The organism is Mesorhizobium sp. ESP7-2, assembly GCF_020164715.1.
GTDB lineage: Bacteria > Pseudomonadota > Alphaproteobacteria > Rhizobiales > Rhizobiaceae > Mesorhizobium.
In genome coordinates, this window is sequence record NZ_JAIUGQ010000005.1 from 167797 (window position 1) to 223557 (window position 55761).

At 63.6% G+C, this 55761-nt stretch carries 57 protein-coding genes (2 of these 57 cut by a window edge); 35 read left to right on the plus strand and 22 right to left on the minus strand.

The window, feature by feature from the left end; all coding sequences use genetic code 11:
* The 6 genes from gndA to LB543_RS07670 form a co-directional block, all read right to left on the minus strand.
* Nucleotides 1-236 carry the 5' portion of an NADP-dependent phosphogluconate dehydrogenase gene (gndA, locus tag LB543_RS07645; protein ID WP_224613644.1) on the minus strand. Its footprint begins 1192 nt before the window's first position, so only the first 236 of its 1428 coding nucleotides appear in the window; the start codon lies at nucleotides 234-236; the stop codon falls past the left edge of the window.
* A gap of 151 nt (nucleotides 237-387) precedes the next feature.
* Entirely contained in the window at nucleotides 388-2022 is a 1635-nt protein-coding gene (locus LB543_RS07650; RefSeq protein ID WP_224613645.1) for a copper resistance CopC/CopD family protein, read from the minus strand.
* Between the two features lie 55 nt (nucleotides 2023-2077).
* Entirely contained in the window at nucleotides 2078-2596 is a 519-nt protein-coding gene (locus tag LB543_RS07655; RefSeq protein ID WP_224613646.1) for a YcnI family protein, read from the minus strand.
* A gap of 39 nt (nucleotides 2597-2635) precedes the next feature.
* On the minus strand, nucleotides 2636-3178 hold the full coding sequence (locus tag LB543_RS07660) for a copper chaperone PCu(A)C (RefSeq protein ID WP_140811586.1): 543 nt from the start codon (nucleotides 3176-3178) through the stop codon (nucleotides 2636-2638).
* Nucleotides 3179-3273: 95 nt separating this feature from the next.
* A complete protein-coding gene (locus LB543_RS07665; protein ID WP_224613690.1) occupies nucleotides 3274-3630 on the minus strand; it encodes a DUF2946 family protein in 357 nt (118 codons plus the stop codon).
* 95 nt (nucleotides 3631-3725) lie between these two features.
* Complete coding sequence (locus tag LB543_RS07670; RefSeq protein ID WP_140811588.1) at nucleotides 3726-4643, minus strand: GntR family transcriptional regulator; 918 nt, start codon at nucleotides 4641-4643, stop codon at nucleotides 3726-3728.
* Nucleotides 4644-4890: 247 nt separating this feature from the next.
* Here LB543_RS07670 and LB543_RS07675 point away from each other — a divergent pair, with 247 nt between their 5' ends.
* The 6 genes from LB543_RS07675 (at nucleotide 4891) to LB543_RS07700 (ending at nucleotide 12556) form a co-directional block, all read left to right on the plus strand.
* A complete protein-coding gene (locus LB543_RS07675) occupies nucleotides 4891-6396 on the plus strand; it encodes a UxaA family hydrolase (RefSeq protein ID WP_224613647.1) in 1506 nt (501 codons plus the stop codon).
* 63 nt (nucleotides 6397-6459) lie between these two features.
* Nucleotides 6460-7458, plus strand: coding sequence for an aldo/keto reductase (locus LB543_RS07680; protein ID WP_224613648.1), 999 nt, complete (start codon nucleotides 6460-6462; stop codon nucleotides 7456-7458).
* Between the two features lie 342 nt (nucleotides 7459-7800).
* Nucleotides 7801-8793 (plus strand): ABC transporter substrate-binding protein, encoded by a 993-nt coding sequence (locus LB543_RS07685; protein WP_140756366.1) that lies wholly within the window; start codon nucleotides 7801-7803, stop codon nucleotides 8791-8793.
* Nucleotides 8794-8949: 156 nt separating this feature from the next.
* Nucleotides 8950-10503, plus strand: coding sequence for a sugar ABC transporter ATP-binding protein (locus LB543_RS07690; protein WP_224613649.1), 1554 nt, complete (start codon nucleotides 8950-8952; stop codon nucleotides 10501-10503).
* Nucleotides 10500-11468: an ABC transporter permease gene (locus LB543_RS07695; RefSeq protein WP_224613650.1), complete on the plus strand. Its 969-nt coding sequence runs from the start codon at nucleotides 10500-10502 to the stop codon at nucleotides 11466-11468. The genes LB543_RS07690 and LB543_RS07695 overlap by 4 nt, the downstream gene beginning before the upstream one ends.
* A gap of 71 nt (nucleotides 11469-11539) precedes the next feature.
* On the plus strand, nucleotides 11540-12556 hold the full coding sequence (locus tag LB543_RS07700) for a zinc-binding alcohol dehydrogenase family protein (RefSeq protein WP_224613651.1): 1017 nt from the start codon (nucleotides 11540-11542) through the stop codon (nucleotides 12554-12556).
* 2 nt (nucleotides 12557-12558) lie between these two features.
* Here LB543_RS07700 and phnF read toward each other — a convergent pair whose 3' ends face one another.
* Nucleotides 12559-13308, minus strand: coding sequence for a phosphonate metabolism transcriptional regulator PhnF (phnF, locus tag LB543_RS07705; RefSeq protein ID WP_224613652.1), 750 nt, complete (start codon nucleotides 13306-13308; stop codon nucleotides 12559-12561).
* Between the two features lie 113 nt (nucleotides 13309-13421).
* Here phnF and phnG point away from each other — a divergent pair, with 113 nt between their 5' ends.
* The 13 genes from phnG to LB543_RS07770 all read left to right on the plus strand — a co-directional run bounded on the left by phnG (nucleotide 13422) and on the right by LB543_RS07770 (nucleotide 25516).
* The gene (phnG, locus tag LB543_RS07710; protein ID WP_224613653.1) at nucleotides 13422-13883 is read left to right on the plus strand and encodes a phosphonate C-P lyase system protein PhnG; all 462 of its coding nucleotides are present in this window, start codon (nucleotides 13422-13424) and stop codon (nucleotides 13881-13883) included.
* Nucleotides 13883-14494, plus strand: coding sequence for a phosphonate C-P lyase system protein PhnH (gene phnH / locus LB543_RS07715; protein ID WP_224613654.1), 612 nt, complete (start codon nucleotides 13883-13885; stop codon nucleotides 14492-14494). Before phnG ends, phnH begins: the two co-directional genes overlap by 1 nt.
* 2 nt (nucleotides 14495-14496) lie before the next feature.
* Nucleotides 14497-15609, plus strand: coding sequence for a carbon-phosphorus lyase complex subunit PhnI (locus LB543_RS07720; RefSeq protein ID WP_224613655.1), 1113 nt, complete (start codon nucleotides 14497-14499; stop codon nucleotides 15607-15609).
* Complete coding sequence (locus LB543_RS07725; protein ID WP_224613656.1) at nucleotides 15606-16517, plus strand: alpha-D-ribose 1-methylphosphonate 5-phosphate C-P-lyase PhnJ; 912 nt, start codon at nucleotides 15606-15608, stop codon at nucleotides 16515-16517. The genes LB543_RS07720 and LB543_RS07725 overlap by 4 nt, the downstream gene beginning before the upstream one ends.
* Complete coding sequence (gene phnK, locus LB543_RS07730) at nucleotides 16514-17290, plus strand: phosphonate C-P lyase system protein PhnK (protein WP_015315654.1); 777 nt, start codon at nucleotides 16514-16516, stop codon at nucleotides 17288-17290. The genes LB543_RS07725 and phnK overlap by 4 nt, the downstream gene beginning before the upstream one ends.
* A 208-nt stretch (nucleotides 17291-17498) precedes the next feature.
* Nucleotides 17499-18206 carry a phosphonate C-P lyase system protein PhnL gene (phnL, locus tag LB543_RS07735; protein ID WP_224613657.1) on the plus strand — a complete coding sequence of 236 codons (708 nt, stop codon included), beginning with the start codon at nucleotides 17499-17501 and terminating at the stop codon, nucleotides 18204-18206.
* A complete protein-coding gene (locus tag LB543_RS07740; RefSeq protein ID WP_140756390.1) occupies nucleotides 18203-18820 on the plus strand; it encodes a DapH/DapD/GlmU-related protein in 618 nt (205 codons plus the stop codon). The genes phnL and LB543_RS07740 overlap by 4 nt, the downstream gene beginning before the upstream one ends.
* A 134-nt stretch (nucleotides 18821-18954) precedes the next feature.
* Complete coding sequence (locus tag LB543_RS07745; RefSeq protein ID WP_224613658.1) at nucleotides 18955-19665, plus strand: DUF1868 domain-containing protein; 711 nt, start codon at nucleotides 18955-18957, stop codon at nucleotides 19663-19665.
* 130 nt (nucleotides 19666-19795) lie between these two features.
* Nucleotides 19796-20653: a phosphonate ABC transporter ATP-binding protein gene (gene phnC, locus LB543_RS07750; protein WP_140756394.1), complete on the plus strand. Its 858-nt coding sequence runs from the start codon at nucleotides 19796-19798 to the stop codon at nucleotides 20651-20653.
* 109 nt (nucleotides 20654-20762) lie between these two features.
* Complete coding sequence (phnD, locus tag LB543_RS07755; RefSeq protein ID WP_224613659.1) at nucleotides 20763-21671, plus strand: phosphonate ABC transporter substrate-binding protein; 909 nt, start codon at nucleotides 20763-20765, stop codon at nucleotides 21669-21671.
* Between the two features lie 58 nt (nucleotides 21672-21729).
* Nucleotides 21730-22686, plus strand: coding sequence for a phosphonate ABC transporter, permease protein PhnE (gene phnE / locus LB543_RS07760; RefSeq protein ID WP_224613660.1), 957 nt, complete (start codon nucleotides 21730-21732; stop codon nucleotides 22684-22686).
* Nucleotides 22687-22689: 3 nt separating this feature from the next.
* Complete coding sequence (gene phnE, locus LB543_RS07765; RefSeq protein WP_224613661.1) at nucleotides 22690-24057, plus strand: phosphonate ABC transporter, permease protein PhnE; 1368 nt, start codon at nucleotides 22690-22692, stop codon at nucleotides 24055-24057.
* Between the two features lie 265 nt (nucleotides 24058-24322).
* Nucleotides 24323-25516 (plus strand): integrase core domain-containing protein, encoded by a 1194-nt coding sequence (locus tag LB543_RS07770; protein WP_224613662.1) that lies wholly within the window; start codon nucleotides 24323-24325, stop codon nucleotides 25514-25516.
* Nucleotides 25517-25622: 106 nt separating this feature from the next.
* On the opposite strand, the gene LB543_RS07775 is transcribed toward LB543_RS07770, so the two are convergent.
* Genes LB543_RS07775 through LB543_RS07785 form a run of 3 tightly spaced genes read right to left on the minus strand, consistent with a single transcriptional unit; the run spans nucleotide 25623 to nucleotide 28805 of the window.
* Entirely contained in the window at nucleotides 25623-26474 is an 852-nt protein-coding gene (locus LB543_RS07775; protein WP_224613663.1) for a sugar phosphate isomerase/epimerase family protein, read from the minus strand.
* Nucleotides 26475-26508: 34 nt separating this feature from the next.
* Nucleotides 26509-27696 (minus strand): Gfo/Idh/MocA family protein, encoded by a 1188-nt coding sequence (locus tag LB543_RS07780; protein ID WP_140756420.1) that lies wholly within the window; start codon nucleotides 27694-27696, stop codon nucleotides 26509-26511.
* Between the two features lie 53 nt (nucleotides 27697-27749).
* Nucleotides 27750-28805: a sugar phosphate isomerase/epimerase family protein gene (locus LB543_RS07785; RefSeq protein ID WP_224613664.1), complete on the minus strand. Its 1056-nt coding sequence runs from the start codon at nucleotides 28803-28805 to the stop codon at nucleotides 27750-27752.
* A gap of 400 nt (nucleotides 28806-29205) precedes the next feature.
* Here LB543_RS07785 and LB543_RS07790 point away from each other — a divergent pair, with 400 nt between their 5' ends.
* From LB543_RS07790 to LB543_RS07810, 5 genes are all read left to right on the plus strand, one after another.
* Nucleotides 29206-30093: a sugar phosphate isomerase/epimerase family protein gene (locus tag LB543_RS07790; RefSeq protein WP_140756423.1), complete on the plus strand. Its 888-nt coding sequence runs from the start codon at nucleotides 29206-29208 to the stop codon at nucleotides 30091-30093.
* 59 nt (nucleotides 30094-30152) lie between these two features.
* Nucleotides 30153-31322: a mandelate racemase/muconate lactonizing enzyme family protein gene (locus LB543_RS07795; RefSeq protein WP_224613665.1), complete on the plus strand. Its 1170-nt coding sequence runs from the start codon at nucleotides 30153-30155 to the stop codon at nucleotides 31320-31322.
* Nucleotides 31323-31324: 2 nt separating this feature from the next.
* Nucleotides 31325-32044, plus strand: coding sequence for a FadR/GntR family transcriptional regulator (locus tag LB543_RS07800; protein WP_224597411.1), 720 nt, complete (start codon nucleotides 31325-31327; stop codon nucleotides 32042-32044).
* 14 nt (nucleotides 32045-32058) lie between these two features.
* Nucleotides 32059-33039 carry a hydroxyacid dehydrogenase gene (locus LB543_RS07805; RefSeq protein ID WP_140756498.1) on the plus strand — a complete coding sequence of 327 codons (981 nt, stop codon included), beginning with the start codon at nucleotides 32059-32061 and terminating at the stop codon, nucleotides 33037-33039.
* Nucleotides 33040-33132: 93 nt separating this feature from the next.
* Nucleotides 33133-33468 carry a hypothetical protein gene (locus LB543_RS07810; protein ID WP_224613666.1) on the plus strand — a complete coding sequence of 112 codons (336 nt, stop codon included), beginning with the start codon at nucleotides 33133-33135 and terminating at the stop codon, nucleotides 33466-33468.
* A 23-nt stretch (nucleotides 33469-33491) separates the two neighbouring features.
* Here the strand turns inward: LB543_RS07810 and LB543_RS07815 are convergent, their stop codons facing one another.
* Nucleotides 33492-34787, minus strand: coding sequence for an amidase (locus LB543_RS07815; RefSeq protein ID WP_224613667.1), 1296 nt, complete (start codon nucleotides 34785-34787; stop codon nucleotides 33492-33494).
* Between the two features lie 115 nt (nucleotides 34788-34902).
* Between LB543_RS07815 and LB543_RS07820 the strand changes: the two genes are divergently transcribed.
* On the plus strand, nucleotides 34903-35250 hold the full coding sequence (locus LB543_RS07820; RefSeq protein ID WP_140756432.1) for a GFA family protein: 348 nt from the start codon (nucleotides 34903-34905) through the stop codon (nucleotides 35248-35250).
* Between the two features lie 106 nt (nucleotides 35251-35356).
* Here LB543_RS07820 and LB543_RS07825 read toward each other — a convergent pair whose 3' ends face one another.
* A complete protein-coding gene (locus tag LB543_RS07825; RefSeq protein WP_140756434.1) occupies nucleotides 35357-36571 on the minus strand; it encodes an MFS transporter in 1215 nt (404 codons plus the stop codon).
* Nucleotides 36572-36752: 181 nt separating this feature from the next.
* Here LB543_RS07825 and LB543_RS07830 point away from each other — a divergent pair, with 181 nt between their 5' ends.
* Complete coding sequence (locus LB543_RS07830; protein WP_140756435.1) at nucleotides 36753-37724, plus strand: AraC family transcriptional regulator; 972 nt, start codon at nucleotides 36753-36755, stop codon at nucleotides 37722-37724.
* Between the two features lie 116 nt (nucleotides 37725-37840).
* Nucleotides 37841-38272, plus strand: a complete 432-nt coding sequence (locus LB543_RS07835; protein WP_140756437.1) for a DUF4437 domain-containing protein — start codon at nucleotides 37841-37843, stop codon at nucleotides 38270-38272.
* Between the two features lie 7 nt (nucleotides 38273-38279).
* On the opposite strand, the gene LB543_RS07840 is transcribed toward LB543_RS07835, so the two are convergent.
* The 7 genes from LB543_RS07840 to LB543_RS07870 form a co-directional block, all read right to left on the minus strand.
* Nucleotides 38280-39383: an ABC transporter ATP-binding protein gene (locus tag LB543_RS07840; protein WP_140811619.1), complete on the minus strand. Its 1104-nt coding sequence runs from the start codon at nucleotides 39381-39383 to the stop codon at nucleotides 38280-38282.
* Nucleotides 39383-40486, minus strand: a complete 1104-nt coding sequence (locus LB543_RS07845) for an ABC transporter ATP-binding protein (RefSeq protein ID WP_140811620.1) — start codon at nucleotides 40484-40486, stop codon at nucleotides 39383-39385. The genes LB543_RS07840 and LB543_RS07845 overlap by 1 nt, the downstream gene beginning before the upstream one ends.
* Nucleotides 40483-40704: a hypothetical protein gene (locus LB543_RS07850; protein WP_140756443.1), complete on the minus strand. Its 222-nt coding sequence runs from the start codon at nucleotides 40702-40704 to the stop codon at nucleotides 40483-40485. The genes LB543_RS07845 and LB543_RS07850 overlap by 4 nt, the downstream gene beginning before the upstream one ends.
* Nucleotides 40701-41657: a carbohydrate ABC transporter permease gene (locus LB543_RS07855; RefSeq protein ID WP_140756445.1), complete on the minus strand. Its 957-nt coding sequence runs from the start codon at nucleotides 41655-41657 to the stop codon at nucleotides 40701-40703. Before LB543_RS07855 ends, LB543_RS07850 begins: the two co-directional genes overlap by 4 nt.
* A 1-nt stretch (nucleotide 41658) precedes the next feature.
* Entirely contained in the window at nucleotides 41659-42564 is a 906-nt protein-coding gene (locus tag LB543_RS07860; protein ID WP_140756447.1) for a carbohydrate ABC transporter permease, read from the minus strand.
* Nucleotides 42565-42629: 65 nt separating this feature from the next.
* The gene (locus LB543_RS07865; RefSeq protein WP_140756449.1) at nucleotides 42630-43946 is read right to left on the minus strand and encodes an ABC transporter substrate-binding protein; all 1317 of its coding nucleotides are present in this window, start codon (nucleotides 43944-43946) and stop codon (nucleotides 42630-42632) included.
* Between the two features lie 366 nt (nucleotides 43947-44312).
* Complete coding sequence (locus LB543_RS07870) at nucleotides 44313-44990, minus strand: TetR/AcrR family transcriptional regulator (RefSeq protein ID WP_224613668.1); 678 nt, start codon at nucleotides 44988-44990, stop codon at nucleotides 44313-44315.
* 98 nt (nucleotides 44991-45088) lie between these two features.
* Between LB543_RS07870 and LB543_RS07875 the strand changes: the two genes are divergently transcribed.
* From LB543_RS07875 to LB543_RS07885, 3 genes are read left to right on the plus strand one after another with little or no spacing between them, the layout of a single operon-like run.
* Entirely contained in the window at nucleotides 45089-46285 is a 1197-nt protein-coding gene (locus LB543_RS07875; protein WP_224613669.1) for a Tm-1-like ATP-binding domain-containing protein, read from the plus strand.
* Nucleotides 46286-46294: 9 nt separating this feature from the next.
* Nucleotides 46295-47158 carry a phosphoenolpyruvate hydrolase family protein gene (locus LB543_RS07880; protein ID WP_224597432.1) on the plus strand — a complete coding sequence of 288 codons (864 nt, stop codon included), beginning with the start codon at nucleotides 46295-46297 and terminating at the stop codon, nucleotides 47156-47158.
* Nucleotides 47159-47161: 3 nt separating this feature from the next.
* Nucleotides 47162-47578, plus strand: coding sequence for a cupin domain-containing protein (locus LB543_RS07885; protein WP_224613670.1), 417 nt, complete (start codon nucleotides 47162-47164; stop codon nucleotides 47576-47578).
* A 208-nt stretch (nucleotides 47579-47786) separates the two neighbouring features.
* Here the strand turns inward: LB543_RS07885 and LB543_RS07890 are convergent, their stop codons facing one another.
* A complete protein-coding gene (locus LB543_RS07890) occupies nucleotides 47787-48977 on the minus strand; it encodes a M24 family metallopeptidase (protein ID WP_224613671.1) in 1191 nt (396 codons plus the stop codon).
* A 361-nt stretch (nucleotides 48978-49338) separates the two neighbouring features.
* Between LB543_RS07890 and LB543_RS07895 the strand changes: the two genes are divergently transcribed.
* From LB543_RS07895 to LB543_RS07915, 5 genes are all read left to right on the plus strand, one after another.
* The gene (locus LB543_RS07895) at nucleotides 49339-50949 is read left to right on the plus strand and encodes an ABC transporter substrate-binding protein (RefSeq protein WP_224613672.1); all 1611 of its coding nucleotides are present in this window, start codon (nucleotides 49339-49341) and stop codon (nucleotides 50947-50949) included.
* Nucleotides 50950-51222: 273 nt separating this feature from the next.
* A complete protein-coding gene (locus LB543_RS07900) occupies nucleotides 51223-52209 on the plus strand; it encodes an ABC transporter permease (RefSeq protein ID WP_224613673.1) in 987 nt (328 codons plus the stop codon).
* Nucleotides 52206-53036, plus strand: coding sequence for an ABC transporter permease (locus LB543_RS07905; protein WP_224613674.1), 831 nt, complete (start codon nucleotides 52206-52208; stop codon nucleotides 53034-53036). The genes LB543_RS07900 and LB543_RS07905 overlap by 4 nt, the downstream gene beginning before the upstream one ends.
* A complete protein-coding gene (locus LB543_RS07910; RefSeq protein ID WP_224613675.1) occupies nucleotides 53033-54061 on the plus strand; it encodes an ABC transporter ATP-binding protein in 1029 nt (342 codons plus the stop codon). The genes LB543_RS07905 and LB543_RS07910 overlap by 4 nt, the downstream gene beginning before the upstream one ends.
* Nucleotides 54058-54834 (plus strand): ABC transporter ATP-binding protein, encoded by a 777-nt coding sequence (locus LB543_RS07915; RefSeq protein WP_224613676.1) that lies wholly within the window; start codon nucleotides 54058-54060, stop codon nucleotides 54832-54834. Before LB543_RS07910 ends, LB543_RS07915 begins: the two co-directional genes overlap by 4 nt.
* Nucleotides 54835-54871: 37 nt before the next feature.
* On the opposite strand, the gene LB543_RS07920 is transcribed toward LB543_RS07915, so the two are convergent.
* Nucleotides 54872-55627: an ATP-binding cassette domain-containing protein gene (locus tag LB543_RS07920; RefSeq protein WP_224613677.1), complete on the minus strand. Its 756-nt coding sequence runs from the start codon at nucleotides 55625-55627 to the stop codon at nucleotides 54872-54874.
* Nucleotides 55620-55761: the 3' end of an ABC transporter permease subunit gene (locus tag LB543_RS07925; RefSeq protein ID WP_224613678.1), read on the minus strand. 920 nt of this gene lie beyond the right edge of the window; 142 of the gene's 1062 nt are visible here — the last part of the coding sequence; its start codon lies beyond the right edge, outside the window; the stop codon is at nucleotides 55620-55622. Before LB543_RS07925 ends, LB543_RS07920 begins: the two co-directional genes overlap by 8 nt.

The following is a 55761-nucleotide window of genomic DNA, read 5'->3' on the forward strand; positions in this document are numbered from 1 at the left end:
CCGGCCAGCACCATGATGATGATCGGGCGCGGCGGCCGGATCGCGGCCGCGAGTTCCTCCAGGCTGTAGCAGGGGACGACCATGTCCCTGAGCGCACCGGCATTCTCGACGAAGGCATCGGTGCGTGCTCTTGTGCGGTTGAAGACGGCGATGCGGTGCCCGTGCTCGGCGATGTTCAGCGCCAGGTTGGAGCCCATCGTGCCAAGGCCGATCAGGCCGATTTCGGCTTTTTCCATCGTTTCTTCCCTGTTTCCGGATCGCTTTGTTGAGGCCGTGTTTTGTGGGCGATGATTGACGAGCGTTTCGGGCCGCGTCAACCGCCTCGCCGAATTGTGTTATAGTCGCACGCTGACGTTTCCCGTCCGACAACGGTATCACATCCGTGAGTTACGGCCTGATGTCGATTGGCGCCTCGATCTTCACCATGTCGAAGTCCGAGACCAGGATGTCTATGCGCGCCATCCAGCGGCCGGGAACCGGGATGATGAGGTTGTCGACACGCCAGCTGCCGTCGCCGGGCTTGGTTGCCGCGCGCTTCAGCGGCTCGATGCCGGAATCGGGTTTCGACAGCACCAGCGTCACTTCCTTGGCGTCGAGTGGCCCGAAATCGCCGGTCATGATGATCATCGAGGCGGCGACCGGCCCGGCATGACCAGGCGTGATGCTGAGATCGGCCATCGCCTGCAACGCGTGAATGTGGACCGAAACCGGCTGGGCCGCCGCGATCGCCAGCGCCCGTGGTGGCGGCGTGAAGCGCCAGCCCGCGGCGACCCCGAAAATCGCCAGCACGATCAGCACTTCGACGCCGACCGAGCGGGTGAGCCTGCGTTGCACCTCGGTCGCTCCCGCCTCGGCCGAGGGGGTGAGCTTCCAGCGATTGACGCCGGCAAGCGTGAACAAAAAGACCAGCAGCGCGAGTTTCAGCAGCAGCAGCCGGCCATAGGCTGTGTCGACCAGCGCCGAGGGTGTCTGCACCTGGATCACGGCCAACACGATGCCTGCCGCGGCAAGCAGGGCGACCACAGGCAGGATTGCCCCTGAGAAACGGCGCAGGAATTCAACGGCGCCGTTCGCCTGACGCTTCAGCGCGAGGCCGAGCGGCACCAAAGCACCGGCCCAGAAGGCGATGCCGACGCCATGGACGAAGACCAGCGGCCGTGTCAGCCATTGCGGTTCGGCCGCACTGGCATGGCCACTGGCGGCAAGCGCGACGCCGACGCCGGCGAGGGCCGCAAGAGAAAATGGCCTAGCGGTCGCGCGCGGTCCGGCCAGCGACAGCAGGCCAAGCCCAAGCGCGATCAGGGCGATCAGCACCGTCCAGCCGAAGCTGGTGCCGAGCCCGGTGCGCCAGATCACTGGCTGCGCCAGATGGGAGAGCGGCGTCCCTAGCGCATCGAGACCTTGCAAGCCGAGCGACAAGGGTGCCGCCACCAGCCCGCACAGGATCGCGGCCGTGACAAAGCGCTGACCGGCACGGCCATCCCCGGCCAGCCAGGCAAGGGCGAAAGCGCCGCCAATGCCTAGGAAAAGGCCCGTATAGAGAAGAACCTTGCCGATCCAGATCGCCGACCGCAACGGCCAGTCGATCGCCTCGGAGACGGCCGGCGGCTCCGTTGGCGCGCCGATGGAAAACAGGAACGAGCCGCCGACCGGATGGCCATCGGCGGAAATGACACGCCAGCTCAGCACATGCGTGCCGGATTTGAGCGCCCGCGGATTGTCGATCTCGACGGTCTGGTCGCTCAGGCGGAAGGAAGTCAGCGGAACCGGCGTGCCGTCGGGCGTCACCAGCGTCAGCACCAGCGGCGAGACCGGCTCGCCGAAAGTCAGCGAGAACTGAGCCGGCGCCTGCGCCAGCACGGCGCCGTCGGCCGGGTCGGTCTTGATCAGCGCCGCATGGGCAAAAGCCTGGCTTGTCGAAGCCATGACGATGAGCGCCATGGCCATCGCGAAAAGCCCACCGGCCCAGCCGAATCGCTTGCCGGTCCTTGCAGGCCCTTGAAGTGGCGATGTCGCGTTCATGCTGCCGCCATGGAGTTGGCGGCGCAGCTTGCGGACCGGGCGCGCCGCCAGAAAATCATTTCTTCGGCGTGAGCTTGATGCCGGGCGCCGGGGTCTCCAGCGCGTCCTCATCCTGTCCGGCCGCCGGAATCTCGATCCAGCGGGCGGCGGCATCGCCGCATTCCTGCACCACCGGGAAGTAGAGCTTCTGGCCGACGGGCAGATCCGCCGTCAGCGTGGCCCGGAAGACGAACTCGTCGTAGAATTCATCCGGCAGATTGCCGCCGCTCCAATCGACTTCCTTCACCCCGTCGGCCACCGCCTGGCCATAGAGCTGGTACGATTTTTCGTACTTGCCCTTCTTGGTCTGCAGCGTCCAGCCGGGCTTCGGCATCGGCTTCACCGCGATCACCCCTTCCGGCATCTGCACGCGCACGGCGGTCGTCGCCTTGCCGTCGCAGCCATGTGGCACGCGCAGAACAGCCTTGTAGGTCGAGCCGACGGCCGCCTCCTGGGTCTCGAGCGTGATATGCGCCAAGGCGGCATTTGTCCCCAGTACGAGAAACGCGCCGGCCGCCAAAAGATACTTGTTCATGATGGTCCCTCTGATCTCAAAATTCGTGGATCGGCGCGATCAATTGGCGTGGTCGTCCATGCCGCCCATTTCGCCCATGCCCTCGACGGCGAACTCGACGCTGACCGTACCGGCCTTCTCGAAGGTCAGCGTGGCGGCGAATTTTTCACCCTGTTTGGGTTGCCGCTTCAGGCCGATGAACATCAGATGATAGCCGCCGGGCGCCAGGGCAACTTTGCCGCCTGCCGGGATTTCCAGGCCACCGTCAACTGGCCGCATGGTCATGACGCCGTCCTTGACGCCCATTTGATGCAGCTCGGCCTTTTCGGAGACGTCGGAGGTAATCGAGAGCAGCCGGTCCGCGGCGCTGCCCTTGTTGAGGATGGTGAAATAGCCGCCGGCCACCTTGGCGCCGGCCGGCGTGGCGCGCGACCAGGGATGTTCGATTTCGAGATCGCCGACCTTGAATTCATGCGCCAGGACTGCCTGGGCGCCAAGGAACACAAGCGCTAGGGCTAACGCCGCAATGCCGAGATCGGCTTTGAAGCGAGACAGGGCGCGGCCGAACACAGTGCCCGCCGACATACGGAAAGAATGGGACATGATTGCTCCATGACGTGATGATCGCGCCGTCGCCGGTCACGAATGGTTTGATCTTGGATGAGTACGCTCGCGAAAGGTTCCGCAAGCAAGCAGGCTCAAGCCGCCAGTGGCGGCGCGCGCGGGTTCGACGGGGACCGTTCACGGGCGAAGTCGAGATGCGTGGTCGCCGGGAAGACGAAGGCGACGATCTCGAAGGACAGGGACGCAAGCGCAAGCCCGGCATCGGGCGGCGGCGCATAGGTTGGAGAAAACATGCTGCAGCCGAGTGTGCAGCAGGCCGGCAGATGGGATGGATGCTGGTCGCCGCCGGGAAGCTGGGTGGCGCCGTCGTGGGTACAGATGACGTTGCCGAAGGCATCGAGTTGCGCGGCACTCTGCCCGGTGCTGAAAGCGAACGCACCAAGTGTAGACTGGAGCAACAGCAGATAGGCCGCGACAAGCGCGACCGGTATGCTCCACGGTCTCCCCGGGCTGTTCAAACCATCTGCCTCTAAAGCAATCCTGAAAGGATACCTATCACGGGAGCGGCAGGTCGAAAATCGGCAATTCAATGCTGCGGCAACGCGGCACTCAAGGACGGCCGGCTTTCCGGGATCGAGGTCAGCAATGTCTGGCGTGCCGACTTCAGGTGCTTGCGGCAGGCTGCATCGACCTTGCCGAGGTCGCGCGACTTGAGTGCCTCGATATAGGCGAGATGCTCGCCGATCGCGACTTCGTTGCGCTCGCGCTCCTGCGCCTTGTTCCACTGGTAATGGTAATGGAAGATCATGGCGATGACGTCGTAGAAATCGACGATGAAGCGGTTGCGCGAGGCGCGATGGATGAGCCGGTGGAGGCGCTCGTCCAGTTCCGAGAACTCATTGAAGCGCGTCGCGATCTCGCGTGCCAGAACGCGGTGTTCCTCCTCCAGCCGGTCGAGATCATCCCAGACCGGACTGTCCTGCGGCAGCGCGGTGAAGGCGGCGGCCGAACGCAATTCGAACATTTCGCGGATCTCGGTCAGTTCCAGCGCGAAGGCCCGCGTAAAACCCTTCAGCACCCAATGGCTGTTGCGGCGTTTTTCGATCAGGCCGAAACGGGAGAAGCGGATCAGAAACTCGCGCACGCTGGTGGTGCCGACGCCGATCTCGCGCGCCAGTTCGAGCTCGTTGATCTGCATGCCGGCCTCGGCGCCGCCGGCCAGCAGCCTGCGCATGAACGACCGCTCGATGATCTCAGCCAGTGTGTCGGTCTCTTCCTCGGGAAAGAAGTCATCGGGACGCGGGTCGCGCAGCACCGTCTTGGCGCGCTTGTTCCAGGCGATCAGCCCGGTTTCCTCCATGCGCGCCAGGATGCTGCGCACGGTCGTGCGGCTGACGCCGAGCAGCACACCCAGCTCAGGTTCCGACGGCAGGCTGCGCGTCTCGTCGAGCAGCCTGAGGCAGCGGTTGTAGGCGTCCTTGTAGACGTTGTTGCTCTTCGACATCCCCTGACCCATTCATGCCGGCGCTTGCAGCGGCCGGCTTGAAGCGCAATATGACGTTCCCAGAACCCTGAAAAGCAGGAATCTCTTTCTCCGGGTCCGGCTCATTGTTTCCAGCGCCACCACTTGCCCAGGGCGGAACCGCAGCGAAAAAACAATTGACGCAAAACTGTTTTTTCACGATAAAAGACATTAACTCTTAACAGGCGCGTGTCAATCCGCGCATCCCAGGATCACCCAGGAAACGCCCGTGAACGTCTCGAACACCATCCTTCTGTCTCCCGCCGACAACGTCGCCGTCGCCAATGGCCGTATCGAGATCGGCACCGCGCTGCCGGGCGACGCGCTCGCTGCCGCCGTCATCGAGCCTGGCCACAAGGTGGCGATCAAGCCGATTGCCACGGGTGAAGCCGTGGTCAAATACGCCCAGGCGATCGGCCGCGCCACACAGGACATCGCGCCGGGCGAGCATGTCCATTCGCACAATCTGGTCTTCGAGGCCGGCCGGCTGCCGGTGGTGCCGCCGAGCGAGGCCGAGCATGCGACGGAGGCCGACCGCGCCCGCACCTTCATGGGCTATCGCCGCGCCGATGGCCGCGCCGGCACGCGCAACTTCATCGGCATCATCGCCAGCGTCAATTGCTCGGCCACCGTCTGCCATTCGATCGCCGACACCGCCAACCGGACCTTGCTGCCGAAATATCCCGGCATCGATGGCTTCGTGCCGATCGTCCATGGCCAGGGTTGCGGCATGAGCGCCACAGGCGACGGCATGATGGTGCTGCACCGGACCTTGGCCGGCTATGCCCGCCACCCGAATTTCGGCGGCGTGCTGATGGTCGGCCTCGGCTGCGAGGTCAACCAGCTTACCCTCTACGGCCAGAAGGGTGCCGCCGCCGGCAAGCGCCACTTCAACATCCAGGATGCCGGCGGGTCGCGCAAATCGGTGGAAAAAGCGATGGGCGTGCTGGCCGAGATCGCCGAGGAAGTCGGCCAGTTGAAGCGCGAGCCGATTCCGGTCAGCGAGATCGTCGTCGGCCTGCAATGCGGCGGCTCCGACGGCATGTCGGGCATCACGGCCAATCCGGCGCTGGGCGCGGCCGTCGACATCCTGGCCGGCGTCGGCGGCATCGGCATCCTTTCCGAGACGACGGAAATCTACGGCGCCGAGCACCTGCTCGCCTATCGCGCCGCAAGCCCCGAGATCGCCAAGAAACTCGATGGCTATGTGAAATGGTGGGAAGATCACGTCGCCAAGCATGGCGCCTCGATCGACAACAACCCGTCGCCCGGCAACAAGCGCGGCGGCCTCACCACCATCCTGGAAAAGTCGCTCGGTGCGGTCGCCAAGGGCGGCCAGACGCCGCTCAACGGCGTGTTCGGCTATGCCGAAAAGGTCACCGGCAACGGGCTGGTGTTCATGGACACGCCCGGTTACGACCCGGTCTCGGCTACCGGTCAGGTCGCGGGCGGCGCCAATGTCATCGTCTTCACCACCGGTCGCGGTTCCTGCTTCGGCTGCCGGCCGACACCCTCGATCAAGGTCGCCACCAACTCGACCATGTATCACCAGATGGAAGAGGACATGGACGTCAATTGCGGCGTCATCGCCTCCGGCGAAAAGACCATTGCCGGCATGGGCCGCGAGATCTTCGAACTGATCGTCGAGACGGCTTCAGGCCGCAAGACCAAGAGCGAGGATTTTGGCTACGGCGACAACGAGTTCGTGCCCTGGCATCTCGGCGCGACGCTCTAGTTTTCGACGCATGTCTGGTAAACTTGCCGAGCCGCACAACGGTCGGCCACGGGGAGGTTATGCATGAAAGGACGCCGCATCGGCCAGACGGCACTGGAGGTCACCGAGATCAGCTTCGGCGGTGCTGCGATCGGCGGCCTCTACCGGGCCTGTTCGCGCGAAGCGGCGATGGAAACGCTGCAAGGCGCGTGGGAAGCCGGCCTGCGCTATTTCGACACCGCGCCCTTCTACGGTTTCGGCCTATCGGAGCGTCGCTTCGGCGATTTCCTGCGCTACAAGCCACGCGATTCCTACGTGCTGTCGACCAAGGTCGGCCGCCTGTTCCGCCCGGTGCCGGAAGACCAGGTGCCGGACCATTCCTATGTCGATCCGCTACCCTTCGCGCTCGAGTACGACTATTCCTATGACGGCATCATGCGGTCGGTCGACTTCAGCTATGCGCGGCTTGGGCTAAACAGGATAGACATCCTGTATGTGCACGACATCGGCGTTTACACGCATGGTGTCGAGAAGACCAAACTGCACTTTCGCCAGTTGATGGACGGCGGGCTCACGGCGCTCGAGGAGCTTAAGCGGGCCGGCACGATTTCGGCCTACGGGCTCGGCGTCAACGAAGTCCAGATCTGCCTCGACGTGATGCGCCGGGCGCCGCTCGACTGCATCCTGCTCGCCAGCCGTTATTCCTTGCTCGACCGAAGCGCGGAAGCCGAACTGCTGCCGCTGTGCCGTGCGCAACAGACGTCGCTGGTCATCGGCGGCGTTTTCAACTCGGGCATATTGGCGACCGGACCGGTGCAGGGCGCGCATTTCGACTACCAACCCGCCAGCCGCGACGTTCTCGGCCGTGTCGACGCCATGGAGAAGATCGCCGGTGAAGGCGGTTATCCGTTGGCAGCGGCCGCGTTCCAGTTTCCTTTGCACGAGCCAACAGTCGCCACCGTGCTGACCGGCACGGCAAAATTGGCGAACCTGACGCGCAATCTCGAGCTGCTCGATATCGACGTGCCGGAGACGGAATATGCCAAGTATCGTCCCTACACGGTGGCGCAGGAACTGTCTTGAAGCGCGCACCGTCGCAATGTGCACAGGGTCGCGGGTCGGCTTCACAATGTTGCGACCTCAGAAGAGAATGAACATTCCATGTTGACTGCTGTATGGAATTAATATTCCATCCTTCCGTAGAACGGAAACGGGAGCGCCTGACTAAGACTGGAGAGGAGCCGCGCCGGTAGGTGAATCGTTGTCAGGCCTTTGGGAGGACTGACTGGAAACACCGCTTGCATCGGCCGGAACGATGCACTATCAAAACAGTGCAACTGTTTTTTATTGATAAAGTTCTGTTTGGGCCACGCCTATCCGAACCGAGCTTCCGTAACGTTCACCAGGCGACTTAGGGAGGATCCCATGAAATTCGTGACCAGCATTCTCAACCGCCGCGCCGTCATGGCCCTGGCGGCAGCCTCGATGCTCGCCGGCGTCATGCATACCGCACCGGTTTCGGCGGCGGACGTGACCATTCCGATCATCGTCAAGGATACCACGTCCTTCTACTGGCAGATCGTTCTGGCCGGCGCCCGCAAGGCCGGCAAGGACCTCGGCGTCAACGTGCCGGAACTCGGCGCCCAGGCTGAGACCGACGTCAACGGCCAGATCTCCATCCTCGAGAACGCCGTCGCCGGCAACCCGGCCGCCGTCGTCATCGCACCGACCGAAGCCAAGGCGCTCGGCAAGCCGATCGACGAAGCCGCGACCAAGGTCAAGGTCATCGGCATCGACTCGGGCGCCGACTCCAAGGCCTTCACATCGTTCCTGACCACCGACAACGTGCAGGGCGGCCGCGTCGCCGCTGACGGTCTGGCCGCCGCGATCGGCGCCGCCAACGGCGGCAAGGTCGAGGGCAAGGTTGCGCTTATCACCGCGCTCCCCGGGGCCGGCTCGCTCGAACAGCGCGCGCAGGGCTTCAAGGAACAGCTCAAGGCCAAGTATCCCGGCCTCGAACTGATCGCCGACAAATACGCCGACGGCCAGGCCACCACCGGCCTCAACATCGCGACCGACCTGATCACCGCCAATCCGGACCTGAAGGGCATCTTCGCGTCGAACCTGATCATGGCGCAAGGCGTCGGTCAGGCGATCGCCGAGAACAAACTTGCCGGGAAGGTCGGGCTGATCGGCTTCGACAGCGACGAGAAGCTGATCAAGTTCCTCAATGACGGCGTCATTTCCGGCCTCGTCGTCCAGGATCCGTACCGGATGGGCTATGACGGCATCAAGACCGCGCTTGCCGCCTCGAAGGGCGAGAAGGTCGAGGCCAATGTCGACACCGGCGCCAATCTGGTGACCAAGGCCAATATGAAGGATCCCAAGATCGACGCGCTGCTCAACCCGAAGCTCTGAGCAACCCGTGTTCAAAACCGTTTCCGGGGCGTCGTGCCCCGGAAACATCCGCCGCCACAAGCGGCTTGGCAATCGGCCGGCTTTGGCTAGGCTGTTTGAAAAGACAATCACAGCCTCGCCGGGTGCCTGCCGCGAGGCCAATCTGGGAGGATCGCCATGACGCCGACGGCGCACGAACTGCATCCGGCTCCCGCGCTGGAGCCCGGCGGGACCATCCTCGAATTGCGCGGGTTGGAAAAGCGCTATCCCGGCACTCACGCCTTGAAGCCGGTGGACCTTGCCTTCAAGGCAGGCGAGATCCACGCCATCGTCGGCGAGAACGGCGCCGGCAAATCCACACTCATCAAGCTTTTGACCGGCGTCATGCCGCGCACCTCCGGAGAGGTGATCTGGGAGGGCCGACCGGCTGCACTGGCGACCCCACATGAGGCGATGGCGCTCGGCATCAATGCCGTTCACCAGGAGGTCGTGCTCTGCCGTCACCTCACCGTGGCCGCCAACATGTTCCTCGGCGAGGAGAATTCGCGCTTCGGCATCCTGCAGCAGCGCGCCATGGTCAACGAGGCGCAGAAGATCATTGACGATCTCGGCTTCGACTTGCCGGCGCATGTCACATTGGGCGATCTGACCATCGGCCAGCAACAGCTGATCGCCGCCGCCCGCGCCACCGTGCGCGGCACCAAATTCCTGATCTTCGACGAGCCGACCGCCTACCTGACCCGCAAGGAGGCCGACCAACTCTTCACTCTGATCCGGCGCCTGAAGTCCGAGGGCGTGACGATCATCTACATCAGTCACCGGATGGAGGAAGTGTTCGAGCTCGCCGATCGTGTTTCGGTGCTGCGCGACGGCACGCTGGTCGGCACCAGGAACATCAGCGAGACCAATGACGCCGAACTCGTCAAGCTGATGATCAACCGTTCGATCGAACAGATCTACCACAAGGAGCATTTCACTCCGGGCGCCGCGATCGTCGAGGTCAGAAACCTCTCGGGCAAGGGCTTCGAAAACGTGTCGATGACGGTCCGTGCCGGCGAGATCGTCGGGCTCTACGGCCTGATCGGCGCCGGGCGCAGCGAATTCGTCACCACGCTCTACGGCCGGCACAAGAAGTCGGCCGGCCAGATCCTGTGGGAAGGCAAGGATGTCCAGATCAACTCCGAGCATGACGCGATCAAGCTCGGCATGGCGCTGGCGCCGGAAAGCCGCCGCGACCAGGGCCTCTGCCTCAATTTGCCGGTCGGCCTCAATCTCAACCTGCCGATCTACAAACGCATCTCGAGCAATCTGTTGATCTCGAACGCCAAAGAGAAGGCCGAGGCCGACCGCCAGATCGCTGGTCTCAGGATCAAGACGCCGACGCGCCATGCGTTGGCTTCCAGCCTTTCCGGCGGCAATCAGCAGAAGATCGTCATCGGCAAATGGCTGGCCCACGGCGCCAAGCTGTTCATCTTCGACGAGCCGACGGTCGGCGTCGATGTCGGCACCAAGGCGGAGATCTACCGCCTGTTTAGCGCGCTCTTGTCGAAGGGCGCCGGCATCATCCTGATCTCGTCCTATTTGCCGGAAGTCTATGAACTGGCTGACACGCTGCACGTGTTCCGCCGCGGCAAGCTGGTGGCCACCCACGGGTTCCACACCGCCGATCACGAGGACATTCTCACACAGGCGCTCGCCGAGAAACAAGAAAAGCTGGGAGGAAAGACATGAGCACCGAGGCGATTCCTGCCGAAAAACCGAAGCGCAATTACAACGCCCTGTTCGGACTGACGCTGCTGGCGCTGCTGGTGCTGCTGTGGGTCATCCTGTCGTTATCCACATCGAGCTTCGCGTCGGCCAACAACATCTCGAATCTGCTGCGTCAGGGTTCGATGATCGCAATTTTGGCTGTCGGCCAGACCTTTGTCATCATCACCGGCGGCATCGATCTGTCCGTCGGCGCGGTGGTCGGCTTCGCAACCGTCATCGCCGCGATGTCGATCAATGCCGGCGTCCCGGTCTTCCTCGCCATCCTGCTCACCCTGCTGGTCGGCGTCGCCATCGGCCTCTTCCATGGTTTTGGCATCGTCAAGATGGGCCTGCCGCCCTTTATCATCACGCTGGCGACCCTGACGTCGCTGCGCGGCATTGGCCTTTTGATGACCAACGGCAATTCGATTTCGATCAACAACGATGCTTTCCAGGAATTCTCGCGCAACTCCTTCGTCGGCATCCCCAATCTGTTCTGGATGGTGCTGCTGGTCGGCATACCCGCCTATGTCTTCCTGCATCACAGCCGCTGGGGCCGGTACCTGTTCTCGGTCGGGTCGAACGCCGAGGCCTCGCGCCTGTCCGGCGTCAATGTCCAACGCACCATCTTCATGGCCTACACGCTGTCGGGTCTCTGCGCGGCGTTCGTCGGCGTGCTCTTGGCTTCGCGCATCGGCATCGGCAATCCGACCCAGGCCGAAGGATGGGAACTGCAGGCGATCGCCTCGTCGGTGATCGGGGGCACCTCACTGTTCGGCGCGGTCGGCTCGGTACACGGGCCACTGCTCGGCGCCTTCATCCTGGCGACCATCAACAACGGCGCCAACCTGCTCAACGTCAACGCCTTCTGGCAGCGTGTCATCACCGGCGTGCTGATCATCGTCATCGTCTATTTCGATGGCCTGCGTCGCCGCGGCGGCAAGTAGCGACAAACCAAAATCGATCGCCGGCCCTGTCGGAAACGGGCCGGCGATTTCGTGACAGAGTGGATTGAAGCATGAAAGCCGTCGTCTGCCGCTCGCCAGGTGAGCTTATCCTGGAAGACCGCCCTGCTCCCGGCTCGCCGCCTCCCGGCTGGGCGCTGGTCGCGGTCAGCCATGTCGGCATCTGCGGCACCGACTATCACATCTTCGAGGGCAAGCACCCGTTCCTCGCCTATCCCCGCATCATGGGCCACGAAGTCTCCGGCACCGTCGTCGAAGTTGGCGAAGGAGTCGGTCTTGCGGTCGGCGAACCGGTGATCATCAACCCCTATCTCTCCTGCGGCAAATGCATTGCCTGCCGGCACGGCAAGCCAAATTGCTGTGTCAGGATCGAAGTGCTCGGCGTGCATCGCGACGGCGCCATGTGCGAACGGATCCTGGTGCCGGCGCAGAACCTTTATCCCACAAACGGGCTGTCGCTCGCCGACGCCGCCGCCGTCGAATTCCTGGCCATCGGCGCGCATGCCGTGCGCCGCGCGCGTTCCGAGCCCGGTGGACGCGCGCTGGTCATCGGCGCCGGTCCGATTGGGCTTGGCACCGCCATCTTCGCACGCATTGCCGGGCTCGACGTGACACTTCTCGACATGAGCAGCGAAAGACTGGCCTTCGCCGCGAGTGAGCTCGGCTTTTCGATTCTCGACGGCTCGCAAGCACCCGTGTCAGATCTGGTGCGTGATGCGACCGACGGCGAAGGCTTCGACGCGGTCTTCGATGCCACCGGCAACACCCGGTCGGTGCAATCGGCCTTCGCCCATGTCGCGCATGGCGGCACGCTGGTGCTGGTCAGCGTCGTCAAGGACGACATCGTCTTTTCCGACCCTGAGTTCCACAAGCGCGAAATGACATTGATCGGCAGCCGCAATGCGTTGCGCGCCGACTTCGATCATGTCGCCGCCTCGATCCGCAATGGGGCCGTGCCGCTAGCCAAGCTCGTCACCCACCGCACCACGCTGGCCGATACGCCAGGGGATCTCGCACGCTGGGCGCACGAAAAGTCGGGCCTGATCAAGGCCGTGATCGAGATCGGATAGCCTTACAGCGCCGATAGCTTCAGCTCCACTCGCTCGGCAGGGAAGCGAGATTCGGAAAACTGGATCGGCTGGCCGTCAGGCGTGACGTTGACCGCCACCGTGACCAGCACGATGGCGCCCGGCTGCAGGTCGAGGTCGGCAAGATCGGCGGCGTCCGCATGGCGCGCCGACAGCACCGTCGACTGCCTGAGATAATCGTCTATACCGAAACGGGCCAGGGACGCGGTGATCGATCCGGTCTGCGCCATCGCCTTGTCGATGCCGGCAAAGCGCCTCCCCTCGAACCAGACGGCGGCGCGCGACACCGGCCGCCCGTCGGCCTCGCCGCGTGTCTCCAGCCGTATCATCTCGGCACCCCGGGCCAACCCGAGCCCTTCGGCAACGCGCTGGCTGGCGGGCTCGTTCGATGAGGAGAGCAGCACGATGTGCCGTTCCGATGTCTGCCCCTGCAGGCCAGTCGAAAAGCGTGTCCGCGCGCCGATCGGATAGGACAGCCGCTTGCGCGACAAGACGAAGGTGCCGCGTCCCTGCTCGGCCCGCAATACGCCCTCCTGCACGAGCGCCGATATGGCGCTGCGTACGGTGTGACGGTTGACGCCGTAGCGCTCGGCCAGCGCGACCTCGGGCGGCAGCGCGGCATTCTCGGCGAAATCGCCGGTGGCAATCGCTTGCAGGATCCTATCGGCGATCTGTCGCCACAGTGAGACGCCGCTGCGCCGTTCGATGCTGTCGGCCACCTGCTGCCCGATCATGTTTTTGCCCCCCGGCCTGTCACGCACCCGTCATGGACTCGCGTTAGGTAAAATGTATAATTTGTATAGTTGTCTATATCAATAGACAAATTTAGCGAAGAGGAAAGTTGGCGATGCGAGGACAGGAAGCCCGCGACCAGGCCGAGCGCAAGGCCGCCATGGCGACGCTGGCGCAATCGAGCGGCGACGACATCGTGCGGCTCTGGAACGAGGCCGGCCTGCCTTCGCAAGCCGAATTGCTGCGCGGCCCCGAGACCGGCCTGGTCACCCTGCGTGGCCGCATCGGCGGCGGCGGCGCGCCCTTCAATGTCGGCGAAGCGACCGTCACTCGCGCTACCGTCCGGCTGCCATCCGGGCAGGTCGGCCATTGCTACGCGCTTGGCCGCGACAAGCAGAAGGCGAAGCTGGCAGCCATCGCCGACGCGCTCTGGCAGGACCCTGCCCGCCGCACCGAGGTCGAGACCGGGCTCATTGCACCCTTGCGGTCGGCTCTGACCGCTGCCCACGAAAAACGCCGCGCCGAGACGGCGGCAACGAAGGTGGATTTCTTCACCATGGTTCGCGGAGAAGATTGATGGATATCGCTGCGCAATCGATCGAAGGCGGTTTCGCCGATCCGGTCTTCAACGCCCAGGCCATGTTTCGGGCCGTCATGGGTGCCATGGCGCGGCCTGGCAGCGTCCAGCCGTTGCCGGCGCTGGCCCGCCCGCCGGCGCCGCTTTCGGCAACATCAGGCGCCATTGCCCTGGCGCTGTGCGACAACGACACGCCGCTCTGGCTCGACCCGGCACTGCATGCATCCGCGGCGATCGGCTCCTGGCTTGGCTTCCACACGGGCGCGCCGCTGGCCAATACGTCGGCCGACGCGCATTTCGCGTTCATTGCCATGCCCGCCGAGATGATGGCGCTCGACGGTTTTTCGCAGGGCACGCAGGATTATCCCGACCGATCGACGACGCTGATCCTGCAGGTCGGCGACCTCGCTTCAGGGGCCCCGCTGTTGCTGGAAGGCCCCGGCATCGAAACCAGCGCCACGATCGCACCGGCCCAGATGCCGCGCCATTTCGTCGAGCAGTGGAAGCAAAACAACAAGCGCTTTCCTCGTGGCGTCGACATCATCCTCGCCACATCGGACGGCATAGCCTGCCTGCCGCGCACGACGCGCATCAAGACGATGGAGGCTTGAAGATGTATGTCGCGGTAAAAGGTGGCGAAGCCGCCATTGCCAACGCTCACAGCCTGCTTGCCGACCGCCGGCGCGGCGACCGCTCGGTGCCGGCGCTGCGCCTTGACCAGATTGTCGAACAACTGGCGCTCGGCGTCGACAGGGTGATGAGCGAAGGCTCGCTCTATGACCGTGAACTCGCCGCGCTAGCTATCGTCCAGGCCCGCGGCGACATGATCGAGGCGATCTTCCTGGTGCGCGCCTACCGCACCACCTTGCCGCGCTTCGGTTACACCAGCCCGATCGACACCAGCGCGATGCTGGTCGAACGGCGCGTCTCGGCGACCTACAAGGACCTGCCTGGCGGCCAGCTGCTTGGTCCGACTTTCGACTACACCCACCGCCTGCTCGACCCGGAGCTTGCCGCCGGCGCCGATGTCGCCGAACCGTTGCAGCGCGCCGGCGAGGCCGATGCCATGCCGCGTGTCTCGGCCATCCTTGCTCGCGAAGGCCTGATCGAGCCCGATGGCGACATGCCGCAGGACCACATTCCCGGCGACATCACCCGTGAGCCGCTGGAATTCCCGGTGGCGCGCGACATCCGCCTGCAGGCGCTGTCGCGCGGTGACGAGGGTTTTCTGTTGGCGCTCGGCTATTCCACGCAGCGCGGCTATGCCCGCAACCATCCCTTCGTCGGCGAGATCCGCATCGGCGAGGTCGAGCTGGAACTCGACGTGCCCGAACTGCCTTTCGCCGTGCCGCTCGGCACGGTGCGGGTCACCGAATGCCAGATGGTCAACCAGTTCAAGGGCTCGGCCAAGGCGCCGCCGCAATTCACCCGCGGCTACGGCCTCGTCTTCGGCCAGAGCGAACGTAAGGCGATGGCCATGGCGCTCTGCGACCGCGCCCTGCGCGCCTCGGAACTCGGCGAGGACATCGTCGCCGCCGCGCAGGACGAGGAGTTCGTCATCTCGCATTCCGACAATGTCCAGGCGACCGGCTTCGTCGAGCATTTGAAGCTGCCGCACTATGTCGACTTCCAGGCCGAGCTCGACCTCGTGCGCCGCATGCGCGCCGAGTATGAGGCCCGCGAAAATCCAGCAAAGGCGGAAGAAAAGAAGGAGGCAGCGGAATGACTGCGCAACCGACCGACATCGCCACCTACAACTTCGCCTATCTCGACGAGCAGACCAAGCGGATGATCCGCCGGGCGATCCTCAAGGGCATCGCCATCCCCGGCTACCAGGTGCCGTTCGCCTCACGCGAAATGCCGATGCCCTATGGCTGGGGCACCGGCGGCGTCCAGGTCACGGCATCGATCATCGGCCCCGATGACGTGCTGAAGGTCATCGACCAGGGCGCCGACGACACTACCAATGCGGTCTCGATCCGCGCCTTCTTCAAGAAGGTCGCCAATGTCGCGGTAACCACCGATACCGCCACTGCCACCATCATCCAGACCCGCCACCGCATCCCTGAACAGCCGCTGACGGCTGGCCAGGTGCTGGTCTACCAGGTGCCGATTCCCGAACCGCTGCGCTTCCTCGAGCCGCGCGAGACCGAGACGCGGAAAATGCATGCGCTGGAGGAATACGGTCTCATGCATGTGAAGCTCTACGAGGACATCGCCAAGCACGGCCGCATCGCCACCACCTATGCCTATCCGGTCAAGGTCGAGGGCCGCTATGTGATGGACCCTTCGCCGACGCCGAAATTCGACAACCCCAAGATGCACCGCTCGCCGGCCTTGCAACTGTTCGGCGCCGGCCGCGAAAAGCGCATCTACGCGGTGCCGCCCTTCACCGATGTGGTCAGCCTCGACTTCGAGGATCATCCGTTCGAGGTGCAGACTTTCGACCAGCCCTGCGCGCTGTGCGCGGCCGAGAATGTCTATCTCGACGAGGTCATCCTCGACGACCATGGCGGCCATATGTTCGTCTGCTCCGACACCGATTATTGCGAGAAGCGGCGTGAAGAGGGCCATCGCGGCCACCTTGCCCCCGAAACCGATCTTGCCCCAGGAAACATGGAGCCGGCGCAATGACCGACGAACCGCTGTTGCGCGTCTCGGCGCTGTCGAAATTCTACGGCTCGCGCGTCGGCTGCGACAACGTCTCCTTCGACCTGTGGCCGGGCGAGGTTCTGGCGGTCGTCGGTGAATCCGGCTCCGGCAAGACGACGCTGCTCAACTGCCTGTCGACGCGGCTGCTGCCCTCTTCCGGCACCGCCAGCTACCGCATGCGCGACGGCCAGTTCCGCGAGCTCTACCGCATGAGCGAGGCCGAGCGCCGCTTCCTGATGCGCACCGACTGGGGTTTTGTCCATCAGAACCCGGCCGATGGGCTGCGCATGACCGTGTCGGCCGGCGCCAATGTCGGCGAGCGCCTGATGGCGGTCGGCGACCGCCATTACGGCAAGATCCGCGCCACGGCCGTCGACTGGCTGTCGCGCGTCGAGATCGAGGAAGACCGCATCGACGACGAACCCCGTGCCTTTTCCGGCGGCATGCGCCAGCGCCTGCAGATCGCCCGCAATCTCGTCACCGGGCCACGGCTGGTGTTCATGGACGAGCCCACCGGCGGCCTCGATGTTTCCGTGCAGGCGCGCCTGCTCGACCTCCTGCGCGGTCTGGTCACCGACCTTGGCCTTGCCGCCATCGTCGTCACCCACGACCTCGCCGTGGCGCGGCTTCTGTCGCAGCGCATGATGGTGATGAAGGACGGTCGCGTCGTCGAAAGCGGCCTCACCGACCGCGTGCTCGACGACCCGCGCGCGCCCTACACGCAATTGCTGGTTTCCTCGATCCTACAGGTTTGACGATGGCGCTTGAACACCCCCCTCTGGCCTGCCGGCCATCTCCCCCTCAAGGGGGGAGATTGGCAGTTTCCATGTCCCGCCTATTCTACAATGCAGCAGATTGGCGACGACGAATGCGACAGCCGATCTCCCCCCTTGAGGGGGAGATGCCTGGCAAGGCAGAGGGGGGCGCTGTCACGCCGACGATTGACGGTTGGAGAACCTTCTGATGCCGACCCCTCTCGTTGTCTCCGACGTGGCGAAAAGCTTCACCATGCATCTGCGCGACGGCATCAAATTGCCTGTCGTCGCGGGTGTCTCGTTCTCGATCAAGGCGGGTGAATGCACCGTTCTCGGCGGCCCGTCCGGCGCCGGCAAGAGCTCGATCCTGAAGATGCTCTATGGCAACTACGCCGTCGACGAGGGCCAGATCATCGTCATGCACGAGGACGGGCTGATCGACCTTGCCCATGCCAGCCCGCGCACGGTGCTTTCCGTTCGCCGGCAAACGATCGGCTATGTCAGTCAGTTCCTGCGCACCGTGCCGCGCGTCTCCGCTCTCGATGTCGTCGCAGAACCATTGGTTGAACGCGGCGAGGAGCGCGAGGCGGCCCGAGCCAGGGCACGCGCCTTGCTGGCCCAGCTCAATCTGCCGGAAAAGCTCTGGATGCTGCCGCCGGCAACCTTCTCCGGCGGCGAGCAGCAGCGCGTCAACATCGCGCGCGGTTTCATCACCGAACATCCGATCCTGCTGCTCGACGAGCCGACCGCATCGCTCGACGCGACCAACCGCGACGTGGTGATCGAACTCATCGCCGCCAAGAAGGCGGCAGGCGTCGCCTTGCTCGGCATCTTCCATGACCACGAAGTGCGCGAGGCGGTGGCCGACCGCGTCATCGACGTTACCGCCTTCGCGCCGGGAAAGCTCGCCGCATGACCAGGAAATTGTCGGAGACGCCGCTGGTCCACCCGACGGCGGAGGTGCACAACTCGACGCTCGGCCGCTGGACCGAGATCGCCGACCGCAGCCGGGTTTCGGAAAGCGAGCTCGGCGATTATTCCTACATGATGCAGGACTGCGCCGTCTGGTGTGCGACGATCGGCAAATTCGCCAACATCGCGGCCAGCGTGCGCCTCAACGCCACCAACCATCCGACATGGCGGCCGACGCTGCACCACTTCACTTACCGCGCGTCGGACTATTGGGACGACGCTGAGCATGAGAGCGAATTCTTCGCTCAGCGTCGCGCCAAGCGCGTCACCATAGGCCACGACACCTGGCTCGGCCACGGCTCGACCGTCCTGCCCGGCGTCACCGTCGGTGATGGTGCCGCGGTTGGCGCTGGCGCGGTCGTCTCGAGGGACGTCGCGCCCTACACCATCGTCGCCGGCGTGCCGGCCAAGCCGATCCGCGAGCGCTTCGACCGCCGCACCGCCGAGCGCTACCAGGCACTGGCCTGGTGGGACTGGGACCATGCCAGGCTACGCGCTTCGCTCGACGATTTTCGGGATTTGTCGGCCGAGGCGTTCCTGGAGAAATACGAAGGATAGCGCAATTCCAGGAAAACTGGGAACCGGTTGCGTCAGGCAAAGAGACAGAGCCCTCACATCATCGTCATAGAGCGAGCCTGTTCATATCCCTGACATAAGATTCGGACAGGACGCCATCTCCCAAGGAGATCGCCATGCTCGAAACTGTCAGGCCCTCGCTCGCCGGATTCTTTGCCGGCTCCAATCCGTCGCCGCCGACGCATCTCGGCACGCGCTACGACGCGTCGGGCAACTTTCTCCTCGAGCCCGGCAACACCGTCGTCAGCCATCTGGTCAGCGGCTCGCCATCCGAAGCGGTGGTGCTCACTGTACGCAATCGGATGATGGCAATGCCGGACGCCGATCGCCTCGCCTTCACGCCGGTCTCCAGCCTGCACATGACGCTGTTCCAGGGCGTCATCGAATATCGCCGCCGGTTGCCTTACTGGCCGCGGGACGTCCCGCTCGACACCAGCATCGACGCCATGACCCGGCTCTATCTGGAGCGCCTCAAGGGTTTCGAGGGCGCCGGCCCGTTCAACATCAAGGTGCTCGAGATCGTGCCGACCGGCCTCACCGTTGCCGGCGCGACCGACGAGGACATGCGCATCATACGTGCATGGCGCGATGCTCTGACTGTGCCGTTCGGCTACCGGCACCCCGACCACGACAATTACGTCTTTCACATCACCTTCGCCTACCAGATCCAGCGTCTCGCCGACGACAGCGCTGCCGCATGGCAGGCGCTGTTCGACGATTGCCTGGCGCTTTTCGCGCGGCAGGCTCCGGTGATCGAGATCAAGGCCCCCGCCTTCTGCGCATTCCGCGACATGAAACATTTCGAGGAATTGCTGGTGCTTGGCTGATCGCCAGCAGGACGCCGACCGTCGTATCTGTGGAGCGTAACAAAACTGACATGCCGGCGACACGGCAGGTTCATGTGGCTGCGTTAGGCGAGAGCCTGACGATCAATATGGACCGGACTGGAACCAGCCCATGTCAGCAAGCTCTGCCACGCTCGAAATCCGCGGCGTCAGCCGACGATTTGGCAAGAACACCGCCGTCAGTGACGTCAACATCTCGATCCCGCAGGGGCAGATGGTTGGCGTCATTGGCCGTTCGGGCGCCGGCAAGTCGACTCTTCTTCGCATGATCAACCGTCTTGTCGATCCCAGCCAGGGGTCGATTTTTTTTGACGGCGCGGAGGTTTCCCAGTTGCGCGGCTCGCCCTTGCGGCGCTGGCAGCGCGATTGCGCCATGATCTTCCAGCAGTTCAACCTGGTGCCGCGCCTCGACGTGCTGACCAACGTGCTGCTCGGCAAACTGAACCACCGCTCGACCCTGTCCAACCTTCTCGGCATGTTCTCGCGCGCCGAGTGCGCAGAGGCGGTCGCCGCGCTCGAGCGGCTCGACATCGCCCGTACGGCACTTCAGCCGGCCGGCACCTTGTCTGGCGGCCAGCAGCAGCGCGTCGCCATCGCCCGCGCCATGATGCAGCAGCCCAGGGTGATCCTCGCCGACGAGCCGATCGCCTCGCTCGACCCGCTCAACGCCAAGGTGGTGATGGATTCGCTGCAGGACATCAATCTGCGCGAAGGCATCACCGTCGTCACCAACCTGCATACGCTCGATACCGCTCGTACCTATTGCAACCGCGTCATCGGCATGGCCGCCGGCAAGGTCGTCTTCGACGGGCCGCCCGAAGAGCTCGACCGCGACGCCGTGCGTCTTGTCTACGGCGCCGACAGCAATGGCGGCGAGATATCGGAGGTCATCACCTCCACCAGCGTAGCCTTCAAGCAGAAGATCGCCGCATCCGCCGGACCGCTCGAACCCGCATTTCCGGGATACTGAGCCCATTACGGGCATAGCGAGCAGCCTGGATCGTCCGCCCGCGTCAAGGGCACTTGTCAAGATCAAGAACGCTGCCGGCGCGGGGCCGGAACTTACAGGAGAGATATCAATGTTCAGGAAGATGGTTTTCGGTGCCGTTTCGGTGCTCGCCATGGCCACCAGCATGGCCCACGCCGCCGACATGAAGGAATTTCGCGTCGGCATTCTCGGTGGCGAAAACGAAACCGACCGGCTGCGCAACTACCAGTGCCTGGCCGATCACCTGAAGACGGAATTCGGCTTCGAGAAGGTTTCGCTGTTCCCCGCCGCCGACTATGACGGCGTCATCCAGGGCCTGCTCGGCGGCACGCTCGACTTCGCCGAACTCGGCGCTTCCGGCTATGCCAGCGTCTATCTCAAGGATCCGAAGGCGGTTACCCCGATCCTCACCACCAAGCAGACCGACGGCGCCACCGGCTATTATTCTATCGGCCTGGCGCTGAAGACCTCCGGGATCACCGACATCAAGTCGGCCAAGGGCAAGAAGCTCGGCTATGCCGATCCGGATTCGACGTCCGGCTACCTGATCCCGCTGACCCAGATTCCGAAGACCACCGGCGCCTCGAACGAGGCCTTCTTCGCCTCGACCCAGTTCAACGGCGGCCACGAGAACAACATCCTCGCCCTGCGCGACGGCAAGGTTGATGTCTCAGTCGACGATTCCTCGGGCATCGGCGACTTCAAGAACGGCTACACCTCCGGCACCTTCCACAAGGAAGTCGCCAAGGGCGCCGTCGACCCCAACGACTTCGTCGAAGTCTGGCGCTCGGGCCTGATCCCGAACGGCCCGCTCGTCGTGCGCACCGCGATAGGCGACGACATGACCGCCAAGCTGGCCGCCTTCTTCACCGATCTGCCCAAGAAGGACAAGGCTTGCTTCGAAGGCGTCGAAGGCGGCGACTTCACCGGCTACGTTCCGGTGAAGCCGGACTTCTACAAGGTCATCGTCGAAGCCCGTAAGGCAGCCATCGGCGGCTAACGGCGAAATTGCAAAGGGGCGGTACTTCGAAGTACCGCCCCTTTTTGCATCTCCGATCATGACCCTTTCCGTGACAACCCCCTCCGGCGCCACCCACCAGACGGCCGATGCATGGCGACGCCAGACGTCGCTGCGCCGGTTCTATACCGTGCTCGGCGTCGGACTGCTGCTTGCCGCGATGCTCTCCAGCATGTGGTTCGCCGACGAAGCCAATGCCGGGCATTTCTTCGACCGGCTGCCGCACATACTGGATTTCCTGAGTTGGCTGGTCCCGAAGGACTGGAACGACGTCTGGCGGGCGCTGTTCGACATCGCCTCGCCGCATGATACCGGCACCCAGGAATTCAACTTCCCGCTTGGCCGCGTCTATGTGTGGGGCGGTTTCTACGTCCCCGAATATTTCGAGCTGATGCTGACCACGGTGAACGTGGCGCTGGTCTCGACCTTCATCGGCTTCATCTTCGCGGTGCCTTTTTCCTTCATCGCGGCGCGCAACCTGACGCCCCATCCGGCACTGAGGCTGGTGGTCAAGCGCTTCATGGAATTGCTGCGCGCCTTTCCCGAAATCGTCATCGCCGGCCTCTTCGCAGCCATCGTCTCGACAGGTCCGATCGCTGCCATCATCGCCATCGGCCTGCATTCGATCGGCGCGCTCGGCAAGCTGTTCTACGAGATCAACGAGAACATCGACATGCGGGCCGAGGAAGGCCTGACGGCGGTCGGCGCCAACTGGTTCGAGCGGGTGCGCTTCGCCGACCTGCCCCAGGTGTTGCCCAATTTCGTTTCCCATACGCTGCTGCGGGTCGAGATCAACGTGCGGGCCTCGACCATCATTGGCGCCGTCGGCGGCGGCGGCATGGGCGAGGAATTGAAGCTCTCCATCTCACGGGGCTTCGGCGCCAAGACGCTGGCGCTGGTTCTGCTGCTGTTCACCACCATCTTCATCATCGACCAGTTTTCCGCCTGGCTTCGCCGCAAGCTGGTCGGCGAACAAGCCTTTATGATGGGGGCGTAAATCATGGCGACCATGACCCCCGAGGAGATTCTGTCGATCGAGGCGCGCCACCCGCAGGTGTTCCAGCACCCGGCCTACAAGCGCTTCGGTCCGCTGCTCCTGTTCGTTGGCACTCTCCTCTATCTGGTCTATGCCTTGTGGTTCTTCAGCCTGCCGCAGGTGTTGCGGGAATCGCACTGGGAGCGGCTGCCACTCTTCCTGACGCAGTGGATCAGCTACGATTTGCAGCCGGAATTCCGTCTCGACCAGCCGGAGATCACGCCCAAATACCCACGTTTCTCGGCGTTGGGCGACAATCCAAATCCGGATTGGGTGATCAGGAATGCCGACGGTTCCTTCACCGTGCGGATCGACGGCCAGGCCAAATCCATCACCTTCGACAAGACCTATGCGACGATTGTCGCTCATGGACAGACAGTGCCGGTGGCCCTGACCAGCGGCAAGCCTGTAGTCTCGGGCCTGGTGCCCGACTGGATGACGGTTCATGACGATGAGATCGTCGCCAAGATGGGCTTCGTCGGCGAGGTGCGCGTCACCGTCGACCGGGTCAAGGTGCGCAAGCGCTTCCTCGGCTGGGCGAACTTCGTCTTCGACACACGCTCGCCCTTCTTCGGCAAATCGGCGGGGGAAGTGATCGCGCTGATCGTATCGGGGCCTGAGCTGAAACCGGGGACCTCTAATCTCGCGCTGGCCGGCGACAACATCTGGAACAACGCCCAGTGGCAGCACGGCGATGTCTGGACGAAGCTCTTGCAAACCATCGTCATGGCGTTCCTCGGCACGCTGCTCGGCGGCATCGTCGCCTTCCCGCTGGCCTTCTTCGCGGCGCGCAACATCACGCCGAGCGGCGTGCTCGGCCAGGTGCTCAAGCGCTTCTTCGATTTCATGCGCTCGGTCGACATGCTGATCTGGGCGCTGTTCTTCACCCGCGCCTTCGGCCCCGGACCGCTGGCCGGCAGTGCCGCGATCTTCTTCACCGAGATCGGCACCCTCGGTAAAGTCTATTCGGAAGGTCTGGAGAACATCGACGACAAGCCACGTGAGGGAGTGCTTTCGACCGGCGCCAACGGCCTCCTGGTGCAGCGCTACGGCGTGATGCCCGAAGTGATCCCGATTTTCATCAGCCAGACGCTCTACCAGTGGGAATCCAACACCCGCGGCGCCACCATCATCGGCGCCGTCGGCGCCGGCGGCATCGGCCTGAAACTGTGGGAAGCCATGCGCACCAACTCCAACTGGGCCAACGTCTTCTACATGGTGCTTTTGATCCTGCTCGTCGTCTTCATCTTCGACAACATATCCAACTTCCTGCGCCGCAGGCTGAGCCGGACGATCCACGACTACAACAGGATCCAGGCCAAGCAGGGTTGATTCGTCCTGTGGTGCAGATGAGGCGAGAGGCCGGCGGGACAGCGCCCCCCTCTGCCCTGCCGGGCATCTCCCCCACGAGGGGGGAGATCGGATGTCATCCGTGCTTTCGCCAATCACCAGCGTTGCAAGAAAGCGACGGCCGCGAAGCTGCCAATCTCTCCCTCGTGGGGGAGAGACAGAGGGGGTCCTGACCGGCTACATGGGTAACAGAGTAGACCGGCGACATGGGTAACAGGTCAACTGTTCGGCGAGGAGGACCTTGCCGATGGGATGGACGGAGACCTGTGCGGTGGAAGAGCGGATGCGCTTTATGGTGGCGGTTGAGAATGGCGAGGAATCGTTTGCGGCGATCTGCCGGCGGTTCGATGTGAGCCGTCGGGTTGGTTACAAGTGGCTGGCCCGCTTTGAAGAAGAAGGGGTTGGCGGCCTGCTCGACCGTTCGCGAGCTCCGCTACATCATCCGCAAGCGATTGCACCGGCCATTGCCGAGCGCTGCCTTGGGGTGCGGCGCGCGCATCCAAGCTGGGGGCCGGTGAAGGTGCGTGCCTATCTGGAACGAGGCGCGCCCAAAACGGCTTGGCCGGTGGCGAGCACGATCGGAGAGCTGTTCGATCGCGAGGGGCTGACGGTGAAGCGCCGGTTGCGCCGTCGCAGCCCGCCATCGAGTGCGCCCTTTGCCCATTGTGAAGCCGCCAACGATGTCTGGTGCATCGACTTCAAGGGCTGGTTCTTGACCGGTGACGGCAAGCGGTGTGAACCGTTGACGGTGACCGACGCTCATAGCCGCTATCTCCTGCGCTGCCAGGCACTGCCCCACACGGACACGGACCATGTCTGGCCGGTGCTTGATGCGGCTTTCCGCGAGTTCGGGCTGCCCCATTACATGCGCTCGGATAACGGCTCGCCCTTTGCGTCGTGCGGCGCTGGTGGACTGTCGAAGCTGTCGGTGAAGCTGATCAAGGCGGGCGTTACACCCGAACGCATTGCCCACGGCAAGCCGCAGCAGAACGGCCGCCATGAACGCATGCATCTCACTTTGTTGCAGGACGTAGCCGACCCGCCGGCACACAGCATGCGCGAGCAGCTCAAGCGATTGCGCCACTTCCAGCGGATGTACAACGAGGAACGCCCTCACCAAGCGCTCGACAATGCCACGCCGGCCGAGCGCTACCGGGTTTCAGCACGCCGGTTCGACGGTGTCCTGCGTGAGCCGGAATATAGCGACCAGGACGTGCGGCGCGTCCGTCGCAATGGAGAGATCAAGCTCGATGGCAAGTTCGTCTACATCAATGCGGCTTTGGCCGGTGAGCCGGTCGGTCTGGTTGAATCCGAGGGCTGTTGGACCGTCAGCTATGGTCCGATCGTGCTCGGTACCATTGCCTATCGGAGCGATGAACTACGAAAACCAAAGCGAAAGGGCCGTGGGCCGGACCCACAGCCCCAGCAGCAACAGACATGAACGAAACGAGAATTGTGTTACTCATGTCGTCAGTTTGAACTGTTACCTATGTTGCCGGTTGCACAAGGGGGGCGCGAAGGATCGCCGCCGCAACGTGATCGGCTTCCTATCCCGCCTTCTTCCACCCGTTCTTGATATGCCTATACCCTTCGCGATAAACCGCTTCCGGCGTTTCGGAAAAATCGCGCCACACTTTCGTCGCCGCGGCCAAATCCTTGAGCGAGCGCCCGAACGCCTCGATGGTCAGCCAGTCGTCGTAGCCGCTCTTGCGGATCGCCGCGAAGGTTTCTTTCCACGGAATGTTGCCGCGTCCCGGCACGCCGCGATCGTTCTCCGATATGTGGATATGAACGATATTCCTGCGGTGCTTCGTATAGGCGCCGATCGGGTCAGCTTCCTCGATATTGGCGTGGAACGTGTCGTACATCGCCTTGATGTGCGGCCGGTCGATGGCGTCGATATGCTCCGACAGGTCGGCCATGGTGTTGAGGAGATAGCATTCGAAGCGGTTCAGCGCCTCGAGCCCGATGGTGATGTTCCGCTTGCCGGCATGGTCGCCGATGGCGCGCTGCGAGGCGATCGAGCGCTTTTTCTCGGCGGCGGTCGGCCCGGACCCGGAAAAGGCGCCAAGCGTCGAATGCAGCGGTCCGCTCAGCGTGCTGGCGCCAAGCGCATCGGCGCAATCGATGGCCCATTTCATGTAATCGACGCCAGCCTTGCGCGTTGCCGCATCGGCCGCAATCAGGTTCATCGCCGGATCGCCCATCGCTGAAACAGCGGTCCGCTCCAGCCCGATACGGTCGAGCAACTCGCCCAGTTTCCTGTAGTCGTCCGGCGTGCCGGCGAAGATCGGGATCTCGACACCGTCGAAGCCGGTTGCCTTGATGTCGCGAAGCAACGGCTCGTGCTTCTTCGATACCGCCGTCGTCCACAAGAACATGCACATGCCGATTTTCATCGACCCCTCCCCATTCCCGCTGGCTAGGCGCCCCTTATAGCTTGGTCCACGCCCCATTCTTCTTCGAAGACTTCACACAGGCTTCGATGAAAGCCATGCCTTCGACGCCGTCCTGGATGGTCGGGAAGACGACATCCTTTGCCGGCTTGCCGCCCTTCTTGCGTGCCGCGCGGATGGCGCGTGCTGCTTCTTGATAGATGTTGGCGAAACCTTCGAGATAGCCCTCGGGATGGCCTGAGGGAACGCGGCTGACACGGCCTGCCACCGGCAGCGCACCGGCGCCGTTGCGGGTGATCAATTGTTTCGGCTGGCCGAACGGCGTGTACCAGAGATAGTTGGGATCGGCCTGCACCCATTCCAGCCCGCCCTTCGAACCGTAGATGCGCAGCTTCAGGCCGTTCTCATGACCGGGCGCCACCTGGCTTGCCCAGATCATGCCCTTGGCCGGATGCGTTTTTCCCGTCGGCTTGAAACGCAGCATGACATTGACGTTGTCGTCGAGCAGCCTGCCCGGCACGAAGGCATCGAGATCGGCCGACAGGGAGTCGAGTTCGAGCCCGCAGACGAAGCGGGCGAGGTTGTAAGCATGGGTGCCGATATCCCCGAGCGCACCGCCGGCACCCGCCTGCTTGGGGTCGCCCCGCCATGAAGCCTGCTTCTGGCCGGTGGCGGCGAGGTCCTCGGTCAGCCAGTCCTGCGGATACTCCGACTGCACGATGCGGATGTCGCCGAGGACGCCCTTGGCCACCATCTCGCGGGCCTGCCGCACCATCGGGTAGGCGGTGTAATTGTGGGTGAGTACGAACACCTTGCCGGTCTTCTCGACTATCGCCGCGAGCTTCTTGGCTTCGGCCAGCGTGGTCGCCAGCGGCTTGTCGCAGATGACGTGGATGCCTGCCTCCAGGAAAGCCTTGGCCGCCGGCACATGCACGTTGTTGGGGGTGACGATGGCCACCGCCTCGATGCCATCCGGGCGCTTCGCCTCGGCCTTGGCCATTTCGGCGTAGGACGCATAGCTGCGTGAGGGATCGAGCCCAAGTTCGGCGGCCGAGGCTTTCGCACGTGCCGGGTCGGACGACAGGGCGCCCGCGACCAGCACGAAATCATTGTCCATGCGTGCCGCGATCCGGTGCACCGCACCGATGAAGGCGCCTTGTCCGCCGCCAACCATGCCGTAGCGGATCGGGCCGCCTCCCGTTTCCGACTTCGATGCGCCAACCATGTTTTTCTCCCTCGTATGAGATGCCCCTCCCCCGAGGGGAAGCGAAAGCGGTGTCAAATTCCCATCATGGCGCGCAGCAGCTTCTTGTCCGTGGTGCCGGCGGCGAAATCGTCGAATGCCTTCTCCGTTACCCGGATGATGTGGTGCTGGATGAAGGGCGCCCCTTCGGCCGCACCGTCCTCCGGATGCTTCAGGCAGCATTCCCATTCCAGCACCGCCCAGGAATCGTAATTGTACTGCGTCAGCTTGGAGAAGATGCCGCCGAAATCCACTTGCCCATCACCGAGCGAACGGAAACGACCAGCGCGGTTCGTCCAGCTCTGGTACCCGGAGTACACGCCCTGCCGTCCGGTTGGATTGAACTCAGCGTCCTTGACGTGGAAGGCCTTGATACGCTCGTGATAGATGTCGATGAATTCGAGATAGTCGAGCTGCTGCAGCAGGAAGTGCGAAGGGTCGTAGTTGATGTTGCAGCGCTTGTGGCAGCCGACCGCGTCGAGGAACATCTCGAAGGTCGCCCCGTCGAACACGTCCTCCGAGGGATGGATTTCGTAGCCGACATCGACACCATTGTCCTCATAGGTGTCGAGGATCGGCTTCCAGCGTTTGCCGAGTTCGCCGAAGGCTTCCTCGATCAGACCGGCGGGCCGCTGCGGGAAGGGATAGAGGTAAGGGAAAGCCAGCGAGCCGGTGAACGACACCGAGGCATTCAGCCCGAGATTGCGCGACGCCTTGGCACCGAACTTCATCTGTTCGACGGCCCATTCCTGCCGCGCCTTTGGGTTGTTGTGTACCGATGGCGGCGCAAACCCATCCATCTGCGCGTCATAGGCCGGATGCACCGCCACCAGTTGCCCCTGCAGATGCGTCGACAATTCGGTGATCTCGACGCCCGCATCGGTGCAGATGCCCTTCACCTCATCGCAATAGGCCTTGGAAGACGCCGCCTTCTCGAGGTCGAACAAGCGCGCGTCCCAGGTCGGGATCTGCACGCCCTTGTAGCCGAGACCGGCGGCCCATTTGGTGATCGACGCCAGCGAATTGAACGGTGCTGCATCGCCCGCGAACTGCGCCAGAAACAGTCCAGGGCCCTTCATTGTCGTCGGCATCGGCATCCTCCTCGTTTTGTCACGACCAAGCATAGCGCCTGAGGGGAGCAGGGCCAGTCACTTTGGTCTTTTCGCGTCGGACACTCTGCCGACACTGCCATTCTGGTATGACCAAATAAGGCAATTTGGTCAAGTCTCGGAATGCGCCGAAAAGGCTCGCCGAACACGCAAAATAACGGCACATATCGCAATGTAATCAACAAACTAATCCACCATGGAAGTTGCGCCGCCACAGTTGTTGCCGTCTCGAAGAATTTGCTGTAGACCTCTTTTCAGGCCCAATTGGTCGAACCAGTTTGCAAGAAAAGGCTGGGGATGCCTTGGGGAGGAACCCTTGCGTCGTCTTTCGGCGATGCATGTCGCAGGCAAACCATACGGACGAATCTGGGAAGGACAGACCATGCATCTCTCGACGCACAACTGGATGCGCGCGGAACCCCTCGAGACGACGCTCAAGCGCATCAAGAAATTCGGCTATGAGTCGATCGAGATTTCCGGCGAGCCCGCGCAGTACAAGACCAAGGAGACGCGGGCGCTGCTGAAGGAGCATGGCATCCGCTGCTGGGGCGCGGTGACCTTGATGCTGGGTGAACGCAACCTCGCCGCCAGGAACCAGGGCCAGCGCGAGCGCTCCGTGCAATACGTCAAGGATGTGCTGACGATGGTCAGCGAACTCGACGGCGAGATCATCACGCTGGTTCCGGCAACCGTCGGCAAGGTGGTGCCGGACGGCACCGAGGAAGAGGAGTGGAAGTGGGTGGTCGACGCGACCCGGGAATGTTTCACCCACGCCAAGAAGGTCGGCGTCAAGATTGCCGTCGAACCGCTCAACCGCTTCGAAACCTATCTCTTCAACCGCGGCGCCCAGGCGCTGGCGCTGGCTGATGCGGTCAGCCCCGAATGCGGCGTCTGCCTTGACGCGTATCATATCCACATGGAGGAATTTAACGTCCATGACGCCATCCGGCAGGTCGGAAAGCGCCTGTTCGACTTCCATGTCGCCGACAACAACCGCTTTGCCGCCGGCCTCGGCCAGATCGACTGGCCAAGGATCGTCGGGACCCTGAAGGAAGTCGGCTATGACGGCGCGCTGACCAATGAGTTCGTCGCCCCGGTCGATCGCACACCGGCAGCACCCTATCCCGAAATGGTCGAGCGCCACCCGGTCGATATCTCGCCCGAGCAGCTGAAGTTCATCCAGGATCATGGCTCCAGCGTGCTCACCGAAAAATTCTACACCGACCAGATGCGCATCACCGCCGAAACGCTGCTGCCGCTGATCAAGTAGTCGATTGCCTCTGGGAATTTGCCCTTCCGCCCTGGCCGGCGGCAGGGCTGGGGAAGAATATGCGCATCAAGACAGTCCAGGCCTGGTGGGTCCGCGTCCCGATCGAAGCCGCGAGGCAGCACCGCAGCGACTTCGGCCAGGTGACGACCTTCGACGCCGCCATCCTGCGCATCGAAACCGATGACGGGCTGGTCGGCTGGGGCGAAGGCAAGAACGCAGCCGGCAGTGCCGGCAGCTACGGCGCCCTCGTCCACATGCTGAACCACGAGGTCGGGCCGCAGTTGATCGGCCGAGATCCGGCCGACATCGGCGTCATCTGGGAGATGCTCTACAACGGCGTACGCCATGAGACCGCCGCTCATGCCGGCCACGCCATGCCGCAATTGGCGAGGCGCGGCATGAGCGTCGCCGCCATCAGTGCCGTCGACATCGCGCTCTGGGACATCCTGGGCAAGTCGCTGGGACAGCCGGTCTGGCGGTTGCTCGGCGGCCGCAAGGCCGATCGCATGCAGGCCTATGCCTCCGGCGGCTGGGCGTCGGCCGATGCCATCGGCGAGCAATTGAAATCCTACGCCGCCAAGGGCGGCTTCAAGGCGCTGAAGATGCGGGTCGGCGCCATGGATGGAGCGGCACACATCTCCGCCGCCCGCGTGCGCGCCGCGCGCCAGGCGCTCGGCCCCGACGTCGAGTTGATGGTCGATGCCCACGGCACCTATACGGTGGCCGAGGCCAAGCGCTTCATCCATCTGGTCGGCGATCTCGATCTCGCCTGGTTCGAGGAGCCTGTGATCGCCGACGACAAGCCGGGCATGGCAGAGGTGCGAGCCACCGGCGCGGTTCCGATCGCCACCGGCGAAAGCGAGGCGACGCGCTATGCCTTCCGCGATCTCGCCGTGCTCAAGGCCGCCGACATCTTCCAGCCGGACCCGGCCTTCTGCGGCGGCATCAGCGAGGCGATGAAGATCGGCACCATTGCCAGCGCCTTCAACCTGCGTTTTGCACCGCATCTATGGGCCGGCGCGCCATGCTTCTTCGCCGGGCTGCATGTCTGCGCGGCGTCGCCTTCGAGTTTCACGGTCGAATATTCGCTCGGCGCCAACCCGATGATCCACGATCTGGTCGAAGAGACTGTCGAAGCCAAGGACGGTATGATAGCGATCCCGGAAAAGCCCGGATTGGGATTCACCATTTCTGAGCGATTCCTGGAGGCGCACGCGCAACGCAATTGATTATGAAAGAAAAGAACCTTCTAGCGGAACTCGCCGCCTATCTGTTCTCCCACTCGGACAAGGAGAGCGGCCGCACGCCTTCCGAACGCGAATTGGCTGAGCATTTCGGCGTCAGCCGCGGCCAGATCCGCGAAGCGCTCGCCATCCTCGAAGCCATGCGCATCGTCGAGCGCCGCGCCAAATCGGGCATCTACATCGACACCAAACAGGCGAGCGTCGAGGCGCTGGCGCTGTTTGCACGCGCCGGCCTGCCGCTCGATCCCCTGCAGATCTATGAGACGGTCGAGTTGCGCAAGATCCATGAGATCAAGGCCGCCGAGCTTGCCTGTTCGCGCGCCACCGAAGAGAATTTCGAGCGCCTGCGCGAGATCCTCAAGGCCTCCGAGGAACGCATCGCCGCAGGCGAAGGCCTTGCCAAGGAGGACCGCGAATTCCACCTCGAAATCGTGCGCGCCACCAAGAACAGCGTTTTCCACAACATCTGCAGCGTCTACTACCTGATGGGCGAGCAGCGCCTGCCGATCTATTTCAACGATCCCGAACGCAGCGTGCGTTCGCATGCCGAGCATGTGCAGATCTACGAGGCGCTGCTGCGCCGCGACGGCAATCTCGCCCAGGCGCTGATGAGCGCCCATCTGCAAGGCGCGGAAAGCTACTGGAAAGGCCTGATCGAAGGTGGCATGGCGGCTTTGCCCGCGGGCGCGGCGCTCGAAAAGGCCTGACCGTGACCCAGACCATGCCAAAGATCCTGTCGACGCATCCGCTGCACCCGCGCGCCTCGGCCAGGCTGGCGGGCGCTGGTCAGCTCGTCATCGCCTCCGCGCTCGATGCCGCCACCTTGACCAGGGAGGCCAAGGACGCCGATATCGTCATCGTGCGCGCGCCACTGCCGCCGGCATTGTTCGAGGGCGCCTGGAAGCTTAGGGCCGCGATCCGCCATGGCGCCGGGCTCGACATGATCCCGATGGAAGCGGCCGCGGCAGCCGGCGTGCTCGTGGCCAACGTGCCGGCGGTCAATGCCCGCTCGGTCGCCGAGCATGTCATGTTCACCGCGCTTGCACTGCTGCGGCAGTTCCGCAGGGTCGACCGCGACCTGCGCGCCAAGGGTTGGCTTGCCGGACGCGAGCATGCCAACTCCAACATCGAACTCGCCGGCAAGACCATCGGCATCGTTGGTCTCGGCGCCGTCGGGCAAGCCGTCGGCCATATCGCCGCGCACGGCTTCGACCTGAGAGTGGTGGCAACGACGCGCAGCATGCAGCCGGCGCCGGAAAAAGTCGGCTTCCTGTCGATCGACGCGCTGGTCGAGCAGAGCGACATCGTCGTGCTCTGCTGTCCGCTGACCCCGGAGACGCGCGGCCTGATCAGCCGAGAGCGCATCGCCCGCATGAAACCCAACGCATTGCTGATCAACGTGTCGCGCGGGCCGGTCGTCGATGATGACGCGCTGATCGACGCCTTGCGGGAATGCCGCATCGGCGGGGCCGCGCTCGACGTTTTCTCGACGCAGCCGCTGCCACCAAATCATCCCTATTTCGGCTTCGACAATGTCATCATCACCCCGCATATGGCGGGGATCACCGAGGAATCGATGATGCGCATGGGCGTCGGCGCGGCGGGCGAAGCCTTGCTGGTGCTGGCGGGCAAACTGCCGGTCAATCTGCGCAATCCGGAAGTGGTCGATCATTACCGGCGGCGGTTTCCGGCGCAGATATAGCATCGCGGTTTCGCCCCAATTCTCCGCGACGTTTAGGCGATGTCCTGTCTTCGCCTTGCAGTTCTGATTGCCGCAACTTCCTCTGTCAGCATCTTGCCGGCATACGCGGCAGCCGAGAGCAGCTATGTCTATTGCGACAACGGAATGCGCTGCTTCAAGGCACCCTGTCCATCGGGCAGCGCGCGCGATCTTGTCTCCGGCACGATCATCAAGGATGTGTCGATCGACACCAGCGGATTGCCGCAGGCCGACAAGGCGATAACCGATCAGTCTGACGTGCTTTATAGCGGAAAGATCGTGGTCAGGGGCTCGATCGAACAGCGCACGCAGACCATCACCGGCAAGAACTACAGCCTGCCCTGGCTGGTCGCGACCCGTATCGTGCGCACCGCCAAGGACGGCGAACGCAAGCACTGTTCATCGCACTGATCCGTCGCTGCGACTCACGCCGATCAACCAGCCAGCAGCCTCTCCACTTCAGCGGCGATCCTCAGCAAACGATTGTCATGGCCTTTGCGCGCCACCAGCATCAACCCCATTGACAGCGATGTTCCCGGCATCGGCAGCGAGATCGCGCAGAGGTCGAATTGGTTGGCGACCTGCGTGTTGCGCAAAAGCAGGCCTTCGATACGATCACGCAGTTCGGCATCCTCAGCCAGGGAAGCGATGGTCGGCGCCGTCACCGGCGTGGTCGGTAAAGCCAGCACATCGATCGACGCCAGCCGCTCATCCATGGCGGCGGCCAGCGCGGCACGGCGGCGGAGCGCCCTGATATAGACCGGCGTCGGCAGCAGCGCCGCCCGCGACAATGGCCCGCTGACATGCGGGTCGACCGACACCGACGCCCCTGCCGCCAGCCAGTCGGCATGCACTTCCGCGCCTTCCATCGCCGCGATGGAACCGCGCTTGGTGGCCACGCGCAAATCCCCGATCATGTCGTCAATCGACAGATCCGCAATGCGTGCGCCAGTCGACCCTATCTTGCCGAGACAATGCTCGAAGGCCGCGGCAATCTCGCCTTCCGTGTCGCCGAAGAGAACGCCGCGCGGAACGCCGATGCGAAGCCCGGCGAGTGGAATGGCCGCCAATTCGTTCCGCACCTCGCCGGCCATCACCGCGTCGGCGGCGGCGCATTGCGAGACGGTTCGGGCAAGCGGCCCGACCGAGTCCAACGTGCCCGAAAGCGGAAAGGCGCCAGAAAGCGGCACACGCCGCGCCGTCGGCTTGAAACCGACGACACCGTTCAAGGATGCTGGAATGCGGATCGAACCCCCGGTGTCCGAGCCGATCGAGATTTCGCTCGTCCCCTCGCCCACAGACACGCCGGCGCCGGACGACGACCCGCCTGGAATGCGGCTGGCATCGACGGCATTGCCGGGCGTGCCGTAGTGCATGTTGTCGCCGATCGCGGTGAAGGCGAATTCGGTCATGTTGGTCTTGCCGATGATAACCGCGCCGGCCTGGCGCAACCGGCCGACGATGGCGGCGTCGCGCTGAGCCGGCGCAGCGGTCCTGCGCATCAGCGAACCGGCCGTGGTCGCTTCGCCGGCGACATCGAACAGATCCTTGATCGAGACAATGGTGCCGTCGAGCGGGCCAAGCGTCACGCCGGCTCGGCTGCGGGCATCGCTGGCGTCAGCCGCGGCCCGTGCGGCTTCGGCATAAAGCTTCGTATAGACCTTCTCGTCGGCCGCACGGTTGGCAAGACGTGACAGGATGATTTCGAGATGGTCGCGGATTGATTGCATGTCGATGTCGGACTCCGCCAGGATAGAACGCCCTTGGGGCAAGCAGCCGCCAGGCCTGCCGAAGGGATAACCCGGCCAGCGTGCCTTTGCACCTGCCAGCGATAGGAAGATACTGATGCTGTACAAGGGCAGTTGCCACTGCGGCAAGGTTGCGTTCGAGGTGGAGGGCGAGCTTGAGGGCGTCGTGCGCTGCAATTGCTCGATCTGCGCCCGCAAGGGTGCGCTGCTATGGGCCGTGCCACATGACAAGCTTACCCTCGTCGCCTGGGGCGATGACCTGGGCCGCTACACATTCGGCGGGGCGAAAATAGCGCACCGCTTCTGCCGATCCTGCGGCATCCATCCCTTTGCCGAAGACACCAGCGAAGGCGGCGAACGAAGCGCCTACGTCAACGTCAATTGCGTCACCGGTCTCGACCCGTCCGCCTTGTCGATCTTCGAGTTCGACGGGCGGGCAGTCTAAGCTTCCCAGGACCCCGTCGACCACTATTCGTTCAACGCGGCCTCAAAATAACGACGGCCCGAAAACCGCAGTGGTTCTCGGGCCGTTGCGTGGCTGTTGGGAGAGGCTATTCGGCCTGCTTCGGGCCGCGCAGGAACACCACGATCGCTGCCAGCAACGTCGCCGCGCCGCAATAGGCAAAGGCGCTGGCGACGCCGGCATGGTCGACCAGCAGGCCGCCGAAGACGGCGCCCATGGCAATCGCGACCTGGAAGGTCGCCACCATCAGTCCGCCGGCGCTTTCAGCCTGGTCGGGCGCTGCCCGCACCAGCCAGCTCTGCAGCCCGACCGGCACCGCGCCGAAGGCAAAGCCCCAGGCCGCGACGGCGGCGGCGGCGATCATGGGCGAAGCGCCAAGGATCAGCATCGAGGCGGCCGCCAATGCAATCAGCAAGGGCGCCAGTGCCACCGCGGCCTTGAGGTTGCGCTCAGCCAGGATGCCGCCAGCGATGTTGCCGAAGAAACCGCCTATGCCGTAGGCCAGCAGCACCAGCGAGATCGTCTCGATGTCGAGCACCGGCACCTTCTCGAGGAAGGGACGGACATAGGTGAAGCCGGCAAAGTGCCCGGAGGCGACCAGCAGCACGACCAGCAAGGCAACCCTGATCGACGGTCGCTCCAGCACTTCGAGCAAGGTGCGGAAGCTCGCGACGCCCACCGGCGGCAGCTTCGGAATGGTGGCCAATTGCACCAGCAGCGCCAGCGCCCCGACGATGGTCGCGATCATGAATGCCGTGCGCCAGCCCCAGACGTCGCCGACATAGGCGCCGACAGGAGCCGCGGTGACGGTGGCCAGCGACACGCCGGTGAGGATGATCGACATGGCGCGCGGCATCAGCCGCATCGGAACCAGCCGCAGCGCCATGGCCGCCGACATCGCCCAGAAGCCGCCGAGGGCCACGCCGAGCACGACTCGGGCAAGCAGAAGCATGGGCAGCGACGAGGCAAAGGTGGCAAGAAGGTTGGACAGGATGAGGAACACCGTCAGCATCCACATCACCAGCCTGCGGTCCATGCGCCTTGTGATGATGGCCATGGTGGGAGCGGCGATGGCGCCGACGATGGCGGTTGCCGTCACCGCCTGCCCGGCCACGCCTTCGCTTACGCCGAGATCGCGCGCCATCGGCGTCAAAAGGCTGGCGGGCAGGAATTCGGCGGTGACCAGACCGAATACGCCAAGGGCGAGCGAGACCACGGCGCCCCATGCCGGCTCCGTTCGCTCTTCCTGATCTGCGGGGTTCAATAGGGCAGCGTCGATGACGCCCGTCGCGGGTTCGGCCATGGTCAGTCTCCGATCTGTTTGCGGCGCCACATAGAAAATGACCGGCCCGGGCTCCACCCGTTACATGCCTTGCCGTCATGGCTTGGCTATGCGGCCAGTCGTCGGTTTGTTTGCAGCGCAGCATTGGCTGCAATGCAACATGGGAGTGACGAGCTGGAGTTTCCATGCTAGAAACACCAGAATGAATTACAATTCGTCCAAAATGACACAGCCGACTTCTGGCGATCCGCTGACCGACATGCTGCGCGGGTTACGGCTCGACGGCGTCGACTATGGCCGCTGCGTGCTGGGCGAGCCCTGGGCCGTTTCCTTTCCCGCACAGAAGGCGGCGCGGTTTCATTTCATCGGCCAGCAGGGTTGCTGGCTGTTCTCGCCGGCCAAGGAGTGGATCGAACTCTCCGTGGGTGACGCGCTTCTGATCCCGCGCGGCGACGAGCATGTCCTGGCCAGCGCGCCCGGCGTGCCCCCGGTGCCGATCGGCCGCTACACGATCGAACCGGTGTGCGAGAATATCTACGACGTCTCCAACGAGTGTGGCGGCCCCAAGACCTTGCTGTTTTGCGGCAGCATGCATTTCAATCTCGATGGTTCGCACCCGCTGCTCGACATGATGCCCAACCTGATGCAGGCGCATAAGCTGATGGCGAACGCGCCGGGTATCCAGCATCTGCTCGACGCGATGGCCGGCGAGGTGACGATGGACCGGGTCGGCTCCGGCGGGATTCTTGCCCGCCTTGCCGATGTGCTCGCCGCCACGATCATCCGCTCCTGGGTGGAGAACGGCTGTGGCGATGCGACCGGCTGGATCGCCGCCGTCCGCAATCCCGACGTCGGCAAGGTGCTGGCAACCATCCACCTGCAGCCGGATCGCGATTGGAGCGTCGAGGCGCTGGCGCGGACGATGGGAGCCTCGCGCTCCGCCTTTGCCCAGCGCTTCGCCACGGTGGTCGGAGAGACACCGGCCAAATATGTGCTGCGCGTGCGCATGCACCAGGCTAGGCAATGGTTGGCCCGGGATGGCATGAGGGTATCGGTGGCGGCGGCGAAACTGGGCTATGATTCGGAAGCATCCTTCAGCCGCGCCTTCAAGCGGGTGATGGGTGTGGCGCCGAGCCATCTGCGCCACATTGGTGCCGGCGACGAGCCGTCCTGACGTCAGGCAGCCAAATCGCTCCAATCCTTCTCGGCTGGAGGAATTGCCAAGTCTTTTGGACGCAGCGTCATTGCCGGCCGGCTTCCGGCGGATAGTCTGGCCGTGGAGGAAATCCCATGGCCAATCATTTCGCACCGCTCGCGCTTGCCGCCCTGTCGGTCGTTCCCGGACGCGCCTTTGCCCTCGAGGACAGCTATCTACCGGCAGGCAAGATCCCTTACGTCGCCGAGGCTCCTGACCAGCCGCAGCGCCTCGGACCGTTGTGGGGCGAAAGGTCCAAGGGCCCTGCCGGAACATTGCTGAAAGTTCCGGGCAACTGGCGCGCTCCTATTCACGCGCACACCGCCGACTATCGTGCCGCGGTCATCCAGGGTCTTTGGGCGCATTGGCAGATGGAAGGCGGTGAAGCAACCAAGGTCGAACTGCCACCTGGATCCTACTGGACCCAGAAGGCCAATGAGATGCATGACGACGCCTGCCTCTCGCAGACGGAATGCGTGATCCTGTTGATCAACGACACGCCATACGAGACCTATCTGCCGAAATAGCCGCGCCCTATGACGCGTGGCGCAAGCTGACACCACTGCCCTTGTCGAACAGCACCACCTTGTCGGGGTTCCAGGCAAAGCGCACCGGTTGCTCGATCGCGACATCGGTCCTGGCCGGCACCGTGGCGCGCAACAAGGTGTCGCCGACGCGGAGCGTCAGGATCTTCTCCACGCCATGGTTCTCGACATCATGGACGCGTGCCTCGACCGGTGCGCCGCTCTCCAGATAGACGTCCTCCGGACGGATGCCGAAGACCAGCGGGCGACCGTCAGTCGTCGCACGCGCCCCTGCCCCCGCAAAAGTCTTGGCCGCCCCCGCAAAGGGCAGTTCGAAATTCAATGGCGCCATCACCGCGCGGCCGTTCACCAGCCTGCCGTCGATGAGGTTCATCGGCGGCGAGCCGACGAAGCTCGCTACATAGGTGTCGCGCGGATTGTTGTAGATCTCGTGCGGCGTGCCGGTCTGGATGATGCGGCCGTGGTTGAGCACGCCGACCTTGTCGCCCATCGACATTGCCTCGATCTGGTCGTGAGTGACGAACAGGAAGGTGGCGCCGAGCTGTATCTGCAGGTTCTTCAACTCGGTACGCAGCGCCTCGCGCAATTTGGCGTCGAGCGCCGACAGCGGCTCGTCCATCAGGAACACGCGCGGCTTGCGCACGATGGCGCGGCCGATGGAGACGCGCTGCATCTCGCCGCCGGACAGCCGGTCGGTCTTGCGGTCGAGCAGGTGCTCGATCCGCAGCGTGCGGGCGGCGCGGTCGACGCGGTCCTTGATCTCGGCGTCCGGCAGCCTGCGGATCTTCGGCTTCAGCGGAAATTCGAGATTCTCGCGCACCGTGTAGCGCGGGTAGAGCGAGTATTGCTGCAGCACCAGCGCCACGTCGCGCTCGGCCGCGCCCCAGTCGGCGACATCGGTGCCGTTGATGAACACTTGGCCTTCCGTCGGCTTTTCGAGACCGGCGATCAGCCTCAGTGTCGTCGTCTTGCCGGCGCCAGTCTCGCCGAGCAGCACGAAGAACTCGCCATCGGCGATGTCGAGGTCGAGGTCGATCAGCGCGGTGTGGCTGCCAAACTTCTTGGTGATGTTCTTCAGTTCGATATGGGCCATTACAGCCTCACCCCCAGCGACTTGCCGCTTGCCGTGTCGAAGAAATGCGCCTGCTCCGGATCGATGCGGACATGGACCTTCTCGCCGGGACCCGAAACGTAGCCGGCCTTGGTGCGCGCGCGCAGCATCTCGGAGCCGACCTTGAGGTCGACGACGTCGAATGATCCCAGCGGCTCGATGATGTTCGCCTCGACCGGCATGTAGCCTGGCGCCGCATCGTGCCGGACGAGCACGCCCTCCGGGCGGATGCCGAGCGTCAAGCCACCGTTGGAATGCCCGTTGAGCTTGGACAGGAGCTGGCGCGGGAACTCAAAGCCCGCCGGCGCGCCGCCGACCGTGACGGCGGCGGCACTGGCATGTTCGGTGACGCTGGCCTCGGCGATGTTCATCACCGGGCTGCCGACGAATTGCGCCACGAACAGGTTCGCCGGGTGCGAATAGACATCGTCCGGCGTACCGACTTGCTGGATGAAACCCTCATGCATGATGACGATCCGGTCGGCCAGGCTCATTGCCTCGATCTGGTCGTGGGTGACGTAGATCGTGGTCGACCCCTGTTTGACGTGCAGGCGCTTGATCTCGGCGCGCATCTCTTCGCGCAGCTTGGCGTCCAGCGCGCCGATCGGCTCGTCCATCAGCATTGCCTTCGGGCGCCGCACCAGCGCTCGGCCGATCGCAACGCGCTGCATGTCGCCGCCGGAGAGCGCAGACGGCCTCTTATCGAGCAGGTCGGTGATGCGCAGGACCCGGGCGACCTCGCGCACAGACTTGTCGACCTCGCCGCTGCTCATGCGCGTGGCGCGCAGCGGAAAGGCGATGTTCTCGAACACTGTCATGTGCGGGTAGAGCGAGAAGGACTGGAACACCATGGCGATGTCGCGGTCGGCGGCCTTGAGGTGCTGCACCGCCTTGCCGTCGATCAGAATGTCGCCCTGATCGATCGTCTCCAGCCCCGCTATCGCGCGCAGCGTCGTGGTCTTGCCGCAGCCAGACTGGCCGAGCAGCACGATAAACTCGTTGTCGGCGATGGCGAGGTTCAAGTTGTGGATGACCTGGACGGCACCGAAGAATTTCTCGATGCCGCGAAGTTCGATCTGCGTCACTGCCGGGCTCCCTCATACGTCGCGGCGCCAGTTTCCTCGCCGCGCTCCGGCGCAATCTTCGATGTGATGTTGAAGCCGATCAGTCCGGCCAGAATGATCGTCACGCCGTAGGAATGCAGGTTGAGGCTCCATGGCTGGCAGAGCGCAACGATGCCCAGAACCATGAGGATCTGCGATGCCGGCAACAGGTACTTCTCGTTGATGGCGCGAAAACTCATTTGCGGATCGCTCCGAACGTCACGCCGCGAAGCAGATGGTTGCGCAGCAGGAAGGTGAAGATCGCGACCGGCAGCAGGAACAGGAAAGTGCCCGCCGCGATCGTGGTCCAGTCCGGCAGGCCGGAGCCGATCTGCGATGGGATGAAGGGCGGCGCCGTCTGCGCGCGGCGATTGGTCATGATCAGCGCGAAAGCGTATTCGTTCCAAGCGGTGATGAAGCAGAACACGGCGGTGGCGGCGATGCCGGTTGCCGCTTCCGGCAGCACGATCTTGAAGAAGGCCTGCATGCGGGTGTAGCCGTCTACCAGCGCCGCCTCCTCATACTCCTTCGGGATCTCGTCCATGAAGCCCTTCATCAGCCAGACCGAGAAGGACAGGTTGAAGGCAACGTAGAGGATGATCAGGCCGATATGCGAGTCGTTGAGGCCGACCACCCGGTACATCAGGAACATAGGGATGGCGACCACCACCGGCGGCAGCATGCGTGTCGACAGAATAAAGAAGAGCAGGTCCGCCTCGCCGGCGATCTTGAAGCGCGAGAAGCCGTAGGCGGTGAAGGTTCCCATGCCCACCGCAAGCACGGTACTGATGACCGCCACGATCAGGCTGTTCATGAACCGGTCGGGATATTGCGAAAGCTGTACGTCCTTGCCGACCTTCAGCACCCTCTCGCCGCCATCATAGATGCGCTTTTCCCACCAGGGCGCGGCCTCGTAGACTTGCGGGTCAACGGCTTTCTGCATCTGCACGCGCTTGGTGAAGAGCCTGATGAACGGCGTCACCTCAGGCTCGAACAGCACGGTAGGCGGCACGCTGACGGCCAACTCCTTCGGCTTGAACGCCGTCGAGGCGATCCAGTAGATCGGCGCCAGGAACATCAGCGTGGCGATCAGCACCGCGGCGATGGCGATGCGGTTGAAAGCGATCTCGGAAGAAGTGCGGACGGCGGCCATGTCAGCGCTCCTTCACCTTGTTGAGGTACTTCACGTAGAGGTTGGTGATGGCCAGCACCATGATCAGCACGATGTAGGCCAGCGCGCAGGACTTGCCTGTGTCCCATTGCTGGAAGGCCTGCTTGTAGAGCCGGATCGCAATCAGCTCGGCTGTCGGCTGGGTCGTCATCGTGTAGGCGATGTCGAAGGTCTTGAAGGCTTCCATGGTGCGGAAGATCAGCGCGATCAAAAGGATCGGCGAGACCAGCGGCAAGGTGATGCGGGTGAAAGTGTACCACCAACTGGCGCGGTCGATCGCGGCGGCCTCGTAGAGGTGCTGCGGCACGGCCGAAAGGCCGGCGAGCGACAGCAGCATGACGAAGGGGGACCACATCCAGATGTCGGTGATCGCGACCGCGTAGAGCGCGCTGTCGGGATTGGAGAGCCAGGCGAAGTCGCCCAGGCCGAAGACATAGTTGATCGGACCCCAGGACGGGCTGTAGAGCAGCTGCCAGAACAGGCCGACGACCGCCGCCGACATCATCATTGGCAACAGCAAGAGCGTGGTGATCAGGCCCTTCATCGGAAAGCTGCGGTTGAGCAGAAGCGCAAGGCCGAAGCCGACGATCATCTGTCCGGCCACCGAAACGATCACGTATTTCGCCGTGATGACGAAGTTCGACCAGATATGGTCGTCGCTGAGCAGCTCGCGATAATTCTGCAAGCCGACGAACTGCCAGGGCTCGCTGCGGTTCGCGGCGAAGTTGGTGAATGAATAGCCGAGCGAATAGATCAGCGGAAAGATGTTGAAGACGATCAGAAAGACCAGTGTCGGGATGATGAACAGGTTGCGGATGGTCAGATCGGACCAGCCGCGGGCAGCGGCCCTGGACGCAGGGTCAAGATTGGTGAGGGCTACTGAAGCCAACGGTTGTCTCCTGAAAACAGGAATGCCGGAGGGGAAACCCTCCTCCGGCATTCTGACTGTGATGCTTACTTGTAGCGGTTGTACTTGGTGAACGTCGCCTTCCAGTCGGCGGTGGTCTTGTCGAGCGCCTCTTGGGCGGTGCCCTTGCCGCCAACCACGAACGGATAGATGTTCTGATTCAGCTGATCGAGCACTTCGGCGTATTCAGGCGTCGCCCAGAAGTCCTTGACCATGAACATCGTGTCGTAGAACGCCTTGTTGTAGGGGGTGGCATTCTGGAAGGCTTCCGACTTCAGCACGGCCTGGCTGCAGGTGTAGCCGCCGAGCTCGGCCCACTTCTTCTGGGTCTCGTCCTTGATGAACCATTCAAGGAACTTCATCGCCTCGTCCTTGTTCTTCGAATACGAGATAACCGAAACACCCTGGCCGCCGAGAGCGGCGAAGCGCTTGCCGTCCGGGCCGGCAGGGTTGGCGAAGAAGCCGGTGACGTCGGCATAGGGGTTGGTGGCCTTGTTCACCAGCGGCGGGAAGAAGGCGAAGAAGTTCATGCTCATCGCGGCGAGGCCGCCGGTGATCGCCTGGTTGTCTTCCACGAAGAAAGTCTTGCCCCAGCCGGGAGGCGTGAACTTGTAGAGTTCCTTGTACATGTCGAGACCGGCGGCAGCCTCTTTGGAATTGGTGATGCCGTCGACCTTGTAGGTTGCGTAGTCGCCGAGATCGCCGCCATAGCTGAAGATGGCGCTTTCGACGCCCATCGCCATCGCGTCATAGGAATTGTCGGTATAGATGGCGACGCCGTAGCGCTTCTGGTCGGGACGATAGAAGAACTCGGCGATGTCGCGCAATTGCGCATAGGTCTTAGGAATATCGAGGTCGTAACCGTATTTCGCCTTGAAGGCTTCCTTCTCCTTCGGGTCCTCGAACCAGTCCTTGCGATAGGACCAGCCGATCGCATCGCCTTCCAGCGGAATCGCCCAGTACTTGCCGGACCCGCCAGGGTATTCGGCATAGTATTTGATGGTCGCGGGCGCCATCACGTCCTTGAGCTTGTGCTTGTTGAAGAAGTCGGTGAGGTCGACATAGTGGCCCTGCGTCGAACCGGCGCCGAGCCATTGCGAGTCGCCGACCACCAGGTCGTAGGCATCGCCATGCGCGTTGAATTCGGTAAAGGCCTTGGTCTGGAAGTCAGGCCACGGCGTGGTCTGTACCGTGACCTTTACGCCGGTCTCGGCCGTATAGTCGTTGACGAGTTCCTGCAGATAGTTAGCCGGATCCCATTCCGCCCAGAAGATGGTGAGTTCCTTGTCCTGCGCGTGGACGGACGTTCCGTAGGCAAGCGTCAGGCCGATACCAGCGAGCACGCTGGTCACTAACTTGCGCATAATGATTTCCTCCCTTGTGCGCGTTCTACCCTGTCATGCGAGGCGGCGACGGAGCCGGCCCTGGTAGTTCCTCCCGTAATCGAACCTTTTCCGGTTCCGAGCCTCCTCGCCCTGCCGGAAAACGTATCTCAGCCCTCCATTTCCGATCCGCTTTTCTTTCCAATCTGGTAGTACCAATTATGAATGCCCGTCAAGCCCTTTCTTGAGCAATGATGCCAGCCAAAGCCATCGAATTCCAGATTTATCCAACTGTTTTCTCTATATTTTCCTACTCATTGATACGTCTTGAGCTCGTGCAGACTTTTGCATCATGGGCGTTATCAGTCGTCGGTAAGCAGATCTGGTAGAACCAGATAAGCGCTATTTCTATCTCGTCGCCAGCGTCATCCCAGCCGTATCGACGGTCGACTCCGCCACCGTCGCGCGCACCAGTGCACTAGCCGCCCATTGCGCGACCGACATCATCCGGCGGCTGTCCAGCCCCCATATATCCTTGAGCACGATCAGCACCTCGACGCCGAAGATCAGCGACAGCGCCTGCGCCAGCCGCTTGAAGTCGCGCGGCGCCAAGCGGCCCTTGAGCGGCGCGAGCGCCTCCTTCAGCAATTCGACGCGATGGCCGCGCGTGAAGGCAGGCTCGCCGCCCAGCGTACCCGCCTGGCGTCGCGCCCATTGATCGAGCGACAGCTTCAACGCTGCCTTGAATGTCGCCTCGAAGGCCTCGATGCGCGGCATGGCCGTATCGAACAGTTCTGCGACCCTGCGCTCGGCATCGGCGGCGGTGGATTTCCAGGTGAGGATCGGCCCGAGCCCCTCGTCGACGACCGCCTGCACCAAGGCTGCCTGGCTCGGGAAATAGCGATAGGCGGTGGCGCGGGACACTTGCGCCGCTTCCGCCACCTCGCTGACCGAAGGCGTCGACCCCGCCTGCATCAGCCTTGTCGCCGTCTCCAGCATCAGCCGTTTCGTACGCGCGCGGGGTCCGCGCTCGGCTCTCTCACCGGTGTCTTCATTCGTTGCGGGTTGTTGACGCGAGACATCCATACCAATACGATACGCGCGTCTCAAAAAATTGCAATGGCCCTCCGCTAGGCCTGGCCATGAGACACACGTATCGCAGCCGCCAGTATTGGGGACCCTTGATGAAGCGCGTCTATGTGGTGGGTACGGCTGACACGAAGGGCGAGGAACTCGGCTTCCTGGCCGATGCCATCGCCGCGACAGGCGCCATCGTTTGCCGTGTCGATGTCGGAACGCGCGAGGCGACAATATCTCCCGACATTGCTGCCAAGGATGTCGCCGCGCATCATCCCGGCGGCAGCACCGCCGTACTCGGCGGCAATGACCGTGGCGCGGCGGTCGCCGCCATGGGCGTCGCCTTTACCCGTTTCATCCAATCGCGAAATGACATTGCCGGTGTGGTCGGCATTGGCGGCGGCGGCGGCACTTCGATCATCACCGCGGGCATGCGTGCGCTGCCGCTCGGCCTGCCCAAGATCATGGTCTCGACGCTGGCCTCCGGCGACACCGCTCCCTATGTCGATGTATCCGACATCATCATGATGCCATCGGTGACGGACATGGCCGGCCTCAACCGGCTGTCTCGTGTCGTGCTGCACAACGCTGCCCAGGCGATAGCGGGCATGGCAGGCAATCCGGCGCCGGCAGCGGACGGCAAAGCGTCGATCGGCCTCACCATGTTCGGCGTCACCACGCCTTGCGTGACCGCAATCGCCGATCAATTGCGCGACATCTACGACTGCATGGTCTTCCATGCCACCGGCACCGGCGGCCGCAGCATGGAGAAATTGGCCGACAGCGGCCTGCTCTCTGGCATCGTCGACATCACCACGACCGAGGTCTGCGACCTCCTGTGCGGCGGCGTGTTGCCGGCGACGCAGGACCGTTTCGGTGCCATCGCCCGCACCAAGCTGCCCTATGTCGGCTCGGTCGGCGCACTTGACATGGTCAACTTCTGGGCACCATCGACCATTCCGGAGCGCTATCGCGGCAGGCTGTTCTATGAGCACAACCCGAACGTCACGCTGATGCGCACGAGCGCGCAGGAATGCCGCGCGATCGGCGAATGGATCGGCACCAGGCTCGCCCATTGCGAAGGTCCGGTGCATTTCCTGATCCCGGAAAAAGGCGTTTCCGCACTCGACATCGAAGGCGGCGCTTTCTTCGATCCGGAAGCCGACGCCGTCCTGTTCGATGCCATCGAGCACACCATCAAGCCGAATGGCAAACGCCGCATCACCCGCCTGCCACTGCACATCAACGATCCGGAATTCGCCATGGCCGCGGTCGCGGCCTTCCTCGATATCGCCAGTCAGTGAGACCCAGACATGCCAGCCATACCGCGCAAGGACATATTGAAGAAATTCCGGGGAATGATCGACAAGCGCGTGCCGATCGTCGGCGGCGGCGCCGGCACCGGCCTGTCGGCCAAGGCCGAGGAAGCCGGCGGCATAGACCTCATCATCATCTACAATTCCGGCCGCTACCGCATGGCCGGGCGCGGCTCGGCGGCCGGCCTGCTCGCCTATGGCAATGCCAACGAGATCGTCAAGGAGATGGCCTATGAGGTCTTGCCGGTGGTCAGACACACGCCCGTGCTGGCCGGCGTCAACGGCACCGATCCCTTCGTCATCATGCCGCTGCTGCTGGCGGAACTTAAGACGATGGGCTTTTCCGGCGTGCAGAATTTTCCGACCATCGGCCTGTTCGACGGCCAGATGCGGCAGAGCTTCGAGGAGACCGGCATGGGCTTCGGCCTCGAGGTCGACATGATCGCCGAGGCGCACAAGCTCGACCTCTTGACCACGCCCTATGTCTTCAACCCCGAAGAAGCGCGCGCCATGACCAAAGCCGGAGCCGATATCGTCGTCGCCCATATGGGCGTGACGACCGGCGGCTCGATCGGCGCCACGTCGGCCAAGTCGCTCGACGACTGCGTCGTTGCCATCGACGCCATCGCCGAGGCGGCGCGCTCGGTGCGCAAGGACGTCATCCTGCTTTGCCATGGCGGCCCGATCTCGATGCCCGACGATGCGCGCTACATCCTCTCCCATGCCAAGGGCCTGCACGGCTTCTATGGCGCGAGCTCGATGGAACGGCTGCCCGCGGAAGCCGCGATCGCCAGGCAGACGGCGGATTTCAAGGCGGTGACGCTCGGCGGTGAGAAGACCGCCAAGAAAACGAAGGGATGAGAGATGGCCGACAAGAGCAAGGTGTTTGTCTACCCGAAGGACGTCAGCGCCTTCGGCTTCGACTGGGGGAAACTATCTTTGACGGTAGCACCTGAAGTGAATGGCGCGATCCGCTTTTCCGGCGGCGTCGTCGACCTGCCCTCGGGCAAGGGCCATACCCGCCACAACCATCCGGGCGCCGAGGAAATCATCTTCGTCATCTCCGGCCATGGCGAACAGATGGTCGAGGACGAGAAGGGCAATCCGGTGGTCGAGAAAGTCTGTCCCGGCTGCACCATCTATGTGCCGGAAAGCCGGTTCCACTCGACACTCAACACTGGTGATCAGCCGATGCAGCTGTTCGTCGTTTATTCGCCGGCCGGGCCGGAGCTTGGGCTGCGGGAGCTGCCGGATTTCAGGCTGATCCCGGCGGGGCAGTGATGAGCTTGGTCGAGGCAGCGCCGCCCCTCATTGTCCTGCCGGACATTTCTCCCCGTATAGAGACGGAGAGAAAGACGCTACCACCGATGCTTTCGTCAATTTTCAACGGTGCAGGACGAGCGCCGAGGTTGCGACAGCTCCCTTCTCCCCGTCCCCATACGGGGAGAAGGTGGCGGCAACCGGATGAGGGGCAGCGCTGACCTCCGGATTAGGCCGTCCCACCCCTATTCCAGCCCCTGCCCCTATCCCCGAACATCACATAGCCACTCTCTGTCACGGCAAGCGTGTCCTCCAGCTTGATGAAGCCGCGCGTCGGGTGAAGCATGGTGGTCTCCACCGACAACACCATGTTTTTCTCCAGCGGCTTGGCCGCGTAGGTGCCTTCATAAGTCACCGGATGGTTGGTCATCAGGAACGGCGCCTCATGCGTGATCAGGCCCATGCCGTGGGCGAAGAAATCCGTGTAGGGCGCGACCTTGGATTTCTTCAGCACGCCCTCGGCGTGAGCGATCATGTCGCCACCCAGCACACCTGCCCTCACCTTCGAAAACGCCGCCTGCTGCACCGTCTCGACCTCGGCCAGCAGATCTTCCAGCTCGGCGTCCGGTTCGCCTAGAATGCCCATCCTGCAGAGGTCGCCGATATAGCCGTGATAATTGCCGCCGGAATCGATCGACAGCACCTCGCCATTCTTCCACGCCTGGCTTGATGAAGCGCGGTTGTGGCTCGAGCCCAGCGTCAGCAGGCAATATTCGAAATGCACGCCGCGATTGGTCTCCTCGCGCCGGAGCTGTTCGATCATCTCGGCTTTGGTCGTGCCCTCGTGCGCCCAGGCGATGGTCGCCAGCATGGAATCGGTGATCAGTTCCGAGGCTATGCGCAGCTTTTCGAGCTCGGCTTCGGTCTTGATGGCACGCATGCGCTCCAGCATGTCGGTCGCGTCGATCAGCTTGGCGTCCGGCAGCGCCTTGCGGATCAGCGCATAGGCGTCCGACGGCAGGAAACCGGGCTCGATGCCGATGCGGGCATCGCCCTTGCCGATCTTCCTGACATGCTCGACGGCAAGATTGGCGGCGTCGAGCGTGCCCCAGCAGGCGGCATGCAGCGTCGGCGTCCAGAACGGATGGTTCTGGTGCTCACCGCCCTCCATGCGGTTGCCGATATAGGCCGCATGATCCGGCCCGCCCTTCTCGTATACGACGAATGGCAAGTAGCGGCTGTGGCCGATCGCATCCATGGCCGCGAAGAAGATGAACTTGTAGCCGCCCAGCAGATATTGTGTGTTGTGCTTGGAGGTCGCGAGCAGCACGTCGATGTCGGCCTCCTCCATCAGCCGGTCGACCCTGGCCTGGTCGAACGGGATATTGCTGACAGCACTCTTGCCCGGCGCAACGTTCATCTCTCTCTCCCTGAATTGCCGGGATCGGCGCTGTTTCGCACCCGATCCGCTGCTCGCGATCAAATCTGCACCATTTTTCTCACTCTGGTCCAGCCAGAAACGTGACGACGGCCGCATTCAGGCGGCACCAAGCCATTATTCGTCCACATATCCGCAAATCTGGTCCTACCAGAAACCTGAATTGAATGAACCTATGCCAAACTGGTCCAGCGGACGGAAATTTCAAAGCCAAGCAATGATGCGCCAATTCCGTCTCTGGCGAAACCCTCGGCAAGGCTCATAATCCCCGCCGCAGGATGCTGATGCACGCGCCGGCGTTCGAGGTCGCGCCTGGTCGGGTCGCGCGGAGAGGACGGAGTTCATGTCAGGTTTCACCATTTCCAGACGCACCATGCTTACGGGCTCGGCAATGCTGCTGGCCTCCACGGCCATGCCGGCACTCGGCTGGGCACAGACACCGAAGAAGGGCGGCCGGCTCGTGCTTGCCGCCGATTCCGAGCCACGCAATCTCAATCCGGCGATCGTCGCCTCCAACGGCGTCTTCTTCATCTCCAGCAAGATCGTCGAGACGCTGGCCGAAGCCTCCTTCGACGGCAAGGACGGGCTCGCGCCACGGCTGGCGGTGAGCTGGGAGGCGGCCGCCGACGGGCTCTCGGCGACGTTCAAGCTGCGCGAAGGCGTCAAATGGCATGACGGCAAGCCATTCACTTCGGCCGACGTCGCCTTCTCGGCGCTGCAGATCTGGAAGCCGCTGCAGAATCTCGGCCGCACCGTGTTCAAGGACCTCAGCGCGGTCGACACACCGGACGATCTGACCGCAGTGTTCAAGTTCGCCAAGCCAACGCCGTTCCAGCTGATCCGAAACGCCTTGCCGGCGTTGTCCAGCGTCGTGCCGAAGCACGTCTACGAAGTCGGCAAGATCGAGGACAACCCCGCCAACAACGCGCCGATCGGTACCGGTCCGTTCAAGTTCGGCGAGTACAAGGCCGGCCAGTATTACCGGCTGACGAAGAACACCGACTACTGGGGCAAGGACGAGCCCTATCTCGATGAGATCATCTATCAGGTCCTGCCCGACCGTACCTCGGCCGCTGCCGCGCTGGAGGCCGAGGAAATCCAGCTCGCGGCTTTCTCCGCCGTGCCGCTGGCCGACCTCGACCGCATTTCCAAGGTTCCCGGCCTGAAGGTCATCACCAAGGGTTATGAGGGGCTGACCTACCAGCTCGTGGTCGAGATCAACCATCGCCGCAAGGAACTGGCCGACCTCAAGGTGCGCCAAGCCATCGCGCATGCCATCGACAAGGACTTCGTCGTCAAGACGGTGTTCCTCGGCTATGCCGCCACCGCCACCGGCCCGGTGCCGAAGAACGATCCGCAATTCTACACCGCGGACGTGCCGACCTATGCTTTCGATGTCGCCAAGGCCAACGCCCTGCTCGACGAAGCCGGCTATAAGAAAGGCGCCGATGGCAACCGCTTCTCGCTCAAGCTCTTGCCCGCCCCCTATTTCAACGAAACAAAACAGTTCGGCGACTATCTGCGCCAGGCGCTCGCGGCAATAGGCATCGATGCGCAACTGGTCAACAACGACTCTGCTGCGCACATTAAGGCGGTCTACACCGACCACGCCTTCGACCTCGCGGTCGGCCCGCCGGTCTTCCGCGGCGACCCGGCGATCTCGACCACCATCCTGGTGCAGAGCGGCATCCCCGATGGCGTGCCGTTCTCCAACCAGGGCGGCTACAAAAACCCTGCGCTCGACGCGCTGGTCACCAAGGCCTCGGAAACGCTGGACACAGCGGCGCGCACCGACCTCTACAAGGAGTTCCAGAAGCAAGTCGCCGCGGACCTGCCCCTGATCAACGTCGCTGAATGGAGTTTTATCAGTGTGGCCAGTGACAAGCTCGGCAACATCGCCAACAACCCGCGCTGGGCGGTTTCGAACTGGGCGGACACGTATTTGGAATCGTGACACACTCACGCGGATGAGAGTTCGCGAGAGAATGGGAGCTTGGGCAAAAGCCGAGTTCCTTCACACCCCCCTCTGTCCTGCCGGACATCTCCCCCGCAAGGGGGGAGATCAGCAGCTTGTCCGCCTCGCCAATTCCGCAACGTCGGCGATTGGCGAAACCGTTGATTATAGCCAATCTCCCCCCTTGCGGGGGAGATGTCCGGCAGGACAGAGGGGGGTGCCTGGGCTCGGCATTTCTTATAGCCAGCCGCGCGCCAAACCTCCAAGGCGCGCATGACCCGCGCCCTCGTCCTCCTCCGCCGCCGCCTCGTCGGCAGCATCTTTGTACTGTTGATCGTCGTCGTCGGCACCTTCCTTTTGCTCGAAGCGGCCCCCGGAGACGCCGTCGACGCCTATATCGTCTCGACAGGCGGCGACGCCGGCATGATCGAGCTGTTGCGCCACCGCTGGGGCCTTGACCAGTCGGAGCTGACGCGGCTCGCCAACTACCTCTGGGCATTGCTGCATCTCGATCTCGGCCAGTCCGTCACCTTCTCCAGGCCGATCCGCGACGTCATCCTCGAACGCCTCCCGACCACGCTCATCCTGATGGTCAGCGCCACCGCGCTCTCCTTCGGCCTCGGCTCGGCGCTCGGCATCTATGCCGGCGCAAGGCCCGGCGGTTTGCGCGACCATTTTCTCTCCGTCGCCTCGCTGGCGCTCTACGCGGTGCCCGGCTTCTGGCTCGGGCTGGTGCTGATCCTAGTCTTCGCCGTCGACCTGCGCTGGTTGCCGATCGGCGGTGTCGAGACCCTGGCCTCGGACAAGACCGGTCTCGACCGCGCCGCCGACATCGCCATCCATCTGGCGTTGCCGGTTTGCGCACTCGGCTTCATCTATCTGGCGCTCTATCTGCGCATGATGCGCGCCGGCATGGCCGAGGTCTGGCGCCAGGATTTCGTGCTGGCCGCCCGCGCCAGGGGGCTATCGCGCCGCCGCATCGTGCTCGCCCATGTCGCCCGCAACGCACTGCTGCCGCTGATCACCATGCTCGGTCTGCAATCGGCGCAGATGCTGGGCGGCAGCGTCGTCATCGAGAGCGTCTTTGCCGTGCCCGGCCTCGGCCGGCTGGCGCAGGAAGCGGTGGCCGCGCGCGACACCCCCTTGCTGCTTGGCATCATCCTCACAAGCGCCGTCCTCGTCATCCTCATCAATCTGCTCGTCGACATTGCCTATGCCTTTCTCGATCCACGCGTCGGCGCCAGCGAGGCGGGCGCATGAACCGCCTGCGCCGTTTCCTGCGCACGCCCGAAGCGGTTGCCGGCACCATCCTTCTGACGGTGCTGTTCGCCATGGCGCTGTCGGCCTCGCTACTGTTTCCCGGGGACCCACAGGCCATTGCCGGCCCCGCGCTGCTGCCGCCATTCCAGGATTGGTCGCTGCCGCTCGGCACCGACCGGCTCGGCCGCGACGTACTGGCCGAATTGTTCCACGGCGCCCGCACCTCGCTGGCTGTCGGCCTCGCCGCGGCCGCCGCGGCCCTTGTCATCGGCGCGGTCGTCGGCACGCTGGCCGGCTTTGCCGGCGGCCTCGTCGACGAGGTGCTGATGCGCATCACCGACGCGTTCCAGACCGTGCCTGGTTTCCTGCTGGCGCTGGCCTTCGTCAGCGTGGTTGGTCCGTCGCTCGGCGTCGTCGTCGTAGCGATAGCACTCGGCACCTGGACGGGGCCGGCGCGCATTGCGCACGCGGAAGTGTTGTCGATCCGCGAGCGCGACTATGTCGCCGGTGCCCGCGTCATCGGCATGCATCCACTGGAGATCGCCTTTCGCGAAGTGCTGCCCAACGCCTTACCGCCGGTGCTGGCGATGTCATCGGTGATCGTCGCCGCCGCGATCCTCACCGAAGCGGCATTGTCGTTCCTTGGCCTCGGCGATCCCAACCGAGTCACCTGGGGCGGCATGATCGCGGAAGGCCGCACTGTCTTGCGCACCGCGCCCTTCCTGTCGATCGTCCCGGGCATTGCGCTGGTGCTGACGGTACTGGGCGTCTATCTCGCCGGCGAAGGCATCGTCGAGACGACGGCCGTACGCAGGGGCCTGTCATGACGGTGCTGGCGTCGATCCGCGATCTGGCGGTGACCTACCGCCGCGACGGCAGCGAAGTCGCGGCGCTGAAGAACATTACTCTCGATGTCCAGGCAGGTGAACGGCTGGCGATTATCGGTGAAAGCGGATCGGGCAAGAGCACGCTGGCGCTGGCAATCGCAGGGTTGTTGCCGCAGTCTGCCAGGATTGGCGGCGGCATCGAATGGTTCTCCCGGCCACCGTCGGGTGCCAAGGCACCCCCCTCTGTCCTGCCGGACATCTCCCCCTCAAGGGGGGAGATCGGCAGTTCCGCCGCTGGCTCCTTCCAACCAACCTCAGCCCCGACAACTTCGGCGATTGGCGAAAGCGGCAATAGGCGCGCAATCTCCCCCCTAGAGGGGGAGATGTCCGGCAGGACAGAGGGGGGCCTCGTAGGGCGCAGGGGGCAAAAGTCTGCCTCCAAATCGAACCATACCCCTCTCCTCGATCGCGACATCGGCTTCGTCTTCCAGGACCCATCCGCCAGCCTCGACCCGGTGATGACCGTCGGCAAACAGATCGCCGAGGTGGTGCATACCCATCTCGGTCTCGACTGGCGGCAGTCCTTCGCCAAAGCCAAAAGCTTGCTCGAACGCGTTCGCCTGCCCGATCCGGACTCCGCCCTGCGCGCCTTCCCGCACCAGCTTTCCGGCGGCCAGAAGCAGCGTGTGGCGATTGCAGCCGCGATTGCAGCCGGGCCGAAACTGCTGATCGCCGACGAGGCGACCAGCGCGCTCGACACCATCGTACAGGCCGAGATCGTCGCGCTGATCCGACGGCTGGTGGCCGAGGACGGCATGACGCTGCTGTTCATCAGCCATGACATTGCGCTCGCCGCCGAGCTTGCCGAACGCATCGCCGTATTTCGTCATGGCGAACTGATCGAACTCGGCGGCACCGGGCAAATCGTCAATGCGCCGACGCAAGCCTATACGCGCGCGCTGCTCGACGCCCATATCGGCCTCGACGCCGAGCCCTTGCTGAGCCGAAACGGGCTGAATGTATGAGCCTGCTAACAGTGTCCAACCTCACCAAACGCTATAGTCGCGGCGGCAAGACCCTCGCCGCGGTGGACGATGTCTCCTTCCATATCGAGCCCGGCGAAACGCTGGCACTGGCAGGCCCTTCCGGCAGCGGCAAGTCGACAATCGCGCGGCTGGTGCTGCGACTGATCGAGCCGGATGGCGGACGCATCGAATTTGAAGGCGATGATTTCCTTGCCTTGCGCGGCGCGGCCTTGCGTGCGCGCCGCGCGCGCCTGCAGATGGTGTTCCAGGATCCGCTCGCCGCCTTCAACCCGCGCGCCACGGTGGCGCGCGTCCTCGACGACCCCTTGCGCATCCACGGCGTCGCCTCGCGCTCCGAGCGCCCGCGCCGCATCGCTGCCTTGCTGGAGCGGGTCGGCCTGGCGGCCGATCTCGCGCCGCGCGCCATCCATGAAATCTCCGGCGGTCAGCGGCAGCGCGTGGCGATTGCCCGCGCCATCGCCACCAAGCCGTCGCTGATCGTGCTTGACGAAGCGGTGTCGGCGCTCGATGTCTCGGTGCGCGGCCAGATCCTCGCCCTCCTGCTCGACCTGCAGCGCCAGCAACGGATCGCCTATCTCTTCATTTCGCATGATCTCGGCGTCGTCCGGGCGGTCGCCCACCGTGTCATCCTTCTCGATGCCGGACGGATTGCGGAAAGCGGTGATGCCCAAACTGTCATCGACGCACCGCAATCGGTCGTCGGCAAGGCATTGGTGGCGGCTGCGCCTAGATTGAACAGAAGCAGACCATGATCCGGCCTTCGAACAAGATCATGCTGAGAGAACCCGCCTATCCCCCGACCATCAGCCGGACGACCTCATCATGGTTGGTCTCGGAAATCTTGCGCTCGCCGGCCTGGACGCCGCGCCGCAGCACGACGATGCGGTCGGAGACGGCAAAGATATCCTGCAGATTATGCGAGATGAAGATCACGCCGCGTCCTTGCGCCTTGAGCTGGTGGATCAGCGAAATCACCTTGCGCTGCTCCGGCACGCCCAGTGCCGCCGTCGGTTCGTCCATGATGAGGATCTGCGCATCCCAGTAGACGGCGCGGCCGATGGCGACGGCCTGGCGCTGGCCGCCGGAGAAATTGCTGACCGGGGCGTTCATCCGGCTGACGTGGAAATCCAGCCGCTTCATCGTTTCCCTGGCGGCGTCGGCCATCGCCTTGCGGTCGAGTACCGGCAGGAAGCCGAACGCTTTGCGCATCGGTTCGCGGCCAAGGAAGATGTTGGCGCCGATCGACAGATTGTCGGCCAGAGCCAGATCCTGGTAGATCGTCTCGATACCCTTTTCGCGCGCCTCCTGCGGCGTCGCGAATGCCACCGGCTGGCCACCGAGCAGGATTTCGCCCCCCGTCGGCTGGAACACGCCCGAGATCGCCTTGATCAGCGTCGTCTTGCCGGCGCCGTCGGCGCCGGCAAGCGCCACCACTTCGCCCGGCCGCACGGCCATGGAGAAATCGCTGAGCGCACGCACGGCGCCGAAATGCTTGGACAGGTTGCGGACTTCGAGCAAGGGGGTGTTCTGGTCGATGCTATTCATCCTGGCGGCCTCCACTGAACCGGCGCTGCGCCTGGTCTATGAGCACGGAAATGATGATGACGACGCCGACGGCGATGAACTGCCAGAACGGCTCGACATTGACGAAGACCAGCCCGTACTGGATCACCGCGATC

Excerpts from the sequence above, each read along its gene's own strand:
- LB543_RS07890 (WP_224613671.1), bottom strand. The coding sequence starts at position 48,977 with ATGAACGTTGCGCCGGGCAAGAGTGCTGTCAGCAATATCCCGTTCGAC.
- phnE (WP_224613660.1), top strand. The coding sequence starts at position 21,730 with ATGACCCTTTCCGTGACAACCCCCTCCGGCGCCACCCACCAGACGGCC.
- LB543_RS07775 (WP_224613663.1), bottom strand. The coding sequence starts at position 26,474 with ATGAAAATCGGCATGTGCATGTTCTTGTGGACGACGGCGGTATCGAAG.
- LB543_RS07870 (WP_224613668.1), bottom strand. The coding sequence starts at position 44,990 with ATGGATGTCTCGCGTCAACAACCCGCAACGAATGAAGACACCGGTGAG.
- LB543_RS07660 (WP_140811586.1), bottom strand. The coding sequence starts at position 3,178 with ATGTCCCATTCTTTCCGTATGTCGGCGGGCACTGTGTTCGGCCGCGCC.
- phnH (WP_224613654.1), top strand. The coding sequence starts at position 13,883 with ATGGATATCGCTGCGCAATCGATCGAAGGCGGTTTCGCCGATCCGGTC.
- LB543_RS07850 (WP_140756443.1), bottom strand. The coding sequence starts at position 40,704 with ATGAGTTTTCGCGCCATCAACGAGAAGTACCTGTTGCCGGCATCGCAG.
- LB543_RS07740 (WP_140756390.1), top strand. The coding sequence starts at position 18,203 with ATGACCAGGAAATTGTCGGAGACGCCGCTGGTCCACCCGACGGCGGAG.
- LB543_RS07840 (WP_140811619.1), bottom strand. The coding sequence starts at position 39,383 with ATGGCCCATATCGAACTGAAGAACATCACCAAGAAGTTTGGCAGCCAC.
- LB543_RS07920 (WP_224613677.1), bottom strand. The coding sequence starts at position 55,627 with ATGAATAGCATCGACCAGAACACCCCCTTGCTCGAAGTCCGCAACCTG.
- LB543_RS07745 (WP_224613658.1), top strand. The coding sequence starts at position 18,955 with ATGCTCGAAACTGTCAGGCCCTCGCTCGCCGGATTCTTTGCCGGCTCC.
- LB543_RS07820 (WP_140756432.1), top strand. The coding sequence starts at position 34,903 with ATGCTGTACAAGGGCAGTTGCCACTGCGGCAAGGTTGCGTTCGAGGTG.
- phnE (WP_224613661.1), top strand. The coding sequence starts at position 22,690 with ATGGCGACCATGACCCCCGAGGAGATTCTGTCGATCGAGGCGCGCCAC.
- LB543_RS07815 (WP_224613667.1), bottom strand. The coding sequence starts at position 34,787 with ATGCAATCAATCCGCGACCATCTCGAAATCATCCTGTCACGTCTTGCC.
- LB543_RS07700 (WP_224613651.1), top strand. The coding sequence starts at position 11,540 with ATGAAAGCCGTCGTCTGCCGCTCGCCAGGTGAGCTTATCCTGGAAGAC.
- LB543_RS07855 (WP_140756445.1), bottom strand. The coding sequence starts at position 41,657 with ATGGCCGCCGTCCGCACTTCTTCCGAGATCGCTTTCAACCGCATCGCC.
- LB543_RS07795 (WP_224613665.1), top strand. The coding sequence starts at position 30,153 with ATGCGCATCAAGACAGTCCAGGCCTGGTGGGTCCGCGTCCCGATCGAA.
- LB543_RS07770 (WP_224613662.1), top strand. The coding sequence starts at position 24,323 with ATGGGATGGACGGAGACCTGTGCGGTGGAAGAGCGGATGCGCTTTATG.
- phnG (WP_224613653.1), top strand. The coding sequence starts at position 13,422 with ATGCGAGGACAGGAAGCCCGCGACCAGGCCGAGCGCAAGGCCGCCATG.
- LB543_RS07825 (WP_140756434.1), bottom strand. The coding sequence starts at position 36,571 with ATGGCCGAACCCGCGACGGGCGTCATCGACGCTGCCCTATTGAACCCC.
- LB543_RS07695 (WP_224613650.1), top strand. The coding sequence starts at position 10,500 with ATGAGCACCGAGGCGATTCCTGCCGAAAAACCGAAGCGCAATTACAAC.
- LB543_RS07670 (WP_140811588.1), bottom strand. The coding sequence starts at position 4,643 with ATGTCGAAGAGCAACAACGTCTACAAGGACGCCTACAACCGCTGCCTC.
- LB543_RS07895 (WP_224613672.1), top strand. The coding sequence starts at position 49,339 with ATGTCAGGTTTCACCATTTCCAGACGCACCATGCTTACGGGCTCGGCA.
- LB543_RS07720 (WP_224613655.1), top strand. The coding sequence starts at position 14,497 with ATGTATGTCGCGGTAAAAGGTGGCGAAGCCGCCATTGCCAACGCTCAC.
- phnC (WP_140756394.1), top strand. The coding sequence starts at position 19,796 with ATGTCAGCAAGCTCTGCCACGCTCGAAATCCGCGGCGTCAGCCGACGA.
- LB543_RS07655 (WP_224613646.1), bottom strand. The coding sequence starts at position 2,596 with ATGAACAAGTATCTTTTGGCGGCCGGCGCGTTTCTCGTACTGGGGACA.
- LB543_RS07725 (WP_224613656.1), top strand. The coding sequence starts at position 15,606 with ATGACTGCGCAACCGACCGACATCGCCACCTACAACTTCGCCTATCTC.
- LB543_RS07865 (WP_140756449.1), bottom strand. The coding sequence starts at position 43,946 with ATGCGCAAGTTAGTGACCAGCGTGCTCGCTGGTATCGGCCTGACGCTT.
- LB543_RS07790 (WP_140756423.1), top strand. The coding sequence starts at position 29,206 with ATGCATCTCTCGACGCACAACTGGATGCGCGCGGAACCCCTCGAGACG.
- LB543_RS07915 (WP_224613676.1), top strand. The coding sequence starts at position 54,058 with ATGAGCCTGCTAACAGTGTCCAACCTCACCAAACGCTATAGTCGCGGC.
- LB543_RS07680 (WP_224613648.1), top strand. The coding sequence starts at position 6,460 with ATGAAAGGACGCCGCATCGGCCAGACGGCACTGGAGGTCACCGAGATC.
- LB543_RS07690 (WP_224613649.1), top strand. The coding sequence starts at position 8,950 with ATGACGCCGACGGCGCACGAACTGCATCCGGCTCCCGCGCTGGAGCCC.
- LB543_RS07910 (WP_224613675.1), top strand. The coding sequence starts at position 53,033 with ATGACGGTGCTGGCGTCGATCCGCGATCTGGCGGTGACCTACCGCCGC.
- LB543_RS07805 (WP_140756498.1), top strand. The coding sequence starts at position 32,059 with ATGCCAAAGATCCTGTCGACGCATCCGCTGCACCCGCGCGCCTCGGCC.
- LB543_RS07905 (WP_224613674.1), top strand. The coding sequence starts at position 52,206 with ATGAACCGCCTGCGCCGTTTCCTGCGCACGCCCGAAGCGGTTGCCGGC.
- LB543_RS07885 (WP_224613670.1), top strand. The coding sequence starts at position 47,162 with ATGGCCGACAAGAGCAAGGTGTTTGTCTACCCGAAGGACGTCAGCGCC.
- LB543_RS07830 (WP_140756435.1), top strand. The coding sequence starts at position 36,753 with ATGAATTACAATTCGTCCAAAATGACACAGCCGACTTCTGGCGATCCG.
- LB543_RS07650 (WP_224613645.1), bottom strand. The coding sequence starts at position 2,022 with ATGAACGCGACATCGCCACTTCAAGGGCCTGCAAGGACCGGCAAGCGA.
- phnD (WP_224613659.1), top strand. The coding sequence starts at position 20,763 with ATGTTCAGGAAGATGGTTTTCGGTGCCGTTTCGGTGCTCGCCATGGCC.
- LB543_RS07800 (WP_224597411.1), top strand. The coding sequence starts at position 31,325 with ATGAAAGAAAAGAACCTTCTAGCGGAACTCGCCGCCTATCTGTTCTCC.
- LB543_RS07780 (WP_140756420.1), bottom strand. The coding sequence starts at position 27,696 with ATGGTTGGCGCATCGAAGTCGGAAACGGGAGGCGGCCCGATCCGCTAC.
- LB543_RS07685 (WP_140756366.1), top strand. The coding sequence starts at position 7,801 with ATGAAATTCGTGACCAGCATTCTCAACCGCCGCGCCGTCATGGCCCTG.
- phnL (WP_224613657.1), top strand. The coding sequence starts at position 17,499 with ATGCCGACCCCTCTCGTTGTCTCCGACGTGGCGAAAAGCTTCACCATG.
- phnK (WP_015315654.1), top strand. The coding sequence starts at position 16,514 with ATGACCGACGAACCGCTGTTGCGCGTCTCGGCGCTGTCGAAATTCTAC.
- LB543_RS07880 (WP_224597432.1), top strand. The coding sequence starts at position 46,295 with ATGCCAGCCATACCGCGCAAGGACATATTGAAGAAATTCCGGGGAATG.
- phnF (WP_224613652.1), bottom strand. The coding sequence starts at position 13,308 with ATGATCGGGCAGCAGGTGGCCGACAGCATCGAACGGCGCAGCGGCGTC.
- LB543_RS07875 (WP_224613669.1), top strand. The coding sequence starts at position 45,089 with ATGAAGCGCGTCTATGTGGTGGGTACGGCTGACACGAAGGGCGAGGAA.
- LB543_RS07900 (WP_224613673.1), top strand. The coding sequence starts at position 51,223 with ATGACCCGCGCCCTCGTCCTCCTCCGCCGCCGCCTCGTCGGCAGCATC.
- LB543_RS07785 (WP_224613664.1), bottom strand. The coding sequence starts at position 28,805 with ATGCCGACGACAATGAAGGGCCCTGGACTGTTTCTGGCGCAGTTCGCG.
- LB543_RS07835 (WP_140756437.1), top strand. The coding sequence starts at position 37,841 with ATGGCCAATCATTTCGCACCGCTCGCGCTTGCCGCCCTGTCGGTCGTT.